Source organism: Streptomyces sp. SID14515 (assembly GCF_010548505.1).
GTDB lineage: Bacteria > Actinomycetota > Actinomycetes > Streptomycetales > Streptomycetaceae > Streptomyces > Streptomyces caviscabies.
Map to the genome: position 1 here is coordinate 1 of NZ_JAAGMH010000074.1, position 55,867 is coordinate 55,867.

The 55,867-nt window shown below is 70.7% G+C and carries 51 protein-coding genes, 2 tRNA genes, 2 pseudogenes and 1 riboswitch (1 of these 56 cut by a window edge); of the genes and pseudogenes, 27 read left to right on the forward strand and 28 right to left on the reverse strand.

All coding sequences use genetic code 11. The features are described 5' to 3' along the window. From G3I54_RS14810 to G3I54_RS14820, 3 genes are all read left to right on the forward strand, one after another. Positions 1-990 (forward strand): AIM24 family protein (locus G3I54_RS14810; protein WP_203686298.1); only part of this gene is annotated, 990 nt, incomplete at its 5' end. An 11-nt stretch (positions 991-1,001) separates the two neighbouring features. After that, on the forward strand, positions 1,002-1,682 hold the full coding sequence (locus G3I54_RS14815) for an AIM24 family protein (protein ID WP_164614885.1): 681 nt from the start codon (positions 1,002-1,004) through the stop codon (positions 1,680-1,682). Between the two features lie 19 nt (positions 1,683-1,701). Then, positions 1,702-2,457, forward strand: a complete 756-nt coding sequence (locus G3I54_RS14820; protein WP_164614887.1) for an AIM24 family protein — start codon at positions 1,702-1,704, stop codon at positions 2,455-2,457. Between the two features lie 78 nt (positions 2,458-2,535). Here G3I54_RS14820 and G3I54_RS14825 read toward each other — a convergent pair whose 3' ends face one another. Continuing rightward, positions 2,536-3,084 (reverse strand): NUDIX hydrolase, encoded by a 549-nt coding sequence (locus tag G3I54_RS14825; protein WP_164614889.1) that lies wholly within the window; start codon positions 3,082-3,084, stop codon positions 2,536-2,538. Next, on the reverse strand, positions 3,081-4,556 hold the full coding sequence (locus G3I54_RS14830; RefSeq protein ID WP_164614891.1) for a zinc-dependent metalloprotease: 1,476 nt from the start codon (positions 4,554-4,556) through the stop codon (positions 3,081-3,083). Before G3I54_RS14830 ends, G3I54_RS14825 begins: the two co-directional genes overlap by 4 nt. A gap of 190 nt (positions 4,557-4,746) precedes the next feature. Here G3I54_RS14830 and G3I54_RS14835 point away from each other — a divergent pair, with 190 nt between their 5' ends. The 3 genes from G3I54_RS14835 (at position 4,747) to G3I54_RS14845 (ending at position 7,979) form a co-directional block, all read left to right on the forward strand. Beyond that, a complete protein-coding gene (locus tag G3I54_RS14835; RefSeq protein WP_164614894.1) occupies positions 4,747-5,898 on the forward strand; it encodes an SDR family oxidoreductase in 1,152 nt (383 codons plus the stop codon). A 105-nt stretch (positions 5,899-6,003) separates the two neighbouring features. Further along, a complete protein-coding gene (locus tag G3I54_RS14840) occupies positions 6,004-6,465 on the forward strand; it encodes a molybdenum cofactor biosynthesis protein MoaE (protein ID WP_164614896.1) in 462 nt (153 codons plus the stop codon). A gap of 398 nt (positions 6,466-6,863) precedes the next feature. Then, positions 6,864-7,979, forward strand: a complete 1,116-nt coding sequence (locus G3I54_RS14845; protein WP_164614898.1) for a PDZ domain-containing protein — start codon at positions 6,864-6,866, stop codon at positions 7,977-7,979. A 48-nt stretch (positions 7,980-8,027) separates the two neighbouring features. Here the strand turns inward: G3I54_RS14845 and G3I54_RS14850 are convergent, their stop codons facing one another. Next, entirely contained in the window at positions 8,028-8,588 is a 561-nt protein-coding gene (locus tag G3I54_RS14850; RefSeq protein ID WP_239144379.1) for a PPA1309 family protein, read from the reverse strand. 135 nt (positions 8,589-8,723) lie between these two features. Here G3I54_RS14850 and G3I54_RS14855 point away from each other — a divergent pair, with 135 nt between their 5' ends. From G3I54_RS14855 to G3I54_RS14870, 4 genes are all read left to right on the forward strand, one after another. Next, positions 8,724-11,759 (forward strand): UPF0182 family protein, encoded by a 3,036-nt coding sequence (locus G3I54_RS14855; RefSeq protein WP_164615018.1) that lies wholly within the window; start codon positions 8,724-8,726, stop codon positions 11,757-11,759. A gap of 42 nt (positions 11,760-11,801) precedes the next feature. Then, positions 11,802-11,875, forward strand: a tRNA-Met gene (locus tag G3I54_RS14860). 224 nt (positions 11,876-12,099) lie between these two features. Then, on the forward strand, positions 12,100-14,169 hold the full coding sequence (locus tag G3I54_RS14865; protein ID WP_164614900.1) for a tetratricopeptide repeat protein: 2,070 nt from the start codon (positions 12,100-12,102) through the stop codon (positions 14,167-14,169). Between the two features lie 145 nt (positions 14,170-14,314). Continuing rightward, positions 14,315-14,388: transfer RNA gene (locus tag G3I54_RS14870), tRNA-Met, on the forward strand. Between the two features lie 106 nt (positions 14,389-14,494). On the opposite strand, the pseudogene thrS reads toward G3I54_RS14870, so the two are convergent. Together thrS and G3I54_RS14880 are read right to left on the reverse strand one after the other, a co-directional pair. Beyond that, positions 14,495-15,727 (reverse strand): annotated as a pseudogene (gene thrS / locus G3I54_RS14875) (threonine--tRNA ligase). Positions 15,728-16,005: 278 nt separating this feature from the next. Then, positions 16,006-16,425 (reverse strand): Fur family transcriptional regulator, encoded by a 420-nt coding sequence (locus G3I54_RS14880; RefSeq protein ID WP_164614902.1) that lies wholly within the window; start codon positions 16,423-16,425, stop codon positions 16,006-16,008. Positions 16,426-16,571: 146 nt separating this feature from the next. On the opposite strand from G3I54_RS14880, the gene G3I54_RS14885 reads away from it, so the two are divergent. Next, positions 16,572-18,041: a catalase gene (locus G3I54_RS14885; RefSeq protein WP_164615021.1), complete on the forward strand. Its 1,470-nt coding sequence runs from the start codon at positions 16,572-16,574 to the stop codon at positions 18,039-18,041. 100 nt (positions 18,042-18,141) lie between these two features. On the opposite strand, the gene G3I54_RS14890 is transcribed toward G3I54_RS14885, so the two are convergent. Together G3I54_RS14890 and hisN are read right to left on the reverse strand one after the other, a co-directional pair. Next, the gene (locus tag G3I54_RS14890) at positions 18,142-18,543 is read right to left on the reverse strand and encodes a CBS domain-containing protein (RefSeq protein ID WP_164614904.1); all 402 of its coding nucleotides are present in this window, start codon (positions 18,541-18,543) and stop codon (positions 18,142-18,144) included. A gap of 214 nt (positions 18,544-18,757) precedes the next feature. Continuing rightward, positions 18,758-19,558, reverse strand: a complete 801-nt coding sequence (hisN, locus tag G3I54_RS14895; protein ID WP_164614906.1) for a histidinol-phosphatase — start codon at positions 19,556-19,558, stop codon at positions 18,758-18,760. A 125-nt stretch (positions 19,559-19,683) separates the two neighbouring features. On the opposite strand from hisN, the gene G3I54_RS14900 reads away from it, so the two are divergent. Further along, a complete protein-coding gene (locus tag G3I54_RS14900) occupies positions 19,684-20,412 on the forward strand; it encodes a TetR/AcrR family transcriptional regulator (RefSeq protein ID WP_164614908.1) in 729 nt (242 codons plus the stop codon). Here G3I54_RS14900 and G3I54_RS14905 read toward each other — a convergent pair. From G3I54_RS14905 to G3I54_RS14920, 4 genes are all read right to left on the reverse strand, one after another. After that, positions 20,369-20,692, reverse strand: a complete 324-nt coding sequence (locus G3I54_RS14905) for a multidrug efflux SMR transporter (RefSeq protein ID WP_030580547.1) — start codon at positions 20,690-20,692, stop codon at positions 20,369-20,371. The two genes, G3I54_RS14900 and G3I54_RS14905, sit on opposite strands and share 44 nt — an antisense overlap. A gap of 124 nt (positions 20,693-20,816) precedes the next feature. Beyond that, positions 20,817-21,833: a ribosome small subunit-dependent GTPase A gene (rsgA, locus tag G3I54_RS14910; protein ID WP_164614910.1), complete on the reverse strand. Its 1,017-nt coding sequence runs from the start codon at positions 21,831-21,833 to the stop codon at positions 20,817-20,819. A gap of 3 nt (positions 21,834-21,836) precedes the next feature. After that, positions 21,837-23,189, reverse strand: coding sequence for a 3-phosphoshikimate 1-carboxyvinyltransferase (aroA, locus tag G3I54_RS14915; RefSeq protein WP_164614912.1), 1,353 nt, complete (start codon positions 23,187-23,189; stop codon positions 21,837-21,839). Between the two features lie 103 nt (positions 23,190-23,292). Next, positions 23,293-24,006: a M50 family metallopeptidase gene (locus tag G3I54_RS14920; RefSeq protein WP_030580553.1), complete on the reverse strand. Its 714-nt coding sequence runs from the start codon at positions 24,004-24,006 to the stop codon at positions 23,293-23,295. Between the two features lie 52 nt (positions 24,007-24,058). Between G3I54_RS14920 and G3I54_RS14925 the strand changes: the two genes are divergently transcribed. The 6 genes from G3I54_RS14925 to def all read left to right on the forward strand — a co-directional run bounded on the left by G3I54_RS14925 (position 24,059) and on the right by def (position 29,004). Continuing rightward, positions 24,059-24,874, forward strand: a complete 816-nt coding sequence (locus tag G3I54_RS14925; protein ID WP_164614914.1) for an SOS response-associated peptidase — start codon at positions 24,059-24,061, stop codon at positions 24,872-24,874. 25 nt (positions 24,875-24,899) lie between these two features. After that, on the forward strand, positions 24,900-25,541 hold the full coding sequence (locus G3I54_RS14930) for an alpha/beta family hydrolase (RefSeq protein WP_164614916.1): 642 nt from the start codon (positions 24,900-24,902) through the stop codon (positions 25,539-25,541). Positions 25,542-25,873: 332 nt separating this feature from the next. Beyond that, a complete protein-coding gene (locus G3I54_RS14935; protein ID WP_010061546.1) occupies positions 25,874-26,530 on the forward strand; it encodes a sigma-70 family RNA polymerase sigma factor in 657 nt (218 codons plus the stop codon). Then, the gene (gene rsrA / locus G3I54_RS14940) at positions 26,527-26,847 is read left to right on the forward strand and encodes a mycothiol system anti-sigma-R factor (RefSeq protein ID WP_164614920.1); all 321 of its coding nucleotides are present in this window, start codon (positions 26,527-26,529) and stop codon (positions 26,845-26,847) included. Before G3I54_RS14935 ends, rsrA begins: the two co-directional genes overlap by 4 nt. A gap of 403 nt (positions 26,848-27,250) precedes the next feature. After that, positions 27,251-28,246: a hypothetical protein gene (locus tag G3I54_RS14945; protein ID WP_018959149.1), complete on the forward strand. Its 996-nt coding sequence runs from the start codon at positions 27,251-27,253 to the stop codon at positions 28,244-28,246. 119 nt (positions 28,247-28,365) lie between these two features. Further along, positions 28,366-29,004: a peptide deformylase gene (gene def, locus G3I54_RS14950; protein WP_164614921.1), complete on the forward strand. Its 639-nt coding sequence runs from the start codon at positions 28,366-28,368 to the stop codon at positions 29,002-29,004. A gap of 6 nt (positions 29,005-29,010) precedes the next feature. Here the strand turns inward: def and G3I54_RS14955 are convergent, their stop codons facing one another. Continuing rightward, positions 29,011-29,991 (reverse strand): helix-turn-helix domain-containing protein, encoded by a 981-nt coding sequence (locus tag G3I54_RS14955; RefSeq protein WP_164614923.1) that lies wholly within the window; start codon positions 29,989-29,991, stop codon positions 29,011-29,013. An 81-nt stretch (positions 29,992-30,072) separates the two neighbouring features. On the opposite strand from G3I54_RS14955, the gene G3I54_RS39495 reads away from it, so the two are divergent. Further along, the gene (locus G3I54_RS39495) at positions 30,073-30,288 is read left to right on the forward strand and encodes a hypothetical protein (RefSeq protein ID WP_239144380.1); all 216 of its coding nucleotides are present in this window, start codon (positions 30,073-30,075) and stop codon (positions 30,286-30,288) included. On the opposite strand, the gene G3I54_RS14960 is transcribed toward G3I54_RS39495, so the two are convergent. The 7 genes from G3I54_RS14960 to G3I54_RS14990 form a co-directional block, all read right to left on the reverse strand. Then, positions 30,285-31,298 carry a ribonucleotide-diphosphate reductase subunit beta gene (locus G3I54_RS14960; protein WP_203686301.1) on the reverse strand — a complete coding sequence of 338 codons (1,014 nt, stop codon included), beginning with the start codon at positions 31,296-31,298 and terminating at the stop codon, positions 30,285-30,287. The genes G3I54_RS39495 and G3I54_RS14960 overlap by 4 nt on opposite strands. After that, complete coding sequence (locus tag G3I54_RS14965) at positions 31,298-33,712, reverse strand: ribonucleoside-diphosphate reductase subunit alpha (protein ID WP_164614925.1); 2,415 nt, start codon at positions 33,710-33,712, stop codon at positions 31,298-31,300. Before G3I54_RS14965 ends, G3I54_RS14960 begins: the two co-directional genes overlap by 1 nt. A gap of 136 nt (positions 33,713-33,848) precedes the next feature. Next, a riboswitch (cobalamin riboswitch) is annotated at positions 33,849-33,984 on the reverse strand. 52 nt (positions 33,985-34,036) lie between these two features. Next, entirely contained in the window at positions 34,037-34,546 is a 510-nt protein-coding gene (locus G3I54_RS14970) for a GNAT family N-acetyltransferase (RefSeq protein ID WP_164614928.1), read from the reverse strand. Then, positions 34,546-35,223 carry a hypothetical protein gene (locus G3I54_RS14975; protein ID WP_164614930.1) on the reverse strand — a complete coding sequence of 226 codons (678 nt, stop codon included), beginning with the start codon at positions 35,221-35,223 and terminating at the stop codon, positions 34,546-34,548. The genes G3I54_RS14970 and G3I54_RS14975 overlap by 1 nt, the downstream gene beginning before the upstream one ends. Before the next feature lie 165 nt (positions 35,224-35,388). Then, positions 35,389-35,592 carry a YbdD/YjiX family protein gene (locus G3I54_RS14980; protein WP_164614932.1) on the reverse strand — a complete coding sequence of 68 codons (204 nt, stop codon included), beginning with the start codon at positions 35,590-35,592 and terminating at the stop codon, positions 35,389-35,391. Next, positions 35,589-37,814, reverse strand: a complete 2,226-nt coding sequence (locus G3I54_RS14985; protein ID WP_164614934.1) for a carbon starvation CstA family protein — start codon at positions 37,812-37,814, stop codon at positions 35,589-35,591. Before G3I54_RS14985 ends, G3I54_RS14980 begins: the two co-directional genes overlap by 4 nt. Before the next feature lie 249 nt (positions 37,815-38,063). Next, complete coding sequence (locus G3I54_RS14990; RefSeq protein WP_007458216.1) at positions 38,064-38,828, reverse strand: GntR family transcriptional regulator; 765 nt, start codon at positions 38,826-38,828, stop codon at positions 38,064-38,066. Positions 38,829-39,107: 279 nt separating this feature from the next. Between G3I54_RS14990 and G3I54_RS14995 the strand changes: the two genes are divergently transcribed. The 4 genes from G3I54_RS14995 (at position 39,108) to G3I54_RS15010 (ending at position 43,936) form a co-directional block, all read left to right on the forward strand. Continuing rightward, a complete protein-coding gene (locus G3I54_RS14995) occupies positions 39,108-40,406 on the forward strand; it encodes a sugar ABC transporter substrate-binding protein (protein ID WP_164614936.1) in 1,299 nt (432 codons plus the stop codon). 114 nt (positions 40,407-40,520) lie between these two features. After that, a complete protein-coding gene (locus G3I54_RS15000) occupies positions 40,521-41,528 on the forward strand; it encodes a sugar ABC transporter permease (RefSeq protein WP_164614938.1) in 1,008 nt (335 codons plus the stop codon). Continuing rightward, positions 41,525-42,397: a carbohydrate ABC transporter permease gene (locus tag G3I54_RS15005; RefSeq protein WP_164614939.1), complete on the forward strand. Its 873-nt coding sequence runs from the start codon at positions 41,525-41,527 to the stop codon at positions 42,395-42,397. The genes G3I54_RS15000 and G3I54_RS15005 overlap by 4 nt, the downstream gene beginning before the upstream one ends. 9 nt (positions 42,398-42,406) lie before the next feature. Continuing rightward, positions 42,407-43,936: a glycoside hydrolase family 3 protein gene (locus tag G3I54_RS15010; RefSeq protein WP_164614941.1), complete on the forward strand. Its 1,530-nt coding sequence runs from the start codon at positions 42,407-42,409 to the stop codon at positions 43,934-43,936. Positions 43,937-44,070: 134 nt separating this feature from the next. On the opposite strand, the gene nagB is transcribed toward G3I54_RS15010, so the two are convergent. Further along, a complete protein-coding gene (gene nagB, locus G3I54_RS15015) occupies positions 44,071-44,856 on the reverse strand; it encodes a glucosamine-6-phosphate deaminase (RefSeq protein WP_164614944.1) in 786 nt (261 codons plus the stop codon). A gap of 250 nt (positions 44,857-45,106) precedes the next feature. Here nagB and G3I54_RS15020 point away from each other — a divergent pair, with 250 nt between their 5' ends. Next, a complete protein-coding gene (locus G3I54_RS15020) occupies positions 45,107-46,189 on the forward strand; it encodes an SIS domain-containing protein (protein ID WP_164614946.1) in 1,083 nt (360 codons plus the stop codon). Between the two features lie 361 nt (positions 46,190-46,550). After that, the gene (locus tag G3I54_RS15025) at positions 46,551-48,017 is read left to right on the forward strand and encodes a PAS domain-containing sensor histidine kinase (RefSeq protein WP_164615026.1); all 1,467 of its coding nucleotides are present in this window, start codon (positions 46,551-46,553) and stop codon (positions 48,015-48,017) included. A 172-nt stretch (positions 48,018-48,189) separates the two neighbouring features. On the opposite strand, the gene G3I54_RS15030 is transcribed toward G3I54_RS15025, so the two are convergent. Next, complete coding sequence (locus G3I54_RS15030) at positions 48,190-48,447, reverse strand: WhiB family transcriptional regulator (RefSeq protein ID WP_003953983.1); 258 nt, start codon at positions 48,445-48,447, stop codon at positions 48,190-48,192. 320 nt (positions 48,448-48,767) lie between these two features. After that, positions 48,768-49,736 (reverse strand): diacylglycerol kinase family protein, encoded by a 969-nt coding sequence (locus tag G3I54_RS15035; protein WP_164614948.1) that lies wholly within the window; start codon positions 49,734-49,736, stop codon positions 48,768-48,770. Positions 49,737-49,900: 164 nt separating this feature from the next. Here G3I54_RS15035 and G3I54_RS15040 point away from each other — a divergent pair, with 164 nt between their 5' ends. Then, positions 49,901-50,350 carry a hypothetical protein gene (locus G3I54_RS15040; protein ID WP_164614951.1) on the forward strand — a complete coding sequence of 150 codons (450 nt, stop codon included), beginning with the start codon at positions 49,901-49,903 and terminating at the stop codon, positions 50,348-50,350. Positions 50,351-50,359: 9 nt separating this feature from the next. On the opposite strand, the gene G3I54_RS15045 is transcribed toward G3I54_RS15040, so the two are convergent. The 3 genes from G3I54_RS15045 to G3I54_RS15055 form a co-directional block, all read right to left on the reverse strand. After that, positions 50,360-51,289 (reverse strand): RNA polymerase sigma factor SigF, encoded by a 930-nt coding sequence (locus G3I54_RS15045; RefSeq protein ID WP_103510529.1) that lies wholly within the window; start codon positions 51,287-51,289, stop codon positions 50,360-50,362. Between the two features lie 23 nt (positions 51,290-51,312). Continuing rightward, the gene (locus tag G3I54_RS15050) at positions 51,313-51,726 is read right to left on the reverse strand and encodes an anti-sigma regulatory factor (RefSeq protein ID WP_003966375.1); all 414 of its coding nucleotides are present in this window, start codon (positions 51,724-51,726) and stop codon (positions 51,313-51,315) included. Between the two features lie 232 nt (positions 51,727-51,958). After that, positions 51,959-52,219 (reverse strand): UBP-type zinc finger domain-containing protein, encoded by a 261-nt coding sequence (locus tag G3I54_RS15055; protein WP_137231779.1) that lies wholly within the window; start codon positions 52,217-52,219, stop codon positions 51,959-51,961. A gap of 35 nt (positions 52,220-52,254) precedes the next feature. Between G3I54_RS15055 and G3I54_RS15060 the strand changes: the two genes are divergently transcribed. Further along, positions 52,255-53,856: a Na+/H+ antiporter gene (locus G3I54_RS15060; RefSeq protein ID WP_164614954.1), complete on the forward strand. Its 1,602-nt coding sequence runs from the start codon at positions 52,255-52,257 to the stop codon at positions 53,854-53,856. Here G3I54_RS15060 and G3I54_RS15065 read toward each other — a convergent pair. The 3 genes and pseudogenes from G3I54_RS15065 to G3I54_RS15075 all read right to left on the reverse strand — a co-directional run. Beyond that, on the reverse strand, positions 53,832-54,779 hold the full coding sequence (locus tag G3I54_RS15065; RefSeq protein WP_164614956.1) for a pyridoxal-phosphate dependent enzyme: 948 nt from the start codon (positions 54,777-54,779) through the stop codon (positions 53,832-53,834). The two genes, G3I54_RS15060 and G3I54_RS15065, sit on opposite strands and share 25 nt — an antisense overlap. A 37-nt stretch (positions 54,780-54,816) precedes the next feature. Beyond that, positions 54,817-55,455, reverse strand: a pseudogene (locus G3I54_RS15070) (hemin transporter); the annotation flags it as partial. A 27-nt stretch (positions 55,456-55,482) separates the two neighbouring features. Further along, positions 55,483-55,867 carry the 3' portion of an Rrf2 family transcriptional regulator gene (locus tag G3I54_RS15075; protein WP_164614958.1) on the reverse strand. It continues 62 nt past the right edge of the window, so 385 of the gene's 447 nt are visible here — the last part of the coding sequence; its start codon lies off the right edge, out of view — the gene reads right to left on this strand; it ends in the stop codon at positions 55,483-55,485.

Genomic DNA, 55,867 nt, shown 5'->3' on the forward strand with positions numbered 1-55,867 from the left:
GCGCCCACGCCGCCGCCCGCGCCGCAGCAGCCGATGCACGCGGCGCCGACGATCGCGGCCCCGCTGGCCCCTCAGGCGCCGCATGCCCCCGTGGCCCCGCAGCCTCCCCAAGCGCCCCAGGCCCCGTCCCCGTACGGCCAGCCGCAGCAGCCGCAGCAGCCGCAGTTCGGCCAGATCCCCGGCCAGGGCGCCCCGCCCGCCGCCCCCTTCGGCCAGCCGGCCCCCGCTCCCTACGGTCAGCCCGCGCCGGCCCCGTACGGTCAGCAGCCCCCCGGCGGTATGCCTCCGGGCGTCCCGCAGGGCGTGCCCCAGGGGGTGCCGGCGGCGGGTGCGGGTCTCCAGGCGGCCCTGCAGCCGTACAAGGAGACCGCGACCGGGCAGCGCTGGACCCCGCAGAACCAGCAGCTCATGCGGGTCGACCTGACCATGGGCGGATCCGGAGTGCTGGCCCGCCAGGGCAGCATGGTGATGTATCAGGGCAAGGTGGACTTCGGCTACAAGAGCGCCGGCTTCGTCGGCCGCGCCGTGGGCAACGCCACCGGCCAGGAGATGCAGCTGATGCGCTGCACCGGCCGAGGCCAGGTCTTCCTCGCCGAGGAGGGTTCGCACCTGCACCCGGTCGAACTGCAGGGCGACGGCATCTGCGTCTCCGCCGAGAACGTCCTCGCCTTCGACGAGTCCCTCCAGTACGAGGTCCGCCGGGTCGAGGGGCACGGCATCCCGGGCGGCGCCCTGTTCACCATGCTCTTCCAGGGCACCGGCACCGTGGTCGTGAAGACCCACGGCACCCCGGTCGTCCTGCCGGTCACGCCCACCACGTTCGCCGACTGCAACGCCGTCGTCGCCTGGTCGGCCGCCTCCCAGGTGATCGTCTCCAGCCAGGTCCGGCTGCGCCGCAACGCGTACCCCGGACACAGCGGGGAGACCGTGAACCTCCAGTTCCGGGGCGCCCCCGGCAACTTCATCGTCGTCCAGCCCTACGAGGTCTGAGGGAGCCCGTCATGAACCAGCAACTCGCGGGCTACGCCCCGACCCCCGTCACGGCCCGGATGGAGAACCACGGCAAGACCATGCTCAAGGTCGCCATGGCCTCCGGGCAGGACCTCTTCGCGCGCACCGGCTCGATGGTGGCGTACGAGGGCTTCATCCAGTACGAGCCGAACCCGCCCGCCGTCCGGCAGATCGCCTCCCAGTGGATCACCGGCGAGGGCGCGCCCATCATGAAGTGCTCCGGCGACGGGCTGCTCTATCTCGCCGACTATGGCGCCGACGTAGTCGTCATCAACCTCAACAACGACTCCCTCTCCGTCAACGGCACCAACCTCCTCGCCTTCGACGCCCACCTCACCTGGGGCGTCGAGAAGGTCAAGGGGATGGCCAAGTTCGCCGGGCAGGGGCTGTGGAACGTCGTCGTCCAGGGCACCGGATGGGTGGCCATCACCTCCCGCGGCACCCCGATCGTCGTCGACTGCGGACGCGGCGAGGACGAGACGTACGTCGACCCGGACGCGCTCGTCGCCTGGTCCCCGAACCTCAAGGTGAAGGGCAAGCGCAGCTTCAAGGCCGGCTCGCTGATCGGCCGCGGCAGCGGCGAGGCGTACCAGATGGCCTTCTCCGGCCAGGGCATCGTCGTCGTCCAGCCGAGCGAGGACAGCACGGACCGCCTGCGGATCCGGAACTGAGGGGGAGGGGGAACACATCATGCAGAGTCCGCTTTTCAGCCACACCGAGCAGCAGACCCAGGACCGGTACGCGGTCCAGAACCCGCAGCTTCTGCGGGTCTCGCTGACCGGCCAGGACGACGTCCTCGCCCGCAAGGGCGCGATGGTCGCCTACCAGGGCCTGATGGACTTCGACGGGGAGTACCAGTCCCAGGGCCAGCGGCGCGCCCGCGCGCACACCGGCGAGGGTCTGGACCTGATGCGGGTGTCCGGCCAGGGCACCGTCTATCTCGCCAACCTCGCGCAGTACATCCACGTCGTGGACGTCGACCGCGAGGGGATGACCGTGGACAGCTCCTACGTCCTCGCGCTCGACTCCTCGCTGCACACCGAGGTCATCGCGGTGGACAGCCAGTACGGGATCTCCGGCAGCGGCAAGTACCAGCTCAACATCTCCGGCTCGGGCAAGGTCGCCCTCATGACCTCGGGCCAGCCGCTGATGATGCAGGTCACGCCCGAGAAGTACGTCAACGCCGACGCGGACGCGATCGTCGCCTGGTCCAGCTCCCTGCGGGTGCAGATGCAGGCCCAGACGCACTCCTCCGGTGTCTTCCGGCGTCGCGGCAACACCGGCGAGGGCTGGGAGCTGAGCTTCCTCGGCCAGGGCTTCGCACTGGTCCAGCCGAGCGAGGTCATGCCTCCGCAGAACGCCCAGATCGGCCAGGGTGCCCGTGCCCAGTTCGGCGTGGGCCAGCAGGGCGCGCACGGTCAGAACCAGAACAACGCCTGGAACTGACCGGCACCCGCACAGCGGCAGCGGTAAGGGGCGGCCTCCATGGGGGCCGCCCCTTACGCACATCTGTTCAGCCCGCCGCTACAGCCGGGACCGCGCCGCCTCCATCAGCCGTACGACCGAGGTGTCGGCCACCCCGGGCACGTCCGCGTAGTCGAACCAGCGCAGCTCCAGGGACTCCTCGCTGATCCGCTCCGCCGCACCGGCCGGCGCCAGGGCCGCGTACTGCACGTCGAGGTGCCAGTTGCAGGGCGACGGAATCGGGTGCCGGTCCAGTCGGACCGGTCCGCCGGGCAGCAGGGTGAGCCCCGTGATGCCGGACTCCTCCGTGGCCTCGCGGAGCGCCGCCGCCTCCAGGGTGGCGTCCCGCTCCTCGCAGTGGCCGCCCATCTGGAGCCACATCCGGAGCTTGCGGTGCAGGGTCAGCAGCACCTTGCCGCGCTCCGGATCGATCACCAGGGCGCTGGCCGTCACATGCCCGGCCCCGCACGCCTTCCACATGCCGTCGTCGTGAAGTGCCAGGTGGTCCAGGTAGACCCGGCGCAGCTCCGCCTGGTCGCCGTGCGTGTCCTCGGGGCCGTCGGGGGCGTAACCCTTCAGTACGAGGGTGGCGTCGTCGTGCAGGCTCACTGGTCGGGGCCGCCCTTGCCGTCCTCGTCGCCCTTGCTCCTGCCTTCGCCCTGATCGTCTGCTTCGGTGTCGGCCTCGGCTTCGGCCTCGGGGGCCTTCGGCTTGCCGGAGCCCTTCGCCGCCTCGCCGAGCATCTTGTCCAGCTCGGAGAAGTCGGCCTGCTCGTGATGGACGAAGCCGTCCGGGTCGTCCAGGTCGTGGGCCGTCGGCAGCATGTCCGGGTGGGACCAGAGCGCGTCCCGGCCCTCCAGGCCCCGGGCGTCCGTGAGCGAGGCCCACAGGCGCGAGGCGTCCCGCAGCCGGCGCGGGCGCAGCTGGAGGCCGATGAGCGTGGCGAACGTCTGCTCGGCGGGTCCGCCGGAGGCGCGGCGCCTGCGCATCGTCTCGCGCAGCGCGTCGGACGAGGTCAGCCGGGACTTCGCGGCCTCGTGGACCACCGCGTCCACCCAGCCCTCCACCAGCGCGAGAGCCGTCTCCAGCCGGGCCAGGGACGCCTTCTGCTCGGGCGTGTCCTCGGGCTGGAACATGCCCTGCTGAAGGGCGTCCTGCAGCTGCTCCGGCTGCGAGGGGTCGAACTGGCCGACGACGTCCTCCAGCTTGCTGGTGTCGACCTTGATGCCCCGGGCGTACGCCTCGACCGCGCCGAACAGATGCGACCGCAGCCACGGCACATGGGCGAAGAGCCGCTGGTGAGCGGCCTCGCGCAGGGCCAGATACAGCCGGACCTCGTCCTGCGGGACGCTGAGGTCCTTGCCGAACCGCTCCACGTTCAGCGGGAGCAGGGCGGCCTTGCCCGCCGGCCCCAGCGGCAGCCCGATGTCGGTGGAGCCCACGACCTCACCGGCCAGCACGCCCACGGCCTGCCCGATCTGCTGCCCGAACATGGCGCCGCCCATCGACCGCATCATGCCGATCAGCGGGCCCGCCATGGCCTGCATCTCCTCGGGCAGCACATCGCCCATCGCCAGGCCCACTCGCTCGGCCACCGGGTCGACCAGCTGCTGCCAGGCCGGCAGCGAGGCCTCGACCCACTCCGCCCGGCTCCACGCCACGGTGGAGACCGAACCGGAGGGCATCGACGTGACGCCGTCCAGCCAGAGGTCCGCCAGCCGGAGCGCCTCGTCGACCGCCGTGCGCTCGGACGGGCCGACGCTGGCGTCCTTGGTGCCGTCCGGAGCGCCCTGCGAGACCGTCTGGCGGGCGATCTGCTTGGCCATGTCCCAGTTCACGGGACCGCCCTCGTAGCTCAGCATCTGGCCGAGCTGCTGGAAGGCCGCGCCGAGATCGTTCGGATTCATCGAGCCGAACATTGCGGCGAACGGGTTGTCCCCGCCCGCCCCCGGCCCGAATCCGAACGGGCTTCCGGGCCCGCCCGCGCTCTGCCCACCTTCGGTGGGGTCCTTCTTCTTGCCCTCGTCGCCGTTCTCCGGCTCCTCCGGCGGAAGGCCGAATCCGAATGGGGTGTCACTCACGGGTTTCCTCGGCTCGTAGGGCCGCCGGCTCGAACCGACGGCGACTGCCCGACATCACCATCCAGCGTAGACACCACGCCCGCTTCGGGCCTCAGTGCTCCGCCGACTCCCGGCCTGCGGCAGGATGGACGCCACCTGGTACGTACGCGTCATTCGGGTACGTACTGAAGACAACCGCTGGAGACGCCCGGTGAGTTCCCCAGATCCGCAGGTTCGCGCAGCGCGAAACCTGACCGACCCCTCGCCCGAGAACGCACCTGAAGAGAAACGCCCCAGGACCCCCAGAAACCGGGGCCCCGTCGTCGCGGTCACCGGTGCCGCCACCGGCATCGGCGAACTGTTGACCGCCCATCTCGCCGCTTCCGACGCGATCAAGCAGGTCATCGCGATCGACGAGCGCCGCGGCGAGGTCTCCGAGGCGACCTGGCACATCCTGGACGTACGGGATCCGGCCATCGCCGAGAAGCTGCGCGGCGCGGACGTCGTCGTGCACCTGGCCCTCGATCTCGACCTGGAGACCGACCCCGCCGCCCGCACCGCGTACAACGTACGCGGCACCCAGACCGTGCTCACCGCCGCGGCCGCCGTCGGGGTCCACCGGGTCGTGCTGTGCACCTCGGCGATGGTCTACGGAGCCCTCGCCGACAACGACGTACCCCTCTCCGAGGACGCCGAGCTGCGCGCCACCGCCGAGGCCACCGGCGTCGGCGACCTCCTGGAGATCGAGCGGCTCGGCCGCCGGGCCCCGCGCGCCCACCCCGGGCTCAACGTCACCGTCGTGCGCCCCACCGTCCTGGTCGGCGGCACCGACACCGCCCTGACCCGCTACTTCGAGTCCCCGCGCCTCCTGGTCGTCGCCGGATCACGCCCCACCTGGCAGTTCTGCCATGTCGAGGACCTGGTGACGGCCCTGGAGTACGCCGCCCTGGAGAAGATCGACGGCGAGTTCGCGGTCGGCTGCGACGGCTGGCTGGAGCAGGAGGAGGTCGAGGAGCTCAGCGGCGTACGCCGGATGGAGCTGCCCTCCGCCGTCGCGCTCGGGGCCGCCGCCCGGCTGCACCGGATCGGCCTCACCCCGTCCCCGGCGGGCGACCTCGCCTACACGATGCACCCCTGGGTGGTCAGCGTCAGCCGGCTGCACGATGTGGGCTGGCGGCCGAAGTGGACGAACGAGGAGGTGCTCGGCGCCCTCCTCGAAGAGGTCGAGGGCCGGCACACGCTCGCCGGACGCCGCCTCGGCCGCAAGGACGCCACCGCCGCCGGAGCCGCCGGAGCCACGGTCGCCCTGCTCGGCGCCGCCGCCGTGGTCCGTCGCGCCCGCAAGGCCCGCCGCCGGATCTGATCGCCCACCGCGCCCGGGGGCCTGTAGGAGGCTCCAAACCGGTCGGTCGGCCGCCGGTAGAACAGGCAATTCCGGGATGTCGGCGCCGTACGGCACGATGGGAGCATGGCACGCACCCACGACCACCCCGGCGAGCACGCGGCAGCCGACCCCATCCGGCTGCTGGCGATCCGGGACACAGCGCTCTCCGTCGACGAGGTCTTCCGCGCCGTCGGCGACGACGCGGCGGGCGGCATCGCGCTCTTCGTCGGCACCGTGCGCAACCACGACGCCGGACAGGACGTCGGCGCGCTCGGCTATTCCTGTCACCCCTCGGCCGAGGACGAGATGCGCCGAGTGGCGGAGAAGGTCGTCGCCGACTTCCCGGTCCGCGCCCTGGCGGCCGTCCACCGAGTGGGTGAACTGGAGGTGGGCGATCTGGCGGTGGTCGTCGCCGTCGCCTGCCCGCACCGGGCCGAGGCCTTCGAGGCCTGCCGCAAGCTCATCGACGACCTCAAGCACGAGGTTCCGATCTGGAAGCACCAGCGCTTCTCGGACGGCACGGAGGAGTGGGTCGGAGCCTGCTGAGCGCAAACCGCCCCGGGGCGCATCGCCCCCGATTTGCGTAACCGCACCCCCGCCACGAGCGTTGGTCTTCCGGATCGTTAATCTGCTGATCGGGCATCCGGTCGCTCATGGGGTAGGGAGGTCGTGATGGCGGCTCTCGCTTGGCTGTTGATTCCACTTTTCGCTGCTGTCGGTGGTGCGATATGGGCGAGTTGGGCTGCCCGCAATCGAACGACCGGCGATGTCACCGAACTCGCCGGCTACGCCAGATTCCGTGACGCGATGGAGAAATCGCACTCCGGTTCCGAGGCTCTCTGAGACCGCCGCACGCCGCGTGACCACCTGCCGCCGCGTTCCGGTCGCCCCGTACGGACCGGCCCCGGCGGTGCACTGACAGGCCCTTCCCGTACTGTCGTTCCATGCCACGCCGCACCGCGACGATGCTCGCCTCCACCCTCGTCCTCATCGCGCTGCTCTGCGCAGGCGTGCTGATCAAAGTGCCGTACGCGGAGATGTCTCCGGGACCGACGGTCAACACCCTCGGTGAAGCGCGTGGCGAGCCCGTACTGCAGATCTCCGGTCGCAAGACGTACCCGGCATCCGGCCATCTCAACATGACGACGGTCCGCGTCACCGGAGCGGACTACCGGATGAACATCGTCGAAGCCGTCTACGGCTGGCTGGCCCACGACAGCGTCGTGGTGCCGCACGACACGCTCTACCCGGACGGCAAGACCGAGGAGCAGTCCACCCAGGAGAACGCCGAGGAGTTCAGCCAGTCCCAGGAGAGCGCCAAGGTGGCCGCCCTCAAGGAGCTGGACATCCCGGTCTCCACGCAGGTCGTGGTCTCCACGGTGGTCAAGGGCAGCCCCTCCGAGGGCAAGCTGCACGCGGGCGACGTGATCAAGGCCGTCGACGGCACGGCCGTCACGGAACCCGGCGACGTGGCGAAGCTCGTCACCAAGCACCAGCCGGGCGAGAACGTCACCTTCACCATCGTTCCCGCCAAGGAGGCCGCCGCGGCGGAGAAGGCCGGCCGCGAACCCGAGGGCGGCGAGAAGATCACCATCAGGACCGCGAAGGCTCCCGCCGCCGAGGACGGCGCGGAGGAGGGCGGGAAGAACCGGGCGATCGTCGGGATCAGGGCCGGGACCGACCACACGTTCCCGTTCGAGATCGACATCAAGCTCGCGGACGTCGGCGGACCGAGCGCCGGGCTGATGTTCTCCCTGGGCATCATCGACAAGCTCACCCCGGGCGATCTGACCGGCGGCAAGTTCGTCGCGGGCACCGGCACCATCGACGACGCGGGCAAGGTCGGCCCGATCGGCGGCATCAACATGAAGCTGGTCGGCGCCCGCGACGCCGGCGCACGCTACTTCCTCACGCCCGACGACAACTGCGCCTCGGCCGCGGCCGACACCCCCAGCGGCCTCACCCTGGTGCGGGTCAAGACCATCGAGGACGCCACGAAGTCGCTGGAGCAGATCCGCGCGGGGAAGACCGCCGGACTGCCGAGCTGCTCGACCGGCTGACGGCCGCGCCGCCCGGGAACCGCGGTGCGGCCCCGGGCAGCGGCCGGATCAGGACTCGAACGTCGCCGCGAGCGCCTCGGCGAGACCGGGCACCAGACCGGCGCCGGTCAGCACCTCGGTGGGGGAGTCCTTCTCGCGCAGCCGTACGGCGGACTCGCGGGCCCCGTCCCGCAGGACGGCCACGGTCATCCGCACCTCCTGCCGGTCCGGGTGCTTGGCCACCCACTGGGTCAGCTGCTTGTCGCCGAGACCTTCCGGCACGGAGGCCTCCGCGGACGGCGGCAGCATCAGCCGCTCCACCGTCATGGCGCAGCCGACCACGGCGTCGGGCCAGGCGATCGTGCCGAGGAAGTCGTCGAGCGCGGTGCCCGGGGGAAGTTCGTCCTGCTCGATCGGGGTGAGCGCGGCGACGGACGAGCTGGGGTCCTCAAGGCCCAGCTGAGCGGCGAGACCGGGCTCCTGGACCCGCAGCTGCGCGGTGTCGACCAGGGCGAACAGCCGGGCGGGCTGGTCCCAGCCGAGGTTGGAGGCATAGGCGTCGATTTCGAGGACGGCGACGGTGAGCGGACTCGCGGCCATCGGGGGTCCTGCGGGGGAAACGTTGGGCATGGGCAATATCCTGCCTCCTTCCGCCCCGGGAACGGGAACTAGGTAAAGCCTTAGTAAGTTGCATAGGTGGGCTCTAGGATCGCTGGGCCTGTCCACACGACCGCGAACTTCGAGGTGCGCACGTTGGCTTTCCAGATGCCGGACCGCGGCGGAGGCCCGACCGGGCCACGGATCAGAGTCGGCCGCCCGTCCCGGCGCGCCCGTACCCTGCTCATGACTTTGGGTGTCCTGGCGGTTCTCGCCATGGCCTTCGTCATGTTCGCCGGGTTCTGGACGGACTGGCTCTGGTACAGGTCGGTCGCGTATTCATCCGTCTTCACCACCACCCTGTGGACCAAGATCGGGCTGTTCCTCGTCTTCGGACTGCTGATGGCGCTCGCCATCGGTGTGAACATCTGGCTCGCGCACCGGCTCCGGCCGCCGCTGAGCGCGATGTCGCTGGAACAGCAGAGCCTGGACCGCTACCGCATGAGCATCGCCCCCTACAAGAAGTGGGTGCTGCTCGCCGTCACGGCGCTCGTCGGACTGATCGCCGGAGCGTCCGCCTCCGGCCAGTGGCGCACGTGGCTGATGTACGTCAACGGCGTGGCGTTCGGGCAGAAGGACCCCCAGTTCCAGCTGGACGTCTCCTTCTACGCCTTCGACCTGCCGTGGTACCGCTTCCTGCTGGGCTTCGGCTTCGCGGCGACCGTGCTGTCGCTGATCGCCGCCGCGCTGACCCACTATCTGTACGGCGGGCTGCGCATCACCAGCCCCGGCGCCCGCGCCACCGGTGCGGCCACCGGCCACCTCTCGGTGCTGCTCGGCATCTTCGTCTCGCTGAAGGCCGTGGCGTACTGGCTCGACCGGTACGGGCTGGCCGTGAAGTCCAGTGACTTCAAGGCCACCGACAACTGGACGGGCCTGCGGTACGTCGACGCCAACGCCTATCTCCCGGCGAAGACCATCCTGTTCTGCATCGCCGCGATCTGCGCGGTGCTGTTCTTCGCGACGCTGTGGCGCCGCACCTGGCAGCTCCCGGTCATCGGCTTCGGCCTGATGGTGCTCTCGGCGATCCTGATCGGCGGGCTCTACCCGGCGATCGTGCAGAAGTTCCAGGTCCAGCCGAACGAGCAGGCCAAGGAAGCGCCGTTCATCAAGAAGAACATCAATGCCACACGCGACGCGTACGACATCGATGACGCCAAGGTGGACGACTACGACGGTCAGTCGACCACGAACGACGACACCAAGCTGCGGGCCGCGGCCAACACCGCCGCCAGCTACCGGGTGATGGACCCCAACGTCGTCTCCCCGGCCTTCCAGCAGCTCCAGCAGCGGAGGAACTACTACCAGTTCCCCAAGACGCTGGACGTCGACCGCTACAAGGGCGAGGACGGCAAGGAGCAGGACACCGTCATCGGTCTGCGTGAGCTGAACATCCAGGGCCTGCCCAAGCGGAACTGGATCAACGACCACTTCACGTACACCCACGGCTACGGCGCCATCGCGGCCCGCGGCACCACCACCGGAACCAACCCGACGGGGTCTCCGGACTTCACCGAGTCGGGTCTGCCCTCCACCGGTGAGTTCGGGAAGTACGAGCAGCGGATCTACTACGGCGAGAAGACCGAGCAGTACTCCATCGTCGGCGGGCCCCAGAAGGAGCTCGACTACGAGGAGGACGGCGAGAAGACCACCAGTTACGAGGGCGACAGCGGGGTCAGTCTCTCCAACGCCTTCAACCGTGCCGCGTACGCGGTCTCCTTCAGCGAGCCGCAGATCATGTATTCGGGAGCCATCGGTGACGGCTCGCGGATCCTGTACAACCGCACGCCCAAGGAGCGCGTCGAGGCGGTCGCCCCGTGGCTGACCATCGACGGCGACGCCTACCCGGCGGTCGTCGGCGGCCGGATCCAGTGGATCGTCGACGCGTACACCACGAGCAACGGCTACCCGTACGCGTCCCGGACGACGCTCGGCGACACCACGGCCGACTCGCTGACCACCAACCAGCGAGCGGTCGTCGCCCAGCAGAACCAGGTCAACTACATCCGTAACTCGGTGAAGGCCACCGTCGACGCGTACGACGGCAAGGTCAGGCTCTACGAGTGGGACACCGAGGACCCGGTCCTCAAGACCTGGCGCAAGGCGTTCCCGGGCACGGTCAAGGCCCGTACGGACATCCCGCAGGACCTGATGGACCACCTGCGGTATCCGCAGGACCTCTTCAAGGTCCAGCGCGAGCTGCTCACCCGCTACCACGTCGAGGACCCGGCGCAGTTCTACAGCGGTTCCGACGCCTGGCAGGTGCCGGACGACCCGACCAACAAGGAGCCGGGCTCCGTTCCGCCGTACTACCTGAGCATGAAGATGCCGGGCGAGGATGAGCAGCAGTTCTCGCTGACCACCACGTTCACTCCACGAGGGCGCCCCAACCTGGGAGCCTTCATGGCGGTGAACGCGGACGCGGCCAGCAAGGACTACGGCACCATGCGGCTGCTACGGGTCACCTCCACGGTGAAGGGCCCGGGCCAGGTACAGAGTGAGCTCAACGGCAACGACGACGTCGCCGAGTTCGTGAGGAACCTCAAGGGCACCGACTCGGACATCGAGTACGGCAACCTGCTGACGGTTCCGCTGGAGGGCGGGTTCCTCTACATCGAGCCGGTCTACACGCGCGGTGGCAACCAGAACTACCCGCTGCTGCGCAAGGTGGCCGCCTCGTACGGTTCGAAGATCGTCTTTGAGAACAACCTCAAGGACGCGCTCAACGCCGTCTTCGGGGTCGAGGACGACGGGGCCACGACACCGCCCGACACCGATGATCCGCCGGGCGAGACCGACGAGCCCCCGGCCACCGGCAGCGCCGCGCTCAAGAAGGCCATCGCGGACGCCCAGAAGGCCTACTCCGACGGCGAGAAGGCGCTGAAGGAGCAGGACTGGCCGGCTTACGGCAAGGCCCAGGAGGCTCTTCAGGAGGCTCTGGAACGTGCCGCCGCCGCGCAGCCGAAGGCGGGCAGCGAGGGGGACAAGGCCGACGACGCCGAGAAGCCGGCGGGCGACGCCAAGCCGGACGGTTCGGCCGAGCCCGCGTCCGCCGGGAAGCCGGCGGGCGTCGACAAGGCGGATCCGGCGGAGAAGCCCGATGTCGCCGACGGAGCCGACAAGGGCTCCGACCAGGGCAGCTGAGCAGAGTCCACCCCGCGTCGTGGTACGGTTTGAACACAACGACGCGGGGTGGAGCAGCTCGGTAGCTCGCTGGGCTCATAACCCAGAGGTCGCAGGTTCAAATCCTGTCCCCGCTACTGAAAGACGAAGGCCCGGATCCATTGGGATCCGGGCCTTCGTCATGTCCGTCGTGCGTGAGGCCGTGTCTATCCCAGGCTGTGGGCGTGAAGTGCGGTTCGCTGGGCAGCAGTTGCTTCCGGACGTGTTTGACTTGTCTCCCTGTGGGCATGTCGACAAAACGCTGTAGTGACCTCACTGGCCGCGATATACCAGGTGTACGCGGGTTACAGGTGGTGCGACGATGGTATTTATGGGGGACAGGGCAACTCTGTTGGAGACAGGGCGGTTTGTGCAGCAGCGCGGCCAAGATGTGGAAAGCGCGGTAGACGCGGCTTTCGCCGCTGCCATCGCCGGGACGGGCGCACCGGTCCAGCGGACCGGCGCCACCGACCCGAGCCCCGCCGCGAGCTCGTCCGACGAGGACACCACGGACGCGGTCGACGCCGCGGACAGTGCCGAGAGCGAGGCGCGCCACCGGCGCGCCGCCGACGCGGGGGACACCGCGTCCATGAGCGTCCTGGGCGCGCTGCTGCTGCGCCGGGGAGAGCTGGACGGCGCCGAGCGCTATCTGCGCGCCGCCACCGCCGACGGGGACCGGGCCGCCGCGAACAACCTGGGCGTCCTGCTCCACCAGCGCGGCTACCCGGACGAGGCCGCGGGCTGGTGGCGCATCGCCGCCGTGGCCGGATCCGCCGCCGCCGCGCACGCGCTCGGCCGGCACTTCCGCGAGCGCGGCGACGAGCCCGGCGCGGAGTACTGGCTGCGTCAGTCCGCCGAGCAGGGCCACGCGCTGGGCGCGTACGCGCTGGCCGACCTCCTGGAGCACCGTGGCGACGTCGGCGCCGAGCGCTGGCTGCGCGCCGCTGCCGAACAGGGGCACCGCGAGGCCGCCTACCGGCTGGCCCGCACCCTGGAGCGGAAGGCCGTGGAGGACCCGCACGACGCCTTCGGCCTGGGCCGGGGCGCCGCTTCCGGACGAACCGGAACGGGCCTCGGCCTGCCCGGCGGCCCGCCCGCGCCCGTGCCCGCTCCCGACGCGCAGGAGTCCGGTGCCAAGGCCGCGGCCGACGGCGACGGCCCCGTGGCGGGCCCCGCCGCGGGCCGGGTCGGCGAGGCCGAGCAGTGGTACCGCCAGGCCGCCGCCCGGGGCCACCGGCGGGCCGCCCTGCACCTTGGCGCGATCCTGGAGCAGCGCGGCGAGCTCAAGGAGGCCGGGCGCTGGTATCTCACCTCCGCCAAGGACGGCGAGCCGCGCGCCGCGTGCGCGCTGGGCTTCCTGCTGCGCGACGCCGGTGACGAGGAGAGCGCCGCCGTGTGGTGGCTGCGCGCTGCCCAGGACGGTGACGGCAACGCCGCCAACGCGCTCGGCGCGCTGCACGCCGCACGCGGTGAGCAGCAGACCGCCGAGCGCTGGTACCGGGCCGCCATGGACGCCGGTGACGTCAACGGGGCGTACAACCTCGGGCTGCTCTGCGCCGCCCAGGACCGCGTCCCGCAGGCCGAGCAGTGGTACCGCCGTGCCGCGTACGCCGGGCACCGCGAGGCCGCCAACGCGCTCGCCGTGCTGCTGCTCCAGGCGGGCGACCACACCGGGGCCGAGCCCTGGTTCTCCAAGGCGGCCGAGGCGGGCAGCGTCGACGCGGCCTTCAACCTCGGCATCCTGCACGCCGGTCGCGACGAGGACCGTACGGCGCTGGGCTGGTACGAGCGCGCCGCGGCGGCCGGGCACACCGACGCCGCGCTCCAGGTCGGCATGGCCCTGCTGCGGGACGGCGACGACCGCGAGGCCGAGCGGCATCTGCGCTGCGCCGCGGGCGGCGGAAGCGCCGAGGCCGCGTTCCGGCTGGCCGGAGTGCTGGACGCGCGCCAGCCGCCGCCGGGACCGCCCGCGCTGGGCGAGCCGATGCCGGAGAAGACCGAGTGCGAGGAGTGGTACGAGCGGGCCGCCCAGCAGGGCCACCGCCGCGCCCAGGTCCGGGTCGGCATGCTCGCGGCGGCTCGCGGGGACGTGGAGAGCGCCGCCCACTGGTACCGGGAGGCGGCCGAGGCGGGCAGCCGCAACGGGGCCTTCAACCTCGGGCTGCTGCTGGCCCGCGAGGGCAGCGAGCGCGAGGCCGCCCTGTGGTGGACCCGTGCGGCCGGCGCCGGACACGGCCGGGCCGCGCTGCGTCTGGCACTCCTCGCCGCCCGCCGGGGCGAGCTCACCGAGGGGCAGCGCTGGTGCGCCCGGGCGGTGGAGCTGGGCCCGGCCGAGGTGGCCGAGCGGGCCGCGCGGCTGCGCGAGGCGCTGCACCAGGAGCTGACCGCGTAACACCGCGACCGGCCGGACGCCGGACGCCCGGAGCCCGGAGCCCGGAGCCCGGACGCCGGCCCCGGACGCCGGAGAGGCGGCCTCCGGGGCCGGTGTGAATGAATTTGCGCCGTTCGACCCGCTGGCGTAATGTTGCATTCACCGACGCGGGGTGGAGCAGCTCGGTAGCTCGCTGGGCTCATAACCCAGAGGTCGCAGGTTCAAATCCTGTCCCCGCTACTGAAGGCCAAGGCCCGGATCTCATCGAGATCCGGGCCTTCGTCATGTCCGGCGGTCGCGGCGCCGGGCGACAGCAGGCGCTGATCGCGACGCTGCTATGACGCTGCTACGAGGTGGCGTCGGCCCACAGGTCTGTGCTGTGGGCCCCGATGAGAGCGCTGATGCGGGTCAGCACGTCACTGACCGGCTGCGGGTCGAGTCGGCGTCCATCACGCAAACGCAGTGCGGCGTGATCGTCAGCGGCCTCCTTTGCGCCGATGACGGCTTGGTAGGGAACCAGGCGGGCCTCTCGGATGCGGGCCCCCAGGCTGCCGCGGTCCGGTCCCGCGATCCGGGCACGCAGTCCGAGACGAGTGCAGCGTTGGGCGAGGGCCGCGGCGTTCGGCAGTTCGGTGTCGGAGATCGGGAGGATCACCAGCTGAGTGGGGGCGAGCCAGGCGGGGAAAGCGCCGCCGTGCTGTTCGATGAGATGGGCGACGGCTCGCTCCACACTGCCGATGATGCTCCGGTGGACCATGACCGGGCGGTGCTTGGCGCCGTCCGCGCCGATGTAGTGCAGGTCGAACTGCTCGGGCTGGTGGAAGTCGACCTGCACGGTGGACAGGGTGGACTCCCGGCCGGCGCCGTCGGTGACCTGGACGTCGATCTTGGGACCGTAGAACGCGGCCTCTCCCTCGGCCGCCTCGTAGGGCAGGCCGGAGCGGTCGAGGACGTCGGTCAGCAGGGCGGTGGACCGCTGCCACTTCTCGGGTGCGGCGACGTACTTGCCACCGGGGCCCGGGAGGGAGAGCCGGTAACGGGTCGGGGTGATGCCGAGCGCCTCGTACGCCCGGCGAATCATCTCCAGCGCGGCCCGCGCCTCCTCGGCGACCTGGTCCAGGGTGCAGAAGATGTGTGCGTCGTTGAGCTGGATGGCCCGCACCCGGGTCAGTCCGCCGAGCACGCCCGAGAGCTCGGAGCGGTACATGCCGCCCAGTTCGGCCATGCGCAGCGGCAGTTCGCGGTAGCTGTGGGAACGGGACCGGTAGATCACCGCGTGATGGGGGCACAGGCTCGGCCGCAGGACGACCCGCTCCCCGCCGAGGTCCATCGGGGGGAACATGTCGTCGCTGTAGTGCGCCCAGTGCCCCGAGATCTCGTACAGCTCCCGCTTGCCGAGTACCGGTGAGTACACGTGCTAGCCCGCCCGCCGCTCGGCGGCACGGATGTACTCCTCCAGGGTGTGCCGTACGGCCGCGCCGTCGGGCAGCCAGTACGGCAGGCCCGCGCCGATCAGCGGATCGGTGTCGAACAGGCCCAGTTCACGGCCCAGTTTCCGGTGGTCGTGCTTGGTGGTCATCGCGGTCTCCTCGCTGGGGGCGGAGCAAGTGACCGGGCCTACGACGAAGCCCCGGGGCACTTGCCCCGGGGCTTCGGATCAGATCGTCTGTCAGCGCGCCGGGATACTCTCCGGCGTCGTCGTCATAGCAGCGCGCTTCATGGCGCAGACGTTAGCAGGACGTCGCGATGTCCCCACGGTCATTTGGAGCGGTGAGAGGCACGAGGGCGTCGAGGGGCAACCCCCGGACCGCGAAAAGCGGGCCCACCCGTTCGACGGGCGGACCCGGCGCGGTCGGCTCAGCCGGTGGCGGCGCAGTTCGGGCAGATGCCGCGGTACGTCACCTCGACGCCGGAGACCGTGAAGCCGTAGCGCTCGTCCGCCGGCAGGTCCGCCAGCGGGTTGCCCGCCGGGTGCACGTCCCTGATCGCGCCGCATTGGGCGCACACCAGGTGGTGGTGCGGGCGGTGTGCGTTCGGGTCGTAGCGTTTGGCGCGGCGGTCGGTGGAGACCTCCAGCACCTCGCCGAGGGACACCATCTCGCCGAGGGTGTTGTAGACGGTGGCACGCGAGATCTCGGGCAGCCGGGAAACGGCCCTCGCGTGGACCTCGTCCGCCGTCAGGTGTACGTGGTCCCCGTCGAGGACCTCGGCCACGACACGCCGCTGCGCCGTCATGCGCCAGCCACGTCCACGAAGTCGTTCCAGCAGGTCGCTCATGGGGCCCAGCCTAACAGTGGCGGGATCGAGTCCCGATCGAGTGTGACTTTGGATGCTCACTTGACTTAGACAATGTCCATTGTAGGATCGAAACCGGCATTCGCCAAGGGACAGGGCTGTACAGAGGACAGGCAGCTGTGCAGGACATGACGCAGGAGGCGCACGTGACGCAGGGACCGCTCACCACGGAGGCCGGGGCGCCGGTCGCCGACAACCAGAACAGTGAGACCGCGGGCGCCGGCGGCCCGGTCCTCGTCCAGGACCAGGCGCTGCTGGAGAAGCTCGCCCACTTCAACCGTGAGCGCATTCCGGAGCGCATCGTGCACGCCCGCGGCGCCGGCGCCTACGGCACGTTCACGCTGACCCGCGACGTCTCGCAGTGGACCCGGGCGAAGTTCCTCTCCGAGGTCGGCAAGCAGACCGAGACGTTCCTGCGCTTCTCCACGGTCGCGGGCAACCTCGGCTCCGCCGACGCCGTGCGCGACCCCCGCGGCTTCGCGCTGAAGTTCTACACCGAGGAGGGCAACTACGACCTCGTCGGCAACAACACCCCGGTGTTCTTCATCAAGGACGCCATCAAGTTCCCCGACTTCATCCACACCCAGAAGCGCGACCCGTACACCGGCTCGCAGGAGGCGGACAACGTCTGGGACTTCTGGGGTCTGTCGCCCGAGTCGACGCACCAGGTCACCTGGCTCTTCGGCGACCGCGGCATTCCGGCCACGCTGCGCCACATGAACGGGTACGGCTCGCACACCTACCAGTGGAACAACGAGGCCGGCGAGGTCTTCTGGGTCAAGTACCACTTCAAGACCGACCAGGGCATCAAGAACCTCACCCAGGACGAGGCCAACAAGCTCGCCGGTGAGGACCCCGACAGCCACCAGCGCGATCTGCGCGAGGCGATCGAGAACGGCGACTTCCCGTCCTGGACGGTGCAGGTCCAGATCATGCCCGCGGCGGACGCGGCCGGCTACCGCTTCAACCCGTTCGACCTCACCAAGGTGTGGCCGCACGCGGACTACCCGCCGATCGAGATCGGCAAGCTGGAGCTCAACCGCAACCCGGAGAACATCTTCGCCGAGGTCGAGCAGTCGATCTTCAGCCCCGCGCACTTCGTGCCGGGCATCGGCCCGTCCCCGGACAAGATGCTCCAGGGCCGCCTCTTCGCGTACGGCGACGCCCACCGCTACCGCGTCGGCATCAACGCCGACCACCTGCCGGTGAACCGCCCGCACGCCACCGAGGCGCGGACCAACAGCCGGGACGGCTTCCTCTATGACGGCCGTCACAAGGGCGCCAAGAACTACGAGCCGAACAGCTTCGGCGGCCCGTTCCAGACCGACCGGCCGCTGTGGCAGCCGCTCCCGGTCACCGGGACCACCGGCAGCACCGAGGCCCCCAGCCACGCCGAGGACGACGACTTCGTGCAGGCGGGCGACCTCTACCGGCTCTTCTCCGAGGACGAGAAGGTCCGGCTGATCGAGAACCTCGCCGGGTTCATCGCCAAGGTCTCGCGCGACGACATCGCCGAGCGCGCGATCAACAACTTCCGCCAGGCGGACGGCGACTTCGGCAAGCGGCTGGAAACCGCGGTCCAGGCCCTTCGCGGCTGACCGGACGCCTGTCGTCGACGGTGGGCCGGATCCCCTCACGGGGGTCCGGCCCACCGGCCTTTCCGACGCCCGGCGCTCGGCGAATGGCGCCCGGCAGCCGTCAGCCGGCGGCCGCGACCGTACGCCGGCGGGCGGGCGCCCAGCAGCGGATGATGTCGCGCACCGACACGATGCCCACCGGGCCGTCGCCGTCCAGCACGATCAGATGCCGGAACCCGCCGTGCGTCATGGCTTCCGCGGCCTCCTCCAGGGTCCAGGACGGGGCGGCGAACACCACGTCGGTGGTGGTGTGGGCGGACGCGGTCTCCTGGTCGGGATCGAGCCCCGATCCGACCGCGTCGAGGATGTCGCGCTCGGTGATGATGCCGAGCCCGCAGGTGTCCGGGTCGTGGACGACAGCTGCCCCGATGCGACGGGCCGACATCAGCCGGGCCGCCTGGCGGAGCGTATGGGTGGGGCCGATGGTGAGGACCACCGTGCTCATGGCGTCACGGACGAGCATGAAACGAGCCACCTCCTCGGTGAGCCGACTCTGTGAGTCGATTCACAAGTTCACAAGTGGGGGGACTCTCAGAGTTGCACCCTTGGGGCGGGTCGACAAGGGGTGGGCGAGGCGCTCGGGAGGGCGTGCGAAAAGCACACAACACGCCCCCGAGCGCTTCGTGAACCGTACGGTTTCGGACAGGCCGGCAAACAGGCCCGGAAAGAAGGGGCGTTCAGTAGCGCTGGTTGAGATAGCCCAGCAGCTCGTCGTGGAGCGGCCCGTTCGAGGCCGCCGCGTTTCCGCCGCCCGGACCGTCCACCCCGTCCAGCGAGGTGAACCGGCCGCCCGCCTCCTGCACGATGATCGCGGTCGCCGCCATGTCCCACAGCGACAGCTCCGGCTCCGCGCAGATGTCCACGGAACCCTCCGCGACCATCATGTACGGCCAGAAGTCCCCGTACCCCCGCGTCCGCCAGCAGGCCCGGGTGAGGTCCAGGAGGCCGTCGAGGCGGCCCTGCTCCTCCCAGCCGGACAGCGAGGAGAACGCGAACGAGGCGTCGGCGATCCGCTCCACCTTCGACACGTGCATCCGGGTCGCGGAGGTGAGGCTGCGGCCGGTGAACGCGCCCGCGCCCTTCGCCGCCCACCAGCGCCGGTTCAGCGCGGGCGCGGAGACCACGCCCATCACCGGCTGGAAGCCGTCCTCCCCGGCCTCCATCAGCGAGATCAGCGTGGCCCACACCGGCACGCCGCGCACATAGTTCTTGGTGCCGTCGATCGGGTCGATCACCCAGCGCCGCGGTCCGCTGCCCTCGACCCCGTACTCCTCGCCCAGGATCGCGTCCCTCGGGCGGGCCCGATGCAGGTGGCCCCGGATCAGCTCCTCGGCGGCCTTGTCGGCCTCGCTCACCGGCGTCATGTCCGGCTTGGTCTCCACCTTCAGGTCGAGAGCCTTGAACCGGTCCATCGTCGCCGCGTCGGCGGCGTCCGCCAGCACATGGGCCAAGCGCAGATCATCGTGGTAGTCGGGCATGCCGTCACAGTATCCAGCGACGCCGGGCGCGGGCTACAGCGCCCCTGCCGCCGCCCGGAACCCTTGACAGCCCCCGGGACCGCGTCAACTCTGAACCGCAGGATCCCGGGGCGGGGGAGGCGACGATGCCGACAGCGCGGCAGGCCCTGCTGGACGCCGCCCTCCGGGCGCTGGACGACGGGCCCTGGCGCGCCGTGCGCATGGTCGACGTCGCCGCCCTGGCGGGCGTCTCGCGGCAGACCCTCCACAACGAGTTCGGCACCAAGAACGGACTGGCCGGAGCCCTGCTGCGACGGGCCGCCGACGGCTATCTCGCCGGGGTGGACCGCGCCCTGACCGCCCCCGCGCCCGACCGCCCGGCCGCCGTCGCGCTCTGGACCGTACGGGCCGCCCGCCGGGACGCGCTGGTCAAGGCGCTGCTCACGGGGCACTGGGCGGAAGGGCTGCCCCGTCCGGACCGCCGGCCGGGCTCCCCGGGGCGTACGGGCACCCGGCCGCCGCCGACCCCCGAGGAACTGCTCGCGCTGGTACGGGACCGGATGGCGGCCGCGTCGCCCGGGGCCACCGACGGGCGCGGCGAGATCGCGTTACGCCTCGCGCTGTCCTGTGTGATCGTCCCGGTGCCGGGCGACGACGCCGCGGACAGCCGCGCGCTCAGTCTCGTACGGGAGGCGGCGCGGCCGGTGGTGCAAGGGGCGGCGGCTCAAGGGCCGGCGGCGCAAGAGGCGGCGGCTCAAGGGCCGGCGGCGCAAGAGGCGGCGGCTCAAGGTGGGGAGACGCCGGGGCCGGTGGTTCGAGGGCCCGCGGGTCTCAGTGCGCGGAGCCCGACAGCTGGAGGCCGATCACACCGATGATCACCAGCGAGATCGACACCAGCTTCAGCGTGGAGACCACGTCGCCGAGGAAGACCATGCCGTAGATCGCGGTGCCGGCCGCCCCGATCCCGGTCCACACCGCGTACGCCGGACCGACGTCCAGCTTCCGCAGCGCCAGGGTCAGCAGACCGAAGCTGCCGAGGGCGAACGCGGCGAACGCGATCGTCGGCCAGAGCCGGGTGAATCCGTGGGAGAGCTTCAGACACACGGCGAAGCCGGTCTCCAGCAGTCCTGCGACCACGACCAGCAGCCACGCCATCGTCAGTTGCCTCCCGCATAGGTGACGGCTTCGTCCCGCTCGGTGCGATTATGCCTTTACCAGTCGTTGAAGCTCGCAAACGTGTCCGCGTGGCCGGAACCGAATCCGGCCGGATGTGTGGCCGTCAGTCGCCCTCGCGCCGTTCCCGGGTCGCGAGGAGCCGGCGCAGCGAGTCCAGTCGCGCCGGGTCGGCGTGGCCTTCCGCCACCCACGCGTCCAGCGCGCACTCGGGCTGGTCCCCGTCGTGCGTGCAGCCGCGCGGGCAGTTCTCGGTGCCCGGCTGGAGGTCGGGGAAGGCGTTGATGACGCGCGACGGGTCGACGTGGTGCAGCCCGAAGGACCGCACGCCCGGGGTGTCGACGACCCAGCCCCGGTCGCCGGGCAGCGGCAGCGCGAGGGCCGAGGTGGTGGTGTGCCGGCCCCGGCCGGTGACCGCGTTGACGATGCCCGTGGTCCGCCGCCGGTCCTTCGGCACCAGGGCGTTGACCAGCGTGGTCTTGCCGACCCCGGAGTGCCCGACGAAGGCGGTGACACGGTCGTTGAGGAAGGTGCGCACCTGGTCGGCCGCGTCGCCGTTCTCCAGCTCCTCACGGCTGGTCACGATGTACGGAACGCCGAGCGGGGTGTACGCCTCCAGCAGCTTGTCCGGCGAGGCCAGGTCGGACTTGGTCAGCACCAGGAGCGGGGTCAGCCCGCCGTCGTACGCCGCCACCAGACAGCGGTCGATCATGCGCGGGCGGGGCTCCGGGTCGGCCAGCGCGGTGACGATCGCCAGCTGGTCCGCGTTAGCGACGACCACGCGCTCGTACGGATCGTCGTCGTCCGCCGTGCGGCGCAGCACCGTACGGCGCGGGGCGATGCGCACGATCCGGGCCAGCGTGTCCTTCTCGCCGGAGAGGTCGCCGACGATGGAGACGGTGTCGCCCACCACGGCGGCCTTGCGGCCCAGCTCGCGGGCCTTCATGGCCACCACGGTCCGGCCCTCGACGAGGCAGGTGAGCCGGCCCCGGTCGACGGTGAGGACCATGCCGTCCTCGGCGTCCTCGTGCTTGGGCCGGATGTGTGTACGCGGCCGGTTGCCCTTGCGGTTGGGGCGGACGCGGATGTCGTCCTCGTCGGGGTTCTTCCCGTAACGGCGCATGTCCTAGGCCCCGAGCATTCCGGTCCACATGTCCGGGAAGTCCGGCAGGGTCTTGGCGGTCGTGCCCACGTTCTCGATCTCCACGCCCTTCACCGCCAGGCCGATGATCGCCCCGGCGGTGGCCATGCGGTGGTCGTCGTACGTGTGGAAGACGCCGCCGTGCAGCGGGCGCGGGCGGATGTGCAGCCCGTCGGCCGTCTCGGTGACATCGCCGCCCAGCTCGTTGATCTCCTTGGTCAGCGCGGCCAGCCGGTCCGTCTCGTGCAGCCGCAGATGGGCGACGCCGCTCAGCGTGGAGGGGGAGTCGGCCAGCGCCGCGACCGCCGCGATGCCCGGGGTCAGCTCGCCGACCTCGCCGAGATCCACGTCGATGCCGTGGATGCGGCCCGTGCCGGTGAAGGTCAGCCCGCGCTCGGTCAGCTCGCAGCTGCCGCCCATCGCGGTGAAGATCTCGCGCAGCGCGTCACCCGGCTGGGTGGTCCGCTCGGGCCAGTCGGGGATCGTGACCCGGCCGCCGGTCACCAGGGCCGCGGCCAGGAACGGCTGGGCGTTGGACAGGTCCGGCTCGATCGTCAGGTCCCGGCCGAGCAGGGCGGAGGGCGAGACCCGCCAGACGTTCGGCTCGCCGCCCGTCTCCGGCTCGTCCACCTGGGCGCCGACGGCCCGCAGCATGTCGACGGTCATCCGGATGTGCGGCATCGAGGGGAGCGTGGATCCGGTGTGCCGGACCTCCACGCCCTGGTTGAAGCGCGGCCCCGACAGCAGCAGCGCCGAGACGAACTGCGAGGAGGACGAGGCGTCGATCGCCACCGGGCCGCCCTCCAGCGCCCCGCCGCCGTGCACGGTCAGCGGCAGCGCACCGCGCCCGTCGTCGTCGATCCGCGCGCCCAGCGCCCGCAGCGCCTCGATCACGCCGGTCAGCGGGCGCTCGTACGAACGGGGGTCGCCGTCGAAGCGGATCTCGCCGTCGGCGAGCGTGGCGACAGGCGGCAGGAAGCGCATGACCGTGCCCGCGTTGCCGACGTCGACCGTGGCCGGGCCGTGCAGCCCCGCCGGAATGACGCGCCAGGCCTCGCCGGAGCTGTCCGGGGAGGCCGCGGCGGACGGGCTGGTCGCGGACGACGAGGAGACGGTCTCCTCGATGCCGACGCCCATCGCGCGCAGCGCCTCGGCCATCAGCAGGGTGTCGCGGGAGCGCAGCGGGCGGCGCAGCCAGCCCGGCTCGGCGGCCAGCGAGGCCAGCACGAGCGCGCGGTTGGTGACCGATTTGGATCCGGGCACGGTGACGGTCGCGTCGACGGCTCCGCTCGCGTGGGGGGCGGGCCAGAGGGCAGGGTGCACGGAACTCTCGGTCATGGCCATCACTTTAGTGGTTCCACGCCGACCCCGATCCTGACCAAAAGGGCGGAAACCGACTCGTAACGAGGGAGTGGTACGGACCGGAGCGCCCTGCCCGGCCTCACCAGCCCAGCAGCCACCGTCCGCCGCCGATCAGCGAGCACAGCGACACCGCGTGGAAGAGGAACAGCCACAGCACCGCCGGGGCGTGGGTCAGCCGGGCCAGCTGGTCCGCGTCGGAGTCCGGGGCGCCGCCGTGGCGCCGCTTGGACTGGAGCTCGAACGGCGGCCGCACCCCGCCCAGCAGCAGGAACCACACCACCGCGTACGCGAACGCCGACTGCACGTCCGAGGAGGCCAGCCAGGACACCAGCAGGAAGGCGGTGCCGGTCAGGATGACGGTGAGGGCCCCGTACACATTGCGGATCATCACCAGCATCACCGCGAGCAGCGCCGTCGCCACCCACAGCAGCAGGGTGATCCGGCCGTTGGTCAGCAGCCAGGCGCCGCCCAGGCCCAGCAGCGAGGGGGCCGTGTAGCCCGCCGCCGCCGTCAGGATCATGCCGATGCCCGTCGGCTTGCCGCGGCTCACGGTCAGCCCGCTGGTGTCCGAGTGCAGCCGGATACCGGAGAGCTGGCGACCGGTGAGCAGGGCCACCAGGCCGTGGCCGCCCTCGTGCGCGATGGTGATCGTGTTGCGCGCGAGCCGCCATATCGGGTTCGGCACGACGGCGATGAGCGCCAGGGCGGCCGTCACCACCACCAGCCACTGCTCGGGAGCGGACTGGGTCCCGGTGACGCGATCCCACAGATCGCCCAGTTCGGTGCTGTTCATCGGCGGGCGACTCCTTGCGGTGGGGGTGGGCGGTCGTGGCAGTCTGGCATCCATGTGCGGACGGTTTGCAGCCAGTCGGGCGCCCGAGGACCTGACCGGGCTCTTCGGCGTCGAGAAGTGGGAACCCACCGAGACCCTGGAGCCGGACTGGAACGTGGCGCCGACCAAAGAGGTCTACGCGGTTCTGGAGCGTCCTGTTAAGGACGCCGACGACCGGCGTCCGGTTCGCCAGCTGCGCGCCCTGAAATGGGGACTCGTGCCGTCCTGGTCGAAGACCCCCGAGGGCGCCGCCCGGATGATCAACGCCCGCGCGGAGACCGTGCACGAGAAGCCCTCCTTCCGCCGCGCCTTCGCCCAGCGCCGCTGCATCCTGCCCGCCGACGGCTACTACGAGTGGGTCACCGGCGCCGAGGAGCGGCAGCTGGAGGAGAAGAAGGGCAAGAAGCGGGCCCGGAAGCAGCCGTATTTCGTGACCCCGGCCGACGGGTCGGTCTTCGCGATGGCCGGACTCTACGAGTTCTGGCGCGATACGACGCTGCCCGGAGACCACGAGAACGCCTGGTGGGTGACCTGCTCGGTGATCACCACCGAGGCCGAGACCACCCCGCTGGCCGTCGCCCCCGCCGAGGGCCCCGGCGCGCTCGCCGACATCCACCCCCGGATGCCGCTGATGCTCACCCCGGACCGCTGGGACGCCTGGCTGGACCCCTCGCACACCGGCGAGGACGAGCTGCGGGCCCTGCTGGAGCCGCCGCCCGGCGGCCTGATGCGCGCCTACCCGGTCGCCACCGCCGTCAGCAACGTCCGCAACAACGGGCCCGAACTGCTGGAGGAGCTGGCCGCGCCGGAGGAGTCCACGCTGTTCTGACCTGCCGGCGGGGGAGGATGGCGCGGTGAGCCGTCAACCACGTACGCAGAACGTCACCACCGACGCCGGCGAGGCCAGGATCACCTGGGTTCCCGCCTCCGCACCCCGCCTCGTGCTGGCCGTGAGCCACGGGGCGGGCGGCGGCATCGAGGCCCGCGATCTCAAGGCCCTCGCCGCCGCCCTGCCCGGACACGGTGTCACCGTCGCCCTGGTGGAGCAGCCCTGGCGGGTGGCCGGCAAGAAGGTGGCCCCCGCCCCGAAGACCCTGGACACCGGCTGGCGCGGTCTGTGGCCCGCCCTGGCCGCTCCCGGGCTGCCCGTCGTCGCCGGAGGCCGCAGCGCCGGGGCCCGGGTCGCCTGCCGGACCGCCACCGAGCTGGGCGCGGCGGCCGTCCTCGCGCTCAGCTTCCCGCTGCACCCGCCGGGCAGGCCCGAGAAGTCCCGCGCCGACGAACTGCTCGGCGCCGGAGTGCCCACCCTGGTGGTGCAGGGCGGCAACGACCCGTTCGGCAAGCCCGACGAGTTCCCGCCCGGTCCGTACGAGCTGACCGAAGTGCCCCACGGCGACCACGGGTTCGCGGTGCCGAAGAGATCCGGGGCGACCGAGGAACAGACGATGGGCCTCCTCACCGACGCGGTCGCGGAGTGGATCGCGTCACTCGGATGACGTACGGCGATGTGGATGAGGTACGGACGACGTAGGTGACACGGGCCTCGTGCGGGTGGCACAGGCCCCGGGAATGCTCCGTGGCGGGGCGCTGTTGTTCGGGACGTCGGTACAACAACGTCGTACGTGGAGAGGGAGTCCGTCGCATGGGTTCGACCATCTGCCCCAGCCGCTCGAACGCCGCTGACCTGGAGTGGACCGTGCTGCCTGCGGCGAAGACCACCTCCGAGCGGGCGAAGGGCGGCATCAATCGACAGGCCGTCTCCCAGCAAGGTCGACTATTCTCCGAGGCGAGCGGGTCCGGTTTCGGCTCCGCCACATCGTTGGAGGAGGTGGGTCCGGTCACTGGGACCGACACAGGGACCGACGACGGCCGTGCACCGGAGACGCCGGCCGAGCGCAACGCGCGCTTCGAGCGCGACGCCCTCGGCTTTCTCGACCAGATGTACTCGGCCGCGCTGCGCATGACGCGCAACCCGGCCGATGCCGAGGACCTGGTCCAGGAGACCTACGCCAAGGCGTACGGCTCTTTCCACCAGTTCCGCGAGGGCACCAACCTCAAGGCGTGGATGTACCGCATCCTCACCAACACCTTCATCAACTCGTACCGCAAGAAGCAGCGGGAACCCCAGCGCAGCGCCGCCGAGGAGATCGAGGACTGGCAGCTGGCACGGGCCGAGTCGCACATGTCGACCGGTCTGCGCTCGGCGGAGTCCCAGGCACTCGACCATCTCCCGGACTCCGACGTGAAGTCGGCGCTCCAGGCGATTCCCGAGGAGTTCCGCATCGCCGTGTATCTCGCCGATGTCGAGGGCTTTGCCTACAAGGAGATCGCGGACATCATGGGGACTCCCATCGGTACGGTGATGTCCCGGCTGCACCGCGGCCGTCGCCAGCTGCGCGGCATGCTGGAGGACTACGCCCGTGAGCGCGGGCTCGTCGCGGCCGGTGCCGGTGACTCGGACGATCGGAAGGGCTCGGCCTCATGAGCTGCGGAGAGCCGCACGAGACGGATTGCTCGGAGGTCCTCGACCATCTCTACGAGTTTCTCGACCGGGAGATGCCCGAGGGCGACTGCACGAAGTTCGAGGTGCACTTCGAGGAGTGCTCCCCGTGCCTGGAGAAGTACGGCCTCGAACAGGCCGTGAAGAAGCTGGTCAAGCGCTGCTGCGGGCAGGACGACGTCCCGACCGACCTGCGCTCCAAGGTGATGGGCCGGATCGACCTGATCCGGGCCGGTGAGACCGTGCCCGATCACGATGTGACGGCGCAGGACCCGGACCGGTCGGCGACCGCCGCAGAATAGTCGTCCGGCAGTCCGGCCGCCCGCTCGTCCGCGCGGCTCACCGGGTCCGTAGTGGCCCGGTGAGCCGCGCAGCCGTTTCCGGGCCCGTACGCCGGCCCCCTCCCCGGCGGTAGCGGTCGCGGCCGCTCGCCGCCAGGATCGTCAGGGCAGCCGACGCATAGGACGGCCCGCGCGGGGAATGCGTGGGCGGGCCCCCCGGCACGTTGGAGCGGCTCGGGTCCGGCACCGGGCGCGACCACCGGCCGCAGGTGGTGGAGGCCCTGGGACGCGTCCTCGCGCGGGGCGGTCTGACCCCGGCCGGAGCTGGGTAACCCATGGGTAATGAGCGGGCGTCCGGCTGGGCATGGTTGGATGCGAAAGCAGAGCGGATGACGAGGGTGTCCAGTCGGGACAGGCGGGAATCGTGAGGATCTTCGGGAAGGTACGGCATCGGCCGTCCGCCTCTTGGCGGCAGGCCACGGACCGCGCGTTCACGCTGATCGGCGACGGCCGGTACGAGGACGCGGGGGCGCTGCTGACGCGCGCGGCGGATCTGGAGCCCTGGCTCTCGGAGTCCTGGTTCAATCTGGCGCTGCTGCACAAGTTCCGGCACGACTGGGAGCAGGCGCGGGCCGCGGGTCTGCGGGCCGTCGCGCTGCTGGACCGCGAGTCCGGCGCCCCGGACTGGTGGAACGTCGGGATCGCGGCCACCGCGCTCCAGGACTGGCCGTTGGCGCGGCGGGCCTGGCAGGCGTACGGCCTGAAGGTCCCCGGCGGCGGCCAGCACAGCGCGGCCACCACCGAGCCGACCGGCATGGAGCTGGGCAGCGCCGCCGTGCGGCTCTCGCCGGAGGGCGAGGCCGAGGTGGTCTGGGGCCGCCGGCTCGACCCGGCCCGGATCGAGGTGCTGTCCATCCCGCTGCCGTCCTCCGGGCGGCGCTGGGGCGAGGTCGTCCTGCACGACGGGGTGCCCAACGGCGAGCGGGTCACCGCGGCCGGGCCCTCGTATCCGGTGTTCGACGAGATCGAGCTGTGGGCGCCCTCTCCGGTGCCGACCTGGGTGGTGCTGCTGGAGGCGGCCACCGAGGACGACCGGGACGCGCTGGAGAAGCTGGCATCGGACGCCGGGTTCGCCGCCGAGGACTGGTCCTCCTCCGTACGGCTGCTGTGCCGGGCGTGTTCGGAGAGCCGGATGGAGAGCGACGAGGGCGACGGCGAGCACCTGGACCCGCACGACCACAGCGAGCCGGGCCACCCGGGACCGCTGGGCCACCGCACCGCGGGCGCCGGCGATCTGTGGGTCCCGGAGCGCGAGTGCGGCCTCGCGGCCCCCGCCGGACTGGTGCGCGGGCTGCTGGACGGCTGGGTCGCCGACAGTCCGGACAGCCGTGAGTGGCGGGATCTCGAAGAAGTCTGCTGACCGCTGCCCGTAGGCTGTACGCGCACCGATCGCGGTGCTGCTCCTCCCGCGCTTCCCGGTTCCGAAGGGATGCGGCGGGGTCACCGAGTTCAGGTTTTGCAGGAAGGCGTACGGCGGACATGTCGCAGCAGGAGACGGACGGGCGGATCGGCGTGGACGACGAGGGGTTCATCGTCGACACGGAGGACTGCGAGGAGCGCGAGGCGGCCTACCGTGCGCGCGGCACCTCCCGTCCGATCACGGTCGTGGGCAACCCGGTGCTGCACAAGGAGTGCAAGGACGTCACCGCGTTCGACGACGAGCTGGCCCAGCTGATCGACGACATGTTCGCCAGCCAGAAGACGGCCGAGGGCGTCGGGCTCGCGGCCAACCAGATCGGCGTGGACCTGAAGGTCTTCGTCTACGACTGCCCGGACGACGACGGCAAGCGCCACACCGGCGTCGTCTGCAACCCGGTGCTGGAGGAGCTGGCCCCCGAGATGCGGGTGCTGGACGACTCCAACGAGGGCTGCCTCTCGGTCCCGACCGCGTACGCCTCGCTCGCCCGCCCCGACTACGCGGTGGTGCGCGGGCAGGACGCGAAGGGCAACCCGATCAAGGTGCGCGGCAGCGGCTACTTCGCGCGCTGCCTCCAGCACGAGACGGACCACCTGTACGGCTACCTCTACATCGACCGGCTCTCCAAGCGGGAGCGCAAGGACGCGCTGCGGCAGATGGAAGAAGGCACGCCGCGCTACGAGACCGTCCCCAACGACTGAGGCCTCTCAGGCGACGTCGGGCACGGCCGTGGACGCCGGGCCCCGGAACGTACGGCGGTAGGCGTTCGGCGTGGTGCCCAATGACCGCACGAACTGGTGTCGCAGCGTCGCCGCCGTACCGAAGCCCGTCTGGCCCGCGATCGTGTCGATCGTCCGGTCGGAGGTCTCCAGCAGGTGCTGGGCCAGCAGGACCCGCTGCCGCAGCAGCCAGCGGTAGGGCGTGGTCCCGGTCTCCTGCTGGAACCGCCGGGCGAAGGTGCGCGGCGACATGTGCGCCTGCGCGGCCAGCTGCTCCACGCTCATCTCCTGGTCGAGGTGCTGCTCCATCCACGCCAGCGTCGAGCCGACCGTGTCGCAGGCGTTCCGGGGCAGCGGGCGGCTGATGTACTGCGCCTGCCCGCCGTCCCGGTGCGGCGGCACCACCATGCGCCGGGCGAGGGTGTTGGCCGCGTCCTGGCCGTACTCCTGCCGGATCAGATGCAGGCAGGCGTCGATCCCGGCGGCCGTGCCCGCCGAACTGATCACCGGGCCCTCGTCCACGTACAGCACGTCCGGTTCGACGATCGCCTTCGGATAGCGCCGGGACAGCTCCGCCGCGTGCCGCCAGTGGGTGGTGCAGCGACGGCCGTCCAACAGCCCGGCCGCGCCGAGGACGTACGCCCCCGAGCAGACGCTCAGCACCCGCGAGCCGCGCTCCACGGCCCGGCGCAGCGCGTCGAGGACCTCCTCGGGATACTCCCGCTGCATGAAGTGGCTGCCCGCCGGCACAGCGATGAGGTCGGCCTCCTCCAGCCGCTCCAGGCCGTGCGGCGTGGTGATGGTGAAGCCCGCGTGGGTGTTCAGGACGGGGCCCTCGGCGGAGACCACTGCGAAATCGTGCACCGGCAGGCCCTCGTCGCTGCGGTCGAGGCCGAACACCTCGCACAGGACGCCGAGTTCGAAGGGGTGGACCTCGTCGAGGAGGAGGGCGGCGACATTGGTCAGCATGGAGCGAGTGTGGCAGCTATTTGATGCCCCATGGCAGTCCTGCCACTGATGTTTTTCGTCCGGGCGGGCCAGAGTAGAGGCATGAACACATTCCTGAACTACCTGGTCGTAGCAGCACTTTTCGCCCTCGTCCTCGCGCCCGTCGCCGTCGGGTCCGTTCGCGAACGCCGGATCGACCGCCAGCTGCGGGAGGCGGACCGCGGCCGGCGGGCGGCCGGACCCCCGCAAACGGAAAGCGCCGCGCGGCCTGTCACGGCCACGCGGCGCCCTCACCTGAGGATCTGGGTCAGGGTCTAGAAGTCGTCGTCGAACCCGACCGAGCCCTCGACCGCCACCTGGTAGGCGGACGGGCGGCGCTCGAAGAAGTTCGTCAGCTCCTGGACGCCCTGGAGCTCCATGAAGGAGAACGGGTTCTCCGAGCCGTACACCGTCGGGAAGCCGAGGCGGGCGAGCCGCTGGTCGGCGACGCACTCCAGGTACTGGCGCATCGACTCGGTGTTCATGCCCGGCAGGCCCTCGCCGCACAGGTCGCGGCCGAACTGCAGCTCCGCCTCGACCGCTTCCTTCAGCATGTCGGTGACCTGCTGCTGGAGCGCGTCGTCGAAGAGCTCCGGCTCCTCCTTGCGGACGGTGTCCACGACCTCGAACGCGAAGTTCATGTGCATCGTCTCGTCACGGAACACCCAGTTGGTGCCCGTGGCGAGACCGTGCAGCAGACCGCGCGAGCGGAACCAGTACACGTAGGCGAACGCGCCGTAGAAGAACAGCCCCTCGATGCACGCCGCGAAGCAGATCAGGTTCAGCAGGAAGCGACGGCGGTCGGCCTTCGTCTCCAGCCGGTCGATCTTCTCGACCGAGTCCATCCACTTGAAGCAGAACTGCGCCTTCTCACGGATCGAGGGGATCTCCTCGACCGCGTCGAACGCGGCCGCCCGGTCGTCCGGGTCGGGCAGATAGGTGTCCAGCAGCGTCAGATAGAACTGGACGTGCACGGCCTCCTCGAAGAGCTGCCGCGACAGGTACAGCCGCGCCTCGGGGGAGTTGATGTGCTTGTACAGCGTCAGCACGAGGTTGTTGGAGACGATCGAGTCACCGGTCGCGAAGAACGCCACCAGCCGGCCGATCATGTGCTGCTCACCCGGCGACAGCTTCGCGAGGTCGGCGACGTCCGAGTGGAGGTCGACCTCCTCGACGGTCCAGGTGTTCTTGATCGCGTCCCGGTAGCGCTCGTAGAAGTCCGGGTAGCGCATGGGACGCAGGGTCAGCTCGAATCCCGGGTCGAGCAGGTTCTTCTCTTCGTTACTCATTACTGGCAGGCCTCGCAGGACTCGGGGTTTTCGAGAGAGCAGGCGATGGCGTCCGCGTCGGGAGCCGAAGCCTGCTGTACGGGAATGGGGGTGGCGGCCGCCGCCTGGCCGGACGCGGCACGGGCGATCCGGGTCGCCGGGCGCGAACGCAGGTAGTACGTCGTCTTCAGCCCCTGCTTCCAGGCGTACGCGTACATCGAGGAGAGCTTGCCGATCGTCGGCGTCTCCAGGAACAGGTTGAGCGACTGACTCTGGTCGAGGAACGGCGTACGGGCCGCCGCCATGTCGATCAGACCGCGCTGCGGGATCTCCCACGCCGTGCGGTACAGCGCCCGCACGTCCTCGGGGATCCAGGCGAAGCCCTGCACGGAGCCGCTGGCCTCGCGCAGCGCCTCACGGGTGCGGGCGTCCCACACGCCGAGCTTCTTCAGCTCGTCCACCAGGTAGGCGTTCACCTGGAGGAACTCACCGCTGAGCGTCTCGCGCTTGAACAGGTTGGAGACCTGCGGCTCGATGCACTCGTACACCCCGGCGATCGAGGCGATGGTGGCGGTCGGCGCGATGGCCAGCAGCAGCGAGTTGCGCATACCGGTCTTCGCGACCCGGGCGCGCAGGGCGTCCCAGCGCTCCGGCCAGTTCAGCTCGGTGTCGTAGTGGTCCGGGTGGAGGACACCGCGCGCGGCACGCGTCTCCGACCACGCGGGCAGCGGGCCCGAGCGCTCGGCGAGGTCGCAGGACGCCTCGTACGCGGCCAGCATGATCCGCTCGGAGATCTTCGTCGAGAGCGCGCGGGCCTCGGGGGAGTCGAAGGGCAGGCGCAGCTGGAAGAAGACGTCCTGGAGGCCCATCGCGCCCAGGCCGACCGGCCGCCAGCGGGAGTTGGAGCGCCCGGCCTGCTCGGTCGGGTAGAAGTTGATGTCGACGACTCGGTCCAGGAAGGTCACGGCGGTGCGCACGGTGGCGTCCAGCCGGTCCCAGTCGATCGAGCCGTTCGCCACGAAGGCGCCCAGGTTGACCGAGCCCAGGTTGCAGACGGCCGTCTCGCCGTCGTCGGTGACCTCCAGGATCTCTGTGCACAGGTTCGAGGAGTGCACGACCCGGCCCGGCTCGGCGGTCTGGTTCGCGGTCCGGTTGGAGGCGTCCTTGAACGTCATCCAGCCCTGGCCGGTCTGCGCGAGGGTCCGCATCATCCGGCCGTACAGCTCACGCGCCGGAATCGTCCTGCGGGCCAGGCCCTTGGCCTCGGCCGCGCGGTAGGCCGCGTCGAACTCGTCGCCCCACAGGTCGACCAGCTCGGGCACCTCGGCGGGCGAGAACAGCGACCAGTCGGTGTCCGCGTCGACCCGGCGCATGAACTCGTCCGGGATCCAGTGCGCCAGGTTCAGGTTGTGCGTACGCCGCTGGTCCTCACCGGTGTTGTCGCGGAGCTCCAGGAACTCCTCGATGTCGGCGTGCCAGGTCTCCAGGTAGACCGCCGCCGCGCCCTTGCGCCGGCCGCCCTGGTTCACCGCCGCGACGGAGGCGTCCAGCGTCTTGAGGAACGGCACGATGCCGTTGGAGTGCCCGTTGGTGCCCCGGATCAGCGAACCCCGGGCGCGGATGCGGGAGTACGACAGACCGATGCCGCCCGCGTGCTTGGAGAGCCGCGCCACCTGGTGGTAGCGGTCGTAGATCGAGTCCAGCTCGTCCTTCGGCGAGTCCAGCAGATAGCAGGAGGACATCTGCGGGTGCCGGGTGCCGGAGTTGAAGAGCGTGGGGGAGGAGGGGAGGTAGTCCAGCCGGCTCATCAGCCCGTACAGCGCGGCGACCTCGTCCAGCGCCCGCACCGACTCGTCCTCGGCGAGGCCCGCGGCCACACGCAGCATGAAGTGCTGCGGGGTCTCGATCACCTGGCGGGTGAGCGGGTGGCGCAGCAGATAGCGGCTGTGCAGCGTACGCAGACCGAAGTAGCCGAAGCGGTCGTCGGCGCCGTCCGCCAGGGCCTGCTCGACGAGCTGGTCGAGCGCGGTCGCGTGCAGCGCCACGAACGCGGCGGTGCGGTCGGCGATCAGGCCCTCGCGGTGGCCGACGGCGACCGAGGCGGAGAAGGACGTCGCGCCCTGCCCAGCGGCCTCGTCCGCGATCGTGCGGGTCAGCAGCCGGGCGGCGAGCCGGGAGTACGCCGGGTCCTCGGAGATCAGCCCCGCGGCGGCCTCGGTGGCCAGCGAGCGCAACTCGGCCTCGTCGGAACGGGCGTTGCGCCCGCGCAGCGCGGCGGCGGCGACCCGGCCGGGGTCGGTGTCGGGCAGATCGACGGTGAGGTCGGTCAAGGTCCGCAGCAAAGCGGTCCCGGGTCCGTCGTTCGGGGCGTTCCCGGCCGTGGTGGACTCGGCGGATTCGGTGGCTGAAACCGGATCGGCGGGCGCGATGGTCACTGGGCTTTCCCTCGCTCGGCAGGGGGCCGGCAGCAGGCGGGGAAGCCGGGCAGCGCGAAACCCGAGGCAGGGCAGCACAGCTGACGGCGTCCACCGGCCTATCCGCGAGGCCCGGACGTCTGGCATCCGGTTCGGTCGAGCCGGACGCGCTGTCGACAGGTCTTCGGACTTCAGGTGTGCAAAAGCACACTGATCACACCGTTGCGGGACAGTTCCGGATTCGCACCGGATTCCCCTGCGACGACAGCGAGGTCGAGCATACATGTGGGGGCCGCCAGATGCTGCGGCCCCCACATGTTGTGTCGCGTCGATTTAATAAGCCCCTCAGGAGGCCGCCCCCAGCTCCAGCCGGAAGGTCATCAGGCGCAGGCCCGGCACCGGCTCCCAGTCCCGTTCGGGGGTCCGCAGAAAGCCGAGCCGACGGTAGATCCTATGGGCTCCGAGCATCGCCGGCTGCGTCGACAGCACCAGCGCCCGGACGCCGTCGGCGGATCGGGCCCGCTCGACGCACGCCCGTACGAGAGCCTCTCCCACACCCCGTCCGCGCCCCGCGCGGGCCACGGCCAGCATCCGGAATTCGGCCTCTTCCGGACCGGCTATGTCGCGCCACGGAGTGCCGGGAGCGGCATACGTCACACCGCCGAGCACCGCCCCGTCCGCGTCGAGCGCGACCAGCACTTCCGCCTCGGCCGCCCGCTGCTCCACCGCCCGCAACTTGAGCAGATACGGGTCCTGCGGGCCGTCCAGCAGATCGTCGCCGAGATACGCCTCGGCGATGATCTCGCCGAGCACGGCGTACTCGGCGGGTTCCGCCGCTCTGATCGTCAGATCCATCAGCCACTCGCTCCCACATCGTTGTTCGGGGCGCCGTCGCCCACCGGCGGCAGATCGCCGCGCTCGACCGGCTGTCGCCCGGCGGCCTCCCCGGCCGGCGGCAGCACCTGGTCCAGCTCGTGGTCGTCGGCGCGGTGGGCGGCCCGCGCCGACGACCGCAGCGTCGCCCGGTCCACCTTGTCGCGCACTCCGCTCAACGTGACCACGAGGCCGCCCTGTTCCTGGGCGTACGCGTGGCCGGACTCCGTGGCCCGGTACCACTGGCCGCCGTCCCGCTCGCACGTCTCCAGGGGCTCCTGGCCGCCGGCGGGCGCGGGATTCTTCGTACAGTCGGCCTCGGCGTGCGGGCGGCGCTCCACCGACAGCTGGATCTGCTGGCCCTCGGGCGTGGTGTAGACGCTGCCGAACCCGTCGTCGCCGACCACCCCGACCGACTGGCGCGCCAGGGTGTACCCGGGGGCCTCGGTCACCCACACATGCTCCGCGACGGTCTGTACGGCCCGCGCCCGCTCCTCCAACTCCGCCCGGTCGGGCGCCGGATCGCCCGAGGAGCTCCGGTCCGCCGCCTCCGAGCCGGGCGGACGCTCGGTGCCGCAGCCCGCCGCCGCGAGGGTCAGCGCCAGCGTCAGGGTCAGGAGGAGGGGCCGGAGCCGGGGCGACCGGGAGCACGGTGTCATGAGCACATCCTTTCGTACGGTGAGGGCTCCCCGCACCGGGAGATCGAACGGCGGCCGGACACCGGAAGGCCCTCCGGGTCGCCGCCCGCTCCACCGGGGCAGGCGCGAAAAGGGGCCGCCGCGCCCCTGGGAGGGGTGCGGCGGCCCCGATGCGGCCGGTGGTGCTCAGCAGCAGCGGAAGCCCTCGCGTGGATCCGCCTCGCGGGCGTCCGTGCGACTGCGTTCGAAGGCGCGGCGGGTCATCACCGGGGCGTCCGGATCGTGGACCCGCGCGTGCGCCACATAGCGGTCGTACGCCGACTCGCCGGTCAGCTCACGGACGTACCAGCGGATCCGTCCCGCCACCCGCCGGACGTCCGCGACGGTCATGTCGGGCTCCCCGTTCCCGCGGCCTCCTTGCGGATGCCGCCCTCGGGGCCGACGCCGGCGGCGACCAGTTCGGCCTTCTCCTCCGGGGTCGCGATGAGCGAGGCCGGGGCGACGAGCTTGGACTCGACGTACGGCGCCTCGTGGAGCTTGACGCTCTCCGGGTCGCGGATGGCCTTGTAGCAGACCCGCCCGGCGTCCACGAGCACCACGATGATGAGGAGCGCGAACAGCGCGCTCAGCACCCCGTCGACGGTGGAGTTGGTGACGACGGTCCGCATGTCGTCCATGTTCTTCGCGGGGGCCAGAACCTCGCCCGCGTCGATGCCCGCCTGGTACTTGTCGCGCTGGGCGAAGAAGCCGACCTTCACGTCCTCGGAGAAGATCTTCTGCCAGCTCGCGGTGAGGGTGACCGCCACGTCCCAGGCGAGCGGGACCGCGGTGACCCACGCCCACTTCAGGCGGCCGGACTTGACGAGCAGGGTGGTGCAGACGGCCAGCGCGACGGCGGCCAGCAGCTGGTTGGCGATGCCGAAGAGCGGGAAGAGCTGGTTGATGCCGCCCAGCGGGTCGTGCACGCCGACCCAGAGGAAGTAGCCCCAGCCGCCGACCACGACGGCGCTGGCGAACCAGACGCCCGGCTTCCAGCTGACCTCGCGGAACGGCTTGTAGGCGTTGCCCAGCATGTCCTGGAGCATGAAGCGCCCGACCCGGGTGCCGGCGTCCACGGTGGTCAGGATGAAGAGCGCCTCGAACATGATGGCGAAGTGGTACCAGAACGCCTTCATCGCGGTCCCGCCGACCACCGCGGAGAAGATCTCCGACATGCCGAGCGCGAAGGTGGGCGCGCCACCGGTCCGGGAGAGCAGGCTCGCCTCCTCGACGTCCTTGGCGGCCTGGGCCAGGGCGTCCGGGGTGATGGTGAACCCGAAATTTGCCACGGCCTGGGAGGCGGACTGGACGCTGTCACCGATCACGCCGACGGGCGCGTTGATGGCGAAGTAGAGGCCGGGGTCGATGATGCAGGCCGCGATCATCGCCATGATCGCCACGAACGACTCGACCAGCATGGCGCCGTAGCCGATCATCCGGATCTGCGTCTCCTTCTGGACCATCTTCGGCGTGGTGCCGGAGGAGACCAGGGAGTGGAAGCCGGAGAGCGCGCCGCAGGCGATGGTGATGAAGACGAACGGGAACATCGAGCCGGCGAAGACCGGGCCCGAGCCGCTGGAGGCGAAGTCGGTCACGGCGGGCATCTTCAGGGTCGGCAGGGCGACGATCACGCCCAGGGCCAGCAGCCCGATCGTGCCGACCTTCATGAAGGTGGAGAGGTAGTCGCGCGGGGCCAGCAGCAGCCACACGGGGAGCACGGAGGCGAGGAACCCGTACACGATCATCCAGATGACCAGCGTGCCCGGCTCCAGCGTGAAGAAGTCCGCCCACGACGACTCCGCGACCCAGCCGCCCGAGACGATCGCGAGGAGCAGCAGCGCGACGCCTATGAAGGAGACCTCGCTGACCTTGCCGGGCCGCAGGATGCGCAGATAGACGCCCATGAAGAGGGCGATCGGGATCGTCATGCCGATCGAGAAGACGCCCCACGGCGAGTGGGCGAGCGCGTTCACGATGACCAGCGCGAGGACCGCGAGCAGGATGATCATGATGATGAAGACCGCGACCAGGGCGGCGATCCCGCCGACCGGCCCTATCTCGTCGCGTGCCATCTGGCCGAGCGAACGGCCGTTGCGGCGGGTGGAGAAGAAGAGCGTCACCATGTCCTGGACGGCGCCGGCGAAGATGACGCCGACGACCAGCCAGATCGTGCCCGGCAGATATCCCATCTGCGCGGCGAGCACGGGGCCGACCAGGGGCCCGGCCCCCGCGATGGCGGCGAAGTGGTGGCCGAACAGGACCCGGCGGTCGGTGGGATGGAAGTCGACGCCGTTGTCCAGCCGTTCGGCGGGGGTCGCGCGGTTCTTGTCGACCTTCAGGACCCGGTTGGCGATGAACCGGGAGTAGAAGCGGTACGCGATGGCGTACGAGCCGAGGGCCGCCGCCAGCATCCAGGCGGCGGAGACCTCTTCACCCCGCGAGAGCGCGAGGGTGGCCCAGCCGATGGCGCCGGCCAGGGCCACCAGGCTCCAGACGACTATGGACTTCGGGGTCGGCGCCCGCCGTCCGGGTGCGGGTGGAACCGGTGGTGCTGATGTGGGCGTTTCCGGCATATCGATCCGTCCCCTCGCGCGATCACTGTCGTAACGTGCGCGAAATCTAGGTGGTACGGCCGCTCTCCGGAACCCCTGTCCGCATACCGGTCGCGTATCGCCGATGTCTCCACCGAAGCTCCGCAGTCATGACACGGGTCGGATGGGGGATCGGTTCACGCGGTCCCCGCCCCACTCGGGATGACCGAAAACAGGCGGTGGCCCGGGGAAGGGTCCCCGGGCCACCGCCTGTTCGCGCTCTGCCGGCTCTCAGTCCGTCGGGCGCTTCAGACGGGCCACGAACTTGTAGCGGTCGCCCCGGTACACCGAGCGCACCCACTCCACCGGTTCGCCCTGGCCGTCCACCGAATGGCGGGACAGCATGAGCATCGGCAGACCCACGTCGGTGCCCAGCAGACCTGCCTCGCGCGGGGTGGCGAGCGAGGTCTCGATGGTCTCCTCCGCCTCGGCGAGACGGACGTCGTACACCTCGGCGAGCGCGGTGTAGAGCGAGGTGTACTTCACCAGCGAACGGCGCAGCGCCGGGAAGCGTTTGGCCGAAAGGTGTGTGGTCTCGATCGCCATCGGCTCCCCGCTGGCGAGCCGGAGCCGCTCGATGCGCAGCACCCGGCCGCCCGTCGAGATGTCCAGCAGGCCGGCGAGCGTGTCGTCCGCCGTGACATAGCCGATGTCCAGCAGTTGGGACGTCGGCTCCAGTCCCTGGGCACGCATGTCCTCGGTGTACGAGGTGAGCTGGAGGGCCTGGGAGACCTTCGGCTTGGCGACGAAGGTGCCCTTGCCCTGGATGCGTTCGAGGCGGCCCTCGACGACCAGTTCCTGGAGCGCCTGGCGCACGGTGGTGCGCGAGGTGTCGAACTCGGCCGCCAGGGTGCGTTCGGGCGGCACCGGGGTGCCGGGCGGCAGAGTGTCCGTCATGTCGAGGAGATGGCGCTTGAGCCGGTAGTACTTCGGTACGCGCGCCGTGCGCGTACCGGCACCGGTCTCGCTCCCCGTACTGCCCCCGTCGGCACCCATGGCCCGCCTTCCCGACTGCTGCGTTGCTGCCGTCACCGGCTCCTCCGTCTGTCGCGGCTCACATGGTGGCACGGTCCGGTCACGGGTCGTCGCCCTCCCTTAGGTGTCGGTCCTATAACGGACGCGAGTGCACTTCTTATACACCCTTGACACCCCTAAAGGTCTAGGCCAAGCTCCCGGTACTGGTCTAAACCATTAAAGACCAGGTCCAGCCCCAGCAGAACTCGTCGAATGTCTTCGCGGTGGGTGGGGTTGCAGCATCCCTGAGGAGGGTTTGACGTGAAGCGCAAGCTCATCGCGGCTATCGGTGTCGCGGGCATGTTGGTTTCGGTCGCGGCGTGTGGTTCGGACGACAAGAACTCGTCCGCGGACCCGAAGGACCGCAAGGAAACCCTGACCGTCTGGCTCATGGGCGAGGCCCGGTCCACCTGGCCGGAACTGGTCAAGGACGTCAACGCCGAGTTCAACAAGAAGTACCCGGGCGTCAAGGTCAAGGTTCAATACCAGCAGTGGGCCGACAAGGTCAAGAAGCTGGACACCTCCCTCGCCGGTGACAAATTCCCGGATGTCGTCGAACTCGGCAATACCGAGACCATGCAGTACATCCTCAATGGTGCGCTCGGAGAAATCGACCCCAAGAAGTACGAGAACTCGGACACCTGGATCAAGGGTCTGAAGGACACGTGCTCCTTCGAGGGCAAGACCTACTGCGTCCCTTACTACGCGAGCGCCCGTCTGGCCGTGTACAACAAGGACATGCTGAAGGCCGGCACCGGCAGCGACGCTCTCCCGCAGACCGAGGACGAGTTCCTCGCCGCGATGGACAAGGTCTCCACCGAGCTGGGCAAGAAGGACAAGCGCGCCTCCTCCCTCTACTTCCCGGGTCGTTACTGGTACGCCGCGATGTCCTACGTCGCCGCCTACGGTGGCCAGATAGCCACGTACGACGAGGGCGGCAAGGAGTGGAAGTCCGCGCTCTCCACCCCGGAGGCCCAGAAGGGCATCCAGCACTTCATCGACCTGGTCAAGAAGTACAACAAGGCCGATGTGACGAAGGACGAGCAGGACCACGCCAACGTCATGGCCAACGAGAAGGCCGCGGTCATCTACGGCCAGGCCTGGGAGGCCGGCAGCGTCACCACGGGCGAGAACGGCAACCCGAAGCTCGAGGGCAAGATCGCCACGGCCGGTATGCCCGGCCCCGAGGGCAAGGCCCTCCCGTCCTTCATCGGCGGCTCGGACCTCGCGACGGTCTCCAAGTCCAAGGTCCAGGACCTCGGCGAGGAGTGGATCTCCCTCTTCACCAACGCGAAGTCCATGGAGGTCCTCGCGTCGAAGAACATCCTCCCCAACAACGAGAAGCAGCTTGAGCCGCTGAAGGCCAAGCCGGAGACCGCCGCCATCGCCAACGCGGTGCCGGACGCCTGGTTCACGCCGATCGCGCCGGGCTGGGCCTCCATCGAGAAGGAGGAGATCCTCCAGAACATGCTCCTGGAGATCGTCAAGGGCTCCTCCGTCGCCGACGCCACCAAGAAGGCCGACGACAAGATCAACGCGCTGATCAACAAGGAATCCTGACCTTCCGATCGCCAGGCGGGGCCCGGCGTCAGCGCCGGGCCCCCGCTCCTTTCCCGCAAGTGAATGCCGTGAATTCCGGGGCCCGCCCCGGACCCGCGATGGAAGGTCAGCCACGTGTCTGCCGCTGATACCAAGGCCGCCGGGCCGCCGGTCCCCGTACCACCCGACCCGCAGGCGACGGTGAAGTCGTCCTCCGACGAGGACGCGCCCCGGGTGCAGAAGAGAAAGCGGAAGAAGGGGGAACTGCTCCCCTATCTCCTGATTCTCCCGGCGATCGTGGCGATCGCCGCCGTCTACCTCTACCCGCTCGGCAAGACGGTCGTCATGTCCTTCCAGGACATGGGCCGGCGTGAGCTGTGGTCCGGAGAACCGGCGCCATGGGTCGGCTTCGAGCAGTTCACCAACATCCTCGGCGACTCCGAGTTCTGGTGGGTCACCTTCCGCACGGTCGTCTTCATGGCCGTCTGTGTGACGCTGACCATGGGGATCGGGCTGCTGGTCGCCCTGCTGATGCGCAAGCTCTCCACCTGGGTCCGGCTGGTGCTCACCGCCTGCCTCATCGCCGCCTGGTCGATGCCGCTGATGGTGGCCGCCTCGATCTTCCGTTTCATGGCCGACTCCGACTACGGACTGATCAACACCCTGATCGCCAAGGTCGCCGGCGAGGACTGGCTCGGACACAACTGGTACCTCAACCCGATCCAGGGCTTCGGCATCATCACCCTGCTGGTCGTCTGGGGCGCCATCCCGTTCGTCGTCGTCACCCTGTACGCCGCCCTCACCCAGGTCCCGCAGGAACTGGAGGAGGCCGCCGCCCTCGACGGCGCCAGCGCCTACGGCATCTACAAGTTCGTCACCTGGCCGGTCATCAAGCCGGTCTTCACCATGGTCGCCACCCTCTCGGTGATCTGGGACTTCAACGTCTTCGGTCAGATCTGGCTGCTGCGCGGCAACAAGCCCGAGCCGGAGTACGAGACCCTCGGCCTCTACTCCTACTCCAAGGCGTTCGAGTCCACCTCCTTCAGCCAGGGCACCGCGATCGCCCTGATCACGGTGCTGCTGCTGTCCGGCGTGGCCGTGTACTACCTGCGCCAGCTCATGAAGACGGGAGAGGTCGAATGAGCAGCTCGACCCAGACACAGGTCCAGACGCAGGTGCTGCGCCCCGACCGCAAGAAGAGCCGGCTGCACTTCGACCTCATCGGCCTCGTCGTCGCCCTGGTCATGGTCTTCCCGGTCTACTGGCTGGTCATCAGCGCCCTGCGGCCCAACCACGAGATCCGCAGCTACGACCAGACCCTGTGGCCCACGTCGATCACCTTCGACAACTTCGTCCGGGCCACCGAGCAGCAGAACTTCGCCACCGCCATCCAGTCCAGCCTGATCGTCGCGGTCACCGCGGTGGTCGGCGGCATGATCATCGCGACCCTGGCGGCCCTGGCGATCGGCCGGTTCCGGTTCTTCGGCCGCAAGGCCCTGGTCCTGATCATGATCCTGGTCCAGATGCTGCCGCCGACGGCGATGCTCATCCCGATCTACGCCCAGCTCAACGCCATGGGCGGGATCGACGAGTACTGGGGCCTGATCGTCGTCTATCTGGTCTCCACGCTGCCCTTCGCCACCATCATGATCCGCGGCTTCGTCGTGAACATCCCGGTGGAGCTGGAGGAGTCCGCGATGGTGGACGGCTGCACCCGCTTCCAGGCCTTCCGCCGGGTGATCTTCCCGCTGCTCGCCCCCGGGCTCGCCGCCGCGTCGATCTTCGCCCTGGTGAACGCGTGGAACGAGTACCTCTTCGCGTACATCCTGATCAACGACAACTCCAAGTACACGCTGAACGTCTGGCTGATGACGTTCACGACCGAGCGCGGAACGGACTACGGCGCGCTCATGGCGGCATCGACCATGATCGCCATCCCCGTCGTCGTGTTCTTCATGATCATTCAGAAGAAGATGGCCGCAGGCCTCACTTCCGGCGCCGTGAAGGGATAGTGCGGGCTCATGACCACCCTCGTTTCCACCACGGACACCGTGACGCGCGACGCGCTCGCTGTGCTCCAGCCCGGGTTCACCGGAACCACCGCACCGGACTGGCTGCTGCGCCGCGTCGGTGAAGGCCTCGCCTCCGTCGGCCTGTTCGGCCGCAACATCACCTCGCCCGAACAGCTCACCGCCCTCACCGGACGGCTGCGCTCCGAGCGGGACGACGTCCTCGTCGCCATCGACGAGGAGGGCGGCGACGTGACCCGCCTGGAGGTCACGCACGGCTCCTCCTTCCCCGGCAACTTCGCCCTCGGCTCGGTGGACGACGTCCACCTCACCCGGGCCGTCGCCCAGGAGCTCGGCCGCCGGCTCGCCGAGTGCGGCGTCAACCTCAACTGGGCGCCGTCCGCCGACGTCAACTCCAACCCGGGCAACCCGGTCATCGGCGTGCGCTCCTTCGGCGCCGACACCCGCCTGGCCGCCCGGCACACCGCCGCGTACATCGAGGGGCTCCAGGCCGCCGGTGTCGCCGCCTGCACCAAGCACTTCCCCGGGCACGGCGACACCGCGGTCGACTCGCACCTCGCGCTGCCCCGCATCGACGTGGACCTCGACACCCTGCACGCCCGTGAGCTGGTGCCCTTCCGGGCGGCCATCGCGGCGGGTTCCAAATCGGTGATGAGCGCGCATATCCTTCTTCCCGCACTCGACCCGGACCGCCCGGCGACCCTGAGCCCGCAGATCCTCACCGGTCTGCTGCGCCAGGAGCTGGGCTACGACGGCCTGATCGTCACCGACGCCGTAGAGATGGACGCCATCGCCGGTACGTACGGCATCGAGCGCGGGTCCGTCCTCGCCCTCGCGGCGGGCGCCGACGCCATCTGTGTGGGCGGCGGCCTGGCCGACGAGGAGACGGTGCTGCGGCTGCGCGACGCCCTCGTCGCGGCCGTGCGCAGCGGGGAACTGACCGAGGAGCGGCTCGCCGACGCGGCCGCCCGTGTACGAGCCCTCGCGTCCTGGACGCAGAGGGCCCGGGGGGATGTCCCGGAGCCGGGCGCGGCAGTGCAGGAGGGGACCGCGCCCGGCACCGGTGTCAGCTCCGACATCGGTCTGGTGGCCGCCCGCCGCGCGGTCCGGGTGACCGGCTCCGGCGACCGGCTGACGGAGGCGGCGTACGTCGCCTCGTTCAGCGCGGAGGCGAACATCGCGGTCGGCGACGAGACCCCGTGGGGCATCGCCGCCGAGCTGGACAGGATCCTGCCCGGCACCGGCACGGACACCTACACCGAGGAGACCGAGGCCGTCGCGGACGCGATCCTGGCGGCGGCGGGGGAGCGGCGCATCGTCGCCGTGGTCCGCGACGAGCACCGGCACAGCTGGATGAGCGGGGCGCTCGACGCCCTGCTGGCGGCCCGCCCGGACACGATCGTGGCCGAGATGGGCCTGCCCCAGTCGGACCCGAGGGGCTCGCTGTACATAGCCACCCATGGCGCGGCCCGAGTCTGCGGCGTAGCAGCAGCAGAAGCGATAACAGGTACGAAGGCCTGACCCGACAGGGGCCGAAATCAAGCCCGTCCGGCGATTGAGGACAAGCCTCTCGCCGGACGGGCGGCACGACGGCGAAGGGCCGGGACACCGTCAAGGCGTCCCGGCCCTCGGCCGTGCACGGCAGGCGGCAGGACCTACAGCCCCTGCCACTCCGGCTTCGCCGCATACGTGGCCCGGAAGTAGTCCGCCAGCTTCAGCTTCGACGCCGCGGCCTCGTCCACCACCACCGTCGCGTGCGGATGCAGCTGGAGCGCCGAGGCCGGCACGATCGAGGCGACCGGCCCCTCCACCGTCTGGGCGATGGCCTCCGCCTTGCCCTCACCGGTGGCCAGCAGGATCGGGTGCCGGGAGTCCAGGATCGTCCCGATGCCCTGCGTGATCACGTGGTGCGGCACCTGATCGATGTCGTCGTCGAAGAAGCGCGCGTTGTCGACCCGGGTCTGCTGCGTCAGCGTCTTGATCCGGGTGCGCGAGGCGAGCGAGGAGCACGGCTCGTTGAAGCCGATGTGCCCGTCCGTGCCGATGCCCAGGAGCTGGAGGTCGACACCGCCCGCCTCCGCCAGCGCCCGGTCGTACGCCTCGCAGGCCGCCTGGACGTCCTCGGCCGAGCCGTCGGGGCCCATGAAGGAGGCCTCGGAGAGCCCGAGCGGCTGGACGACCTCGCGCAGCACCACCGAGCGGTACGACTCCGGGTGGCCCGCGGGCAGCCCGACGTACTCGTCGAGCTGGCAGATCCGGGCGCGCGAGGCGTCGACCGCGCCGGCGGCGACCTTCGACGCGAGCGCGCGGTAGATGGGCAGCGGGGTCGAGCCGGTGGCAACGCCGAGCAGGGCGTCGGGCTTGCGGCCGAGCAGGGCGACGATGGCCTCCGCGATCAGTTCGCCGCCTGCCGTGGCGTCCGGGACGATGACAACTTCCACGCTGTGCCTGCCGATCTGACTAGGGGAGCCGGTGGTATAGACCAATCAAGTTCCCAATTTAGCAGAATCGAGCAGCCGTACGGTGAACAGTCCGCCCATCGGCCGCACCCGGACCGCACCCCCGGCCCCGCACGCCCCGGCCCGCTGGCGGGCCACCGCATTGCCTGGTCGACTTGTCCGGTACGGCGCGGATCGCGCACCCCCCGCGCACGCGCCGTCCCGTACGCCGACAGCGCAGGGAGGCCCCCACATGTCCGCCACCCCTCCGGCCGACCGGAGCGGCCAGGGCGACGAGCCCGGCCGCATCATGTCCGGCGAGATGGCCGAGCAGCCCGCGATGCTGCGCCGGATCCTCGAACAGGGCGCGCCCCGCATCAACGAGGTCGCCGCCGAGATCGCCGCCCGGAAGCCCCGGTTCGTGCTGCTCACCGCCCGGGGTACGTCGGACAACGCGGCGCTGTACGCGAAGTACCTGCTGGAGATCCGCCTCGGTCTGCCCTGCGGACTGGCCTCGATGTCCACCACGACGGCCTACGGGGCCAAGCCCGATCTGCGGGACGTCCTGGTGGTCACCGTCAGCCAGTCGGGCGGCTCGCCGGACCTGGTGGCCTCCACGCGGGCCGCCCGGGAGGCCGGGGCCGTCACGCTCGCCGTCACCAACAACCCGGACTCCGCGCTCGCCGCCGTGTCCGAGTACCACATCGACATCCTGGCGGGCCCGGAGAAGGCGCTGCCGGCCACCAAGACGTACACCGCCTCCCTCCTCGCCCTCTACCTCCTCGTGGAGGGCCTGGGCGGCCGGGACGGCGCCGCGGCCGCCGCGGGCCTGCCCGACCTCGCGGGCGCGATCCTGGGCCGCCGGGCCGAGGTCAAGGCGCTGGCCTCCCGCTACCGCTTCGCGGAGCGGATGGTGATCACCTCGCGCGGCTACGGCTACCCGACGGCCAAGGAAGCGGCCCTGAAGCTCATGGAGACCAGCTACATCCCGGCTCTCTCCTACTCCGGCGCGGATCTGCTGCACGGCCCGCTGGCGATGGTCGACAACATCTCCCCGGTGATCGCCGTGGTCACCGACGGCCGGGGCGGCGAGGCCCTCCAGCCGGTGCTGGACCGGCTGCGCGGACGCGGCGCGGATCTCTTCGTGGTCGGCCCCAAGGCCCAGGTGGAGGCGGCGTCGGCCGGCTTCTCGCTGCCCACGGCGGGCGTCCCGGAGGAGTTGCAGCCGATCCTGGAGATCCTGCCGCTGCAGATGCTGGCGTACGAGGTGACGATCGCCCGGGGCCAGGATCCCGACGCGCCCCGCGCCCTGGCCAAGGTCACCGAGACCCGCTGAGGACCGGAGGCGTACGGCCCGGAAACACCCGCGGGCCGCGGCGCCAGGACGGGACCCTCAGCCCGTCCGGCACCGCAGCCCGGAGCTACCTGGCCGGCGGTGTGCGGTGCCTCCGGCCACTGGAGGCACCGGCGCGGTCAGGGCAGAGAGCGCCGGGTGCCTCGGTCCACTCTCCTGTGCGGGGAGAGCGGAGGTCTTGATGAACATTGTGGACTAGACCAATTGCCCGTGTCCATCCATGTGCACGACATTCTCCGGTGGGGCGCCGCGCCTGTCCATCGTCGTACCCACTGCACGGCCCGCCGGGCCGATCGGTTCGAACGGCCCGGGTGACCACAGGTACGCTCCACACGTGCCCTCCATGAACGACCTCGTCCGCCAGCACACCGCTCTGAGCGACACCGACCTCGAGTGGCTCCATCTGCTGGTCTCGGAGTGGCAGCTGCTCTCCGACCTGTCCTTCGCCGACCTCGTGCTGTGGGTCCCGACCCGCGACGGCACGCGGTACGTCTCCGTCGCCCAGATGCGCCCCAACACCGGGCCCACCTCCTACCAGGACGACATGGTCGGCCACCTGGTGCCGCGCGGCCGCCGCCCGCTGCTGGACGCGGCCCTGGACGAGGGCCGGATCGTGCGCGAGGGCGACCCGGAGTGGCGCGAGGAGGTGCCCGTACGGGTCGAGTCCATCCCCGTACGCCGCGAGGGCCGGGTGCTCGGCGTCATCGCCCGCAACACCAACCTGCTCACCGTGCGCACCCCCTCCCGGCTGGAGCTCACCTACCTCCAGTCCGCCTCCGACCTGGCCCAGATGATCGCCGCCGGGTCCTTCCCCTTCCCCGGCCAGCAGGTCGACATGGACGCCTCCCCGCGCGTGGGCGACGGTCTGATCCGGCTCGACGCCGACGGGATCGTGCAGTACGCCAGCCCCAACGGCCTCTCCGCCTACCACCGCCTCGGCCTCGCCTCCGACCTGGTCGGCCACCATCTCGGCACCACCACCGCCGAACTGGCCCCGTCCCGGGGGCCGGTGGACGAGGCCCTGGTCAAGGTGGCCAGCGGTTACGCGCCCCGGGAGTTCGAGGTCGAGTGCGCGGGCGGCGTGATCCAGCTGCGGGCCATCCCGCTCAAGCCCAAGGGCGTCCGCATCGGCTCGCTCGTCCTGCTCCGGGACGTCACCGAACTGCGCCGCCGCGAGCGCGAGTTGATCACCAAGGACGCGACCATCCGGGAGATCCACCACCGGGTGAAGAACAACCTCCAGACGGTGGCCGCCCTGTTGCGCCTCCAGTCCCGCCGGATGGACTCAGAGCAGGGCCGCGAGGCGCTCAACGAAGCGGTCCGGCGCGTCGGTTCGATCGCCATCGTCCATGAGACGCTGTCCCAGAATCTGGATGAGCGGGTCGAGTTCGACGAGATCGCCGACCGGGTGATCGCGATGGTCTCGGAGATCTCCCCGGGCAAGGTGACCTGCCGGCGCACCGGACGCTTCGGGATCCTCGACGCCGAGGTCGCCACCCCGCTCTCCATGGTGCTGACGGAGGTTCTGCAGAACGCCCTGGAGCACGCCTTCGCCGTGGCCGACCACGGGACGGTGGAGGTCTCCGCCGTGCGCGGTGGATCGCCCACCGAAGGGCGGCTGCTGATCACCGTCACCGACGACGGACGCGGCCTGCCCGAGGGGTTCGACCCGAAGCGGGCCGGCAACCTCGGGCTCCAGATCGTACGGACGTTGGTGGAGGGGGAGTTGGGCGGCACGTTCGGCATGGTCCCGGCCCCCGAGCGCGGCACGCAGGTGGTGCTGGACCTCCCGGTCAGCGGCGACAAGTAGGACAGGGCGAGCGCACACAGCGGAGCGGGCCCGGACCGTGGTGACGGTCCGGGCCCGCTCCGTGATGCTCACGTTGCGATGCGCTTCGGGGTACTGCGCGCTGCGACTCGAAGGCGGGGCTGTGCGTACGCTCTGTACGCGCCGCCGGGCTGAGGCTTGGTGCGGTTCTCGCTCAGGCGCTTGCGTTGCGCGCCCGGTTGCGAGCGGCGCGGCGCTTCATCGCGCGGCGCTCGTCCTCGCTGAGGCCACCCCAGACGCCGGAGTCCTGGCCGGACTCGAGCGCCCACTGCAGGCACTGCTCCATGACGGGGCAGCGGCGGCAGACAGCCTTGGCTTCCTCGATCTGCAGCAGCGCAGGACCGGTGTTGCCGATGGGGAAGAACAGCTCGGGGTCTTCCTCACGACAAACGGCGTTGTGACGCCAGTCCATGGCTGCTACCTCTCCTTGGTATTACACGCTTGTTGCTTGTGAATGTGAACGCTTTCACGAATCCCCCCGCAGATGACGGGCCGACCCCCAGATGGACTGGGTGTGGTCTGTGATGGTGAGGAGGGGTTCTGGCTCTCAGTGGAGGCCGGTGTTGCGGGCCGTCCCGATCGCCATGAAGAGATTCCCAAACCTCAGCGACGGATACAACCCCTTCTGGAAAGTTTTTTTTGATTCCTCGGTGTCGACTAGGTCACAGGCGCACTTCTTGGGGGTGGGACCCAGTCCAAACGTTCGAGTTAAAGGACTTTCGGCCCTTCCACTCACACAATCACACGCAGTGCACGGCGTACGCCTGTGAACGTCACGCTCGTACGCAGTCCCAGGTGGTCACCGTCCATCTGGAAGGGCAGTGGGACCTTTGAATGCAAGGTGAAGTCCGTGAGGTCATGCCGTGAAACGGCGTGCTTGCCGCGCGGCCCCTTCTCGGGGCTCGAAGTGAGCAGCTGGGTGCCGTAGAGGGCCACCGCCGGGGTGGACAGACGCTTCAGTCCGAGGACGTCCAGCGCGGTGTCGAAGGAGGCCTTCGGAGAGGCGTACATCGGGCGATTGCCCAGGTAGGTCCAGGGGGCGGTGTTGCAGATTATGGAGAGCGCGAGGTCGGTCACCGGCTCCTGGCCGGGCACGTCGAGCGTGATCTGACCCTGTCTGCGGTGGGCCTCGTTCAGGAACTGCCGCACCACCTGGCGTACGTACAGGGCATGCGTCGAACGCTTCCCGTGCTCGCGCTTCTGTTCGACCCGGCCGATGACTCCGGCGTCGAATCCGAGACCGGCGCAGAAAGTGAACCAGCGTTCGGGAACGGACTCGTCCTCGGTTCCCGGAGTGCCGGCGGCCAGGCCCAGACCAACCGTGCGTTCGGTCCGGTTCTCCAGGGCGTCCAGAATCGCGCCGGTCGCCTCCACCGCGTCGTTCGGCAGCCCCAGGGCGCGCGCGAAGACATTGGTGGACCCGCCGGGGACCACGGCGAGCTTCGGGAGGCTGTCCACGTCCGGGCCCCGGTGCAGCAGCCCGTTCACGACCTCGTTCACCGTGCCGTCGCCGCCGAGGGCGACCACCAGATCGATGTCGTCGCTGTCCGCGGCCCGCCGCCCCAGGTCGCGTGCGTGCCCCCGGTACTCGGTGGTCACCGCCTCCAGCTTCATCTCGCTGGCCAGCGCGTGGATGAGCACGTCACGGGTGCGGGCACTGGTGGTGGTAGCAGCTGGGTTGACCACGAGGAGTGCGCGCATGACGGTCAGCCTACCTACCGGGCGGTTCGGCGCTGAAGTCCCGGTTCGCTGCGCTCGGGCCCGGTGACGGAGCGTGACGGCCCGCCCCGGTCCACCGCCGAACGGGTGGGCCCCCGCGCACCCCGGCTTCACTTCCGGGCCCCGGGGATGCCAACCTGAAAGGCGTGAGCACTCAGCAGACACCCTCCACGCCGTCGCCCTCCGCAGCGGAGCGCCCGACCAGGATCACCGTCCTCGCCGGGGTCAACGCCCTCGAAGGCGTGGCGCTCGCCGTCGGCGGCGTCTATCTGCTGATCATGGGGGTGCTCGGGAAGCTGGAGAGCACGCAGCAGGCCGAGACGGTCGGGATCACCCTGATCGCGCTCGGCGCGATCCCGCTGATCGCCGCCCGCGGACTGCTGCTGCTGCGCAGCTGGAGCCGGGGGCCCGCGCTGATCACCCAGATCATGGCGCTGCCGGTGGCCTGGACGCTGCTGCGCTCACAGGGCGCCCTCATCCCCACCGGCATCGTCCTGGCGGCGGTCGCCGTCACCGGCCTCGTGCTCGTCCTGAACCCGGCGACCACCCAGATCCTGGGCATCCGCCGCGGGCCCAGGACGACCCCCGAGGCCTGAGCCCGCGGGCTACTCCTCTACGAGCAGCCGCTCACGCAGCTGCGCCAGGGTGCGGGCCAGCAGCCGCGAGACGTGCATCTGCGAGATGCCGACCTCCTGGGCGATCTGCGACTGGGTCATGTTCCCGAAGAAGCGCAGCAGCAGGATGCGCTTCTCGCGCGGCGGCAGGTCCTCCAGGAGCGGCTTGAGCGACTCCCGGTACTCCACGCCCTCCAGCGCCTCGTCCTCCGAGCCCAGCGTGTCCGCGACCGCCGGCGACTCGTCGTCCGTGTCCGGCACGTCCAGCGAGAGCGTGCTGTACGCGTTGGCCGACTCCAGGCCCTCCAGCACCTCCTCCTCGGAGATGCCGAGCCGCTCGGCCAGCTCGTGCACCGTCGGCGAGCGGCCGTGTTGCTGGGAGAGCTCCGCGGTGGCCGTGGTCAGCGACAGCCGCAGCTCCTGGAGACGGCGCGGCACCCGCACCGCCCAGCCCTTGTCCCGGAAGTGGCGCTTGATCTCGCCGACCACCGTGGGGGTGGCGTACGTCGAGAACTCCACGCCCCGGTCCGGGTCGAACCGGTCCACGGACTTGATCAGCCCGATCGTGGCGACCTGGGTCAGGTCGTCCAGCGGCTCGCCCCGATTGCGGAAGCGGCGCGCCAGATGCTCCACCAGCGGCAGATGCATCCGCACCAGCCGGTTGCGCAGCTCGGCCTTCTCCGCCGAACCGTCGGGCAGCTCCCGCAGCTCGAAGAACAGGGCCCGGGCCCCGCTGCGGTCGTGTGGATCGTGGTGCCCGTGCTCGCTCATCTGGCCCGCCCGCTCTGCCTGCGACTGCTGCTCCACCGCGACGTTGAGGCTCTCGGGCCCGTCCGCTCCGTCCACCGGATGCGGCCGGGCCTGTTGCTCCGGGATGCCTGCTGGGCGCACCACCCCGGATCGGATCGTCTCGTCCCGCACAGGACCGTCCCCGTTCCCGTCGCTCACGCCGGCCCGGGGCCCGCGCCGCGCTGTTTGTAGAGGCTGATGCTGACCGTACGGTCGTCGGCGACCGTGGAGTCGACCTTGCCGGCCAGCGCGGAGAGCACCGTCCAGGCGAAGGTGTCGCGCTCGGGCGCCCGGCCGTCCGTGGTGGGCGCCGACACCGTCACTTCGAGGGAGTCGTCGACGAGACGGAAGACGCAGCTGAGGACGGAGCCCGGCACGGCCTGCTGGAGCAGGATCGCGCAGGCCTCGTCGACCGCGATGCGAAGATCCTCGATCTCGTCGAGAGTGAAGTCCAAACGCGCTGCGAGACCGGCCGTGGCCGTTCGCAGCACCGACAGGTAGGCACCCGCAGCGGGCAGCCGGACTTCTACGAAGTCCTGATTCCCGGGCTCGCCTGCGATCTGGGACACCCTCACCTCCAAGGTGGCACAAACTCTTTCGAGGTTCCGGGAAGGGTGGCCCGGAGCCATGCGGTCCGTCGACGGTTCTTCGGCTCGGCGACGTTATCGGATCCATGATGCCGTGTCGTACGGACCCCATACCCCGACCGTCACTCATGGTAAGCCCATGAGTACGCACAGTGGCTAGGGGTCTGCGGCGTCCAATTACGAAGAACCAGCGCCGCATTGACGTACCCAGGCGTCAGACGATCGAACCGTCCTCGAAGCACCAGCGCCAGCTCTCGCCCGTCTCGAAGCTCCGCATCACGGGGTGACCGGTCGCCCGGAAGTGTCCGGTGGCGTGCCGCAGCGGCGACGAATCGCAGCAGCCGACGTGCCCGCAGGTCAGGCAGAGCCGCAGTTGCACGGGGTGGGTGCCCGCCTCCAGGCACTCGGGACAGGTCTCGCCGAGCGGCACGGGCTCGGGGCGTGGCAGATCCGCTACATGCGCACACTCGCTCATGATGGGCAGATTACGACGTATCCGAGGACGGTGGGATGGACGCGCTGCCGCTGGTGGCCCTGGTCGCGGCGAGTGCGGCGGTCGCCGGCGCGGCCCGCCGCACCCCGGTGCCCGCCCCGCTCGTGCTGGTCGCCGTGGGGCTCGTGGCCGGCTATCTGCCGGGCGTGCCGACGTACCACCTGGACGCGCACATCGTGCTCCCGCTGCTGCTTCCGCCGTTGCTCTACACGGCGGCCGTGGACAGCTCCTACCTGGATTTGCGGGCCAACGTCCGGCCGGTCGCCCTGCTCTCCGTGGGCTACACCCTCTTCGCCACCGTCGCGGTCGGCTGGCTGGCCTACCGGATCATCCCGGACCTGCCGCTGACCGCCGCCCTGGTCCTGGGGGCGGTCGTCGCCCCGCCGGACGCCGTGACGGCCGCCGCCATCGCCCGCCGGGTCGGGCTGCCCGCCCGGGTGACCACGATCCTCCAGGGCGAGTCGTTGGTGAACGACGCCACGGCGATCACCGCCTTCCGGGTGGCGCTGGCCGCCGCGGTGGGGGAGGGGATGAGCTGGGGCGCCGGGATCGGCGAGTTCCTGCTGGCGGCGGTCGGCGGGGTCGGTGTCGGGCTGCTGCTGATGGTGCCGCTGCACTGGCTGCGTACGCATCTCAAGGAAGCGCTCCTCCAGAACACGCTGTCCCTCCTGATCCCCTTCGTGGCGTACGCGGCGGCCGAACGGGTGCACGCCTCCGGTGTCCTCGCCGTGGTCGTCGTCGCCCTGTATCTGGGCCACCGTTCCTGGCAGGTCGACTTCGCCACCCGCCTTCAGGAGGCGGCCGTCTGGAAGATGGTGGCCTTCATCCTGGAGTCGACGGTGTTCGCCCTGATCGGGCTCCAGCTGCCCTTCGTCCTGAAGGGGCTCGGCGCGTTCGGGGTGTGGGAGGCGCTCGGCTACGCGGTCGTCGTCTTCCTGGCCGTCGTCGTGGTCCGCTTCGTCTGGGTCTATCCGGCCACCTATCTGCCCCGGTGGCTCTCGCGCCGCGTCCGGGAGCGTGAGCCGGGCACCGACTGGACCGCGCCGCTGATCGTGGGCTGGGCCGGGATGCGCGGGGTCGTCTCGCTCGCCGTCGCGTTCTCGATCCCGCTGGTCACGCACGACGGCGAACCGTTCCCGGCCCGCAGCCTGGTGCTGTTCCTGACCTTCACCACCGTCATCGGCACGTTGGTGATCCAGGGCCTGACGCTGCCCGTCCTCGTCCGCGTACTGAAGCTGCCGGGCCCCGATCCGCAGACCGTCACGCTGATCGAGGCACAGGCCCAGAGCGAGGCGTCCGCGGCCGCCGAGGCCCGTCTGGACGAGCTGCTCGCCGACCCGCACAGCAGCCTGCCGCCGCCGCTGGCCGACCGGTTGCGCAGCGTGCTGGAGCGCCGCCGCAACGCCGTGTGGGAGCGCCTGGGCGCCGCCGACCCGGTTACCGGGGAGTCGGCGGACGACACCTACCGGCGGCTGTCGCGGGAGATGATCGAGGCCGAGCGCGAGGTCTTCGTCCGGCTCCGGGACGAGCGGCGGATCGACGACGAGATGATGCGTACGCTGCTGCGCCGGCTGGATCTGGAGGAGGCGGCCGCCTACCGGGAGACGGACGACTCCTGAAGCGGCGCGGGCGGCGTCTCTGGGGTGCCGGTGATCACGGCGGCCACCCGGGCGCCCGGCTCGAACGCCCCCTCCTCGGCCAGCGCGGTCAGCGCGAACAGCAGCTTGGCGACGTAGACGCCTTCCACGGGCAGTCCGTGCCGGTCCTCGAAGTCCGCGGCGAAGGCCTCCAGCCCCGGGGTGGAGCGGGCGTAGCCGCCGAAGGTGAAGCGCTCGTCCAGCGACCAGCTGCCGGACGGGCCGCCGAACGCCTCGCGCTGGAGCCGCTCCACCTCCCGCCCGAGGAAGCCGCCGCGCAGCACCGGGACGCCCAGGGCGCGCTGCCCGGGGTCCAGGCCGGCGGCGAGTCCGGCCAGGGTGCCGCCGGTCCCGCAGGCCACGGCCGCCACATCGGCCGTTCCGGCGAGCTCGCGCCCCAGCGCCGTACAGCCCTGTGCGGCCAGCGCGTTGCTGCCGCCCTCCGGGATGACCTCCACGTCCCCGTACCGGCTCAGCAGCCCCTCCAGGACCTCGGGGGAGGCCTTCGCGCGGTACGTCGTACGGTCCACGAAGTGCAGACGCATGCCGTCGGCCGCGCACCGGGCGAGCGACGGGTTGAGCGGCCGGTGGGCCAGCTCGTCGCCGCGGACCACGCCGATGGTGGGAAACCCGAGCAGCCGGCCGGCCGCCGCGGTGGCCCGGAGGTGGTTGGAGTACGCGCCGCCGAACGTGAGCACGGGGCGCCCGGCGGCGGCCTCCAGGTTGAGGACGAGCTTGCGCCACTTGTTGCCCGGCAGGTCCGGGTGGATCAGGTCGTCCCGCTTCAGGAGCAGCGTCACGCCGTGCCGCGCGAAGCGCTCGTCCTGGACGTCCAGCAGCGGGGAGGGCACCCGGGGCCGCAGGAGGGCGTCGAGGCGGGGCGGGTGGTCGGGCGGGCTGTTCACCCGCCCATTGTCGTCCGCCCTTCGTGCCGGCGACGTTTCAGGATGCGGCCGGCCAGAGGTCCGGGCCGAACACCTCGTAATGGACGTCGGCCGGCCGGACCCCCGCCTCGAGCAGCCGGGCGCGGACGGCCCGCATGAAGGGGAGCGGGCCGCACAGATAGGCGTGCGTGCCCGGCCGTACGGTGATGCCGGCCAGGTCGACGAGGCCGGTGCGGTTCACGGGGTGACCGGCCTCCGGGGTCTCGTACCAGAAGTGCGCCTCGGCGTCCGGGAGCTTCTCCGTCAGCCGGACGTGGTCGGTGCGCAGGGCGTGGTCGGCCGGTGAGCGGTCGCCGTGCACGACGGTGACCGGGCCCCGGTGGCCCTCCTGCGCGAGGTACTCCAGCATCGGGGTGCAGCCGATGCCGGCCGAGGCCAGCAGCAGCGGCGCGTCCAGGTGGTCGAGCACCAGGTCCCCGTAGGGGACGGAGACGCGCAGCAGGTCGCCCGCGCGGGTGTGCTCGTGGAGGTGCCGGGAGACCTCGCCGTCGGGCGTGGCCCGGCCGCGTACGTGTTTCACGGTGATCGACCGCAGCCGGGAGCCGGGGGCGCAGGAGAGGCTGTACTGGCGTATCTGGCGTGCTCCGTCCGGGAGTTCGACCTGTACGGAGACGTACTGGCCGGGCCGGAAGGCGGGCGGGGGCAGCTTCGGGGTGGGCCGGGCTCAGTCGGGCGGCGGGCCGCTGCCGATGCCCAGCAGTAGCGGGCCGGTGGGGGAGGCGACGAGGTCGGTGACGGTGATCGGGTCCAGCGCCGCGTAGAAGGCCTCCTGGGCCTCGCGCAGGGCCCCGCGCAGCCGGCAGGCGGAGCGGAGCGGGCAGGGTGTGTCGCCCTCGCACTCGACGACCTCCTCCGGGCCCTCCAGCTCCCGCACGAGCGAGCCGATCGACGCGGAGCGGCCGGCGGAGGTCAGGGTGAGCCCGCCGCCCCGGCCGCGCCGGGCGTCGAGGAGGCCGAGGTGCTGGAGCCGGGCGACGACCTTCGCGGTGTGCGTGTACGGGACCCGCATGGCGGCCGCCACCTCGCGGGTGGTCGGCGGCTCCTGGCCC

Excerpts from the sequence above, each read along its gene's own strand:
- G3I54_RS14815 (WP_164614885.1), top strand. The coding sequence starts at position 1,002 with ATGAACCAGCAACTCGCGGGCTACGCCCCGACCCCCGTCACGGCCCGG.
- G3I54_RS14820 (WP_164614887.1), top strand. The coding sequence starts at position 1,702 with ATGCAGAGTCCGCTTTTCAGCCACACCGAGCAGCAGACCCAGGACCGG.
- G3I54_RS14840 (WP_164614896.1), top strand. The coding sequence starts at position 6,004 with ATGGCACGCACCCACGACCACCCCGGCGAGCACGCGGCAGCCGACCCC.
- G3I54_RS14845 (WP_164614898.1), top strand. The coding sequence starts at position 6,864 with ATGCCACGCCGCACCGCGACGATGCTCGCCTCCACCCTCGTCCTCATC.
- G3I54_RS14850 (WP_239144379.1), bottom strand. The coding sequence starts at position 8,588 with ATGCCCAACGTTTCCCCCGCAGGACCCCCGATGGCCGCGAGTCCGCTC.
- G3I54_RS14855 (WP_164615018.1), top strand. The coding sequence starts at position 8,724 with ATGCCGGACCGCGGCGGAGGCCCGACCGGGCCACGGATCAGAGTCGGC.
- G3I54_RS14865 (WP_164614900.1), top strand. The coding sequence starts at position 12,100 with ATGGTATTTATGGGGGACAGGGCAACTCTGTTGGAGACAGGGCGGTTT.
- G3I54_RS14880 (WP_164614902.1), bottom strand. The coding sequence starts at position 16,425 with ATGAGCGACCTGCTGGAACGACTTCGTGGACGTGGCTGGCGCATGACG.
- G3I54_RS14885 (WP_164615021.1), top strand. The coding sequence starts at position 16,572 with ATGACGCAGGAGGCGCACGTGACGCAGGGACCGCTCACCACGGAGGCC.
- G3I54_RS14890 (WP_164614904.1), bottom strand. The coding sequence starts at position 18,543 with ATGCTCGTCCGTGACGCCATGAGCACGGTGGTCCTCACCATCGGCCCC.
- hisN (WP_164614906.1), bottom strand. The coding sequence starts at position 19,558 with ATGCCCGACTACCACGATGATCTGCGCTTGGCCCATGTGCTGGCGGAC.
- G3I54_RS14900 (WP_164614908.1), top strand. The coding sequence starts at position 19,684 with ATGCCGACAGCGCGGCAGGCCCTGCTGGACGCCGCCCTCCGGGCGCTG.
- G3I54_RS14905 (WP_030580547.1), bottom strand. The coding sequence starts at position 20,692 with ATGGCGTGGCTGCTGGTCGTGGTCGCAGGACTGCTGGAGACCGGCTTC.
- rsgA (WP_164614910.1), bottom strand. The coding sequence starts at position 21,833 with ATGCGCCGTTACGGGAAGAACCCCGACGAGGACGACATCCGCGTCCGC.
- aroA (WP_164614912.1), bottom strand. The coding sequence starts at position 23,189 with ATGACCGAGAGTTCCGTGCACCCTGCCCTCTGGCCCGCCCCCCACGCG.
- G3I54_RS14920 (WP_030580553.1), bottom strand. The coding sequence starts at position 24,006 with ATGAACAGCACCGAACTGGGCGATCTGTGGGATCGCGTCACCGGGACC.
- G3I54_RS14925 (WP_164614914.1), top strand. The coding sequence starts at position 24,059 with ATGTGCGGACGGTTTGCAGCCAGTCGGGCGCCCGAGGACCTGACCGGG.
- rsrA (WP_164614920.1), top strand. The coding sequence starts at position 26,527 with ATGAGCTGCGGAGAGCCGCACGAGACGGATTGCTCGGAGGTCCTCGAC.
- def (WP_164614921.1), top strand. The coding sequence starts at position 28,366 with ATGTCGCAGCAGGAGACGGACGGGCGGATCGGCGTGGACGACGAGGGG.
- G3I54_RS14955 (WP_164614923.1), bottom strand. The coding sequence starts at position 29,991 with ATGCTGACCAATGTCGCCGCCCTCCTCCTCGACGAGGTCCACCCCTTC.
- G3I54_RS39495 (WP_239144380.1), top strand. The coding sequence starts at position 30,073 with ATGAACACATTCCTGAACTACCTGGTCGTAGCAGCACTTTTCGCCCTC.
- G3I54_RS14960 (WP_203686301.1), bottom strand. The coding sequence starts at position 31,298 with ATGAGTAACGAAGAGAAGAACCTGCTCGACCCGGGATTCGAGCTGACC.
- G3I54_RS14970 (WP_164614928.1), bottom strand. The coding sequence starts at position 34,546 with ATGGATCTGACGATCAGAGCGGCGGAACCCGCCGAGTACGCCGTGCTC.
- G3I54_RS14975 (WP_164614930.1), bottom strand. The coding sequence starts at position 35,223 with ATGACACCGTGCTCCCGGTCGCCCCGGCTCCGGCCCCTCCTCCTGACC.
- G3I54_RS14980 (WP_164614932.1), bottom strand. The coding sequence starts at position 35,592 with ATGACCGTCGCGGACGTCCGGCGGGTGGCGGGACGGATCCGCTGGTAC.
- G3I54_RS14985 (WP_164614934.1), bottom strand. The coding sequence starts at position 37,814 with ATGCCGGAAACGCCCACATCAGCACCACCGGTTCCACCCGCACCCGGA.
- G3I54_RS14990 (WP_007458216.1), bottom strand. The coding sequence starts at position 38,828 with ATGGGTGCCGACGGGGGCAGTACGGGGAGCGAGACCGGTGCCGGTACG.
- G3I54_RS15005 (WP_164614939.1), top strand. The coding sequence starts at position 41,525 with ATGAGCAGCTCGACCCAGACACAGGTCCAGACGCAGGTGCTGCGCCCC.
- G3I54_RS15010 (WP_164614941.1), top strand. The coding sequence starts at position 42,407 with ATGACCACCCTCGTTTCCACCACGGACACCGTGACGCGCGACGCGCTC.
- G3I54_RS15020 (WP_164614946.1), top strand. The coding sequence starts at position 45,107 with ATGTCCGCCACCCCTCCGGCCGACCGGAGCGGCCAGGGCGACGAGCCC.
- G3I54_RS15025 (WP_164615026.1), top strand. The coding sequence starts at position 46,551 with ATGAACGACCTCGTCCGCCAGCACACCGCTCTGAGCGACACCGACCTC.
- G3I54_RS15030 (WP_003953983.1), bottom strand. The coding sequence starts at position 48,447 with ATGGACTGGCGTCACAACGCCGTTTGTCGTGAGGAAGACCCCGAGCTG.
- G3I54_RS15035 (WP_164614948.1), bottom strand. The coding sequence starts at position 49,736 with ATGCGCGCACTCCTCGTGGTCAACCCAGCTGCTACCACCACCAGTGCC.
- G3I54_RS15055 (WP_137231779.1), bottom strand. The coding sequence starts at position 52,219 with ATGAGCGAGTGTGCGCATGTAGCGGATCTGCCACGCCCCGAGCCCGTG.
- G3I54_RS15060 (WP_164614954.1), top strand. The coding sequence starts at position 52,255 with ATGGACGCGCTGCCGCTGGTGGCCCTGGTCGCGGCGAGTGCGGCGGTC.